At 42.2% G+C, this 57,671-nt stretch carries 51 protein-coding genes and 2 pseudogenes (1 of these 53 running past the window's edge); 32 read left to right on the top strand and 21 right to left on the bottom strand.

What is annotated here, in order from left to right:
- The 4 genes from AAFN85_RS31350 to AAFN85_RS31335 all read right to left on the bottom strand — a co-directional run.
- Nucleotides 1–13 carry the beginning of a DNA-binding protein gene (locus AAFN85_RS31350; protein ID WP_347531923.1) on the bottom strand. The gene continues 224 nt to the left of window position 1, outside the view, so 13 of the gene's 237 nt are visible here — the first part of the coding sequence; it begins with the start codon at nt 11–13; the stop codon falls past the left edge of the window.
- Between the two features lie 15 nt (nt 14–28).
- Nucleotides 29–298, bottom strand: coding sequence for a helix-turn-helix domain-containing protein (locus tag AAFN85_RS31345; RefSeq protein WP_347531920.1), 270 nt, complete (start codon nt 296–298; stop codon nt 29–31).
- Nucleotides 299–470: 172 nt separating this feature from the next.
- Nucleotides 471–1,232, bottom strand: coding sequence for a hypothetical protein (locus tag AAFN85_RS31340; protein WP_347531919.1), 762 nt, complete (start codon nt 1,230–1,232; stop codon nt 471–473).
- A 248-nt stretch (nt 1,233–1,480) separates the two neighbouring features.
- Entirely contained in the window at nt 1,481–1,843 is a 363-nt protein-coding gene (locus tag AAFN85_RS31335) for a hypothetical protein (protein ID WP_347531918.1), read from the bottom strand.
- 3,797 nt (nt 1,844–5,640) lie between these two features.
- On the opposite strand from AAFN85_RS31335, the gene AAFN85_RS31330 reads away from it, so the two are divergent.
- The 9 genes from AAFN85_RS31330 (at nt 5,641) to AAFN85_RS31290 (ending at nt 14,471) form a co-directional block, all read left to right on the top strand.
- Nucleotides 5,641–6,003: a transmembrane 220 family protein gene (locus AAFN85_RS31330; protein WP_347531917.1), complete on the top strand. Its 363-nt coding sequence runs from the start codon at nt 5,641–5,643 to the stop codon at nt 6,001–6,003.
- Between the two features lie 35 nt (nt 6,004–6,038).
- The gene (locus AAFN85_RS31325; RefSeq protein ID WP_347531916.1) at nt 6,039–6,917 is read left to right on the top strand and encodes an EboA domain-containing protein; all 879 of its coding nucleotides are present in this window, start codon (nt 6,039–6,041) and stop codon (nt 6,915–6,917) included.
- A gap of 3 nt (nt 6,918–6,920) precedes the next feature.
- Complete coding sequence (locus AAFN85_RS31320; protein ID WP_347531915.1) at nt 6,921–7,907, top strand: TatD family hydrolase; 987 nt, start codon at nt 6,921–6,923, stop codon at nt 7,905–7,907.
- A gap of 38 nt (nt 7,908–7,945) precedes the next feature.
- Nucleotides 7,946–8,800 carry a UbiA-like protein EboC gene (gene eboC / locus AAFN85_RS31315; protein ID WP_347531914.1) on the top strand — a complete coding sequence of 285 codons (855 nt, stop codon included), beginning with the start codon at nt 7,946–7,948 and terminating at the stop codon, nt 8,798–8,800.
- A gap of 32 nt (nt 8,801–8,832) precedes the next feature.
- Nucleotides 8,833–10,008, top strand: coding sequence for a 3-dehydroquinate synthase (locus AAFN85_RS31310; RefSeq protein ID WP_347531913.1), 1,176 nt, complete (start codon nt 8,833–8,835; stop codon nt 10,006–10,008).
- A gap of 14 nt (nt 10,009–10,022) precedes the next feature.
- On the top strand, nt 10,023–11,231 hold the full coding sequence (eboE, locus tag AAFN85_RS31305; RefSeq protein WP_347531912.1) for a metabolite traffic protein EboE: 1,209 nt from the start codon (nt 10,023–10,025) through the stop codon (nt 11,229–11,231).
- Nucleotides 11,232–11,246: 15 nt separating this feature from the next.
- Nucleotides 11,247–12,596: a nucleotide pyrophosphatase/phosphodiesterase family protein gene (locus AAFN85_RS31300; RefSeq protein ID WP_347531911.1), complete on the top strand. Its 1,350-nt coding sequence runs from the start codon at nt 11,247–11,249 to the stop codon at nt 12,594–12,596.
- A 633-nt stretch (nt 12,597–13,229) separates the two neighbouring features.
- Nucleotides 13,230–14,021, top strand: coding sequence for a PKD domain-containing protein (locus tag AAFN85_RS31295; protein ID WP_347531910.1), 792 nt, complete (start codon nt 13,230–13,232; stop codon nt 14,019–14,021).
- A 129-nt stretch (nt 14,022–14,150) separates the two neighbouring features.
- The gene (locus tag AAFN85_RS31290; RefSeq protein ID WP_347531909.1) at nt 14,151–14,471 is read left to right on the top strand and encodes a hypothetical protein; all 321 of its coding nucleotides are present in this window, start codon (nt 14,151–14,153) and stop codon (nt 14,469–14,471) included.
- 389 nt (nt 14,472–14,860) lie between these two features.
- On the opposite strand, the gene AAFN85_RS31285 is transcribed toward AAFN85_RS31290, so the two are convergent.
- From AAFN85_RS31285 to AAFN85_RS31265, 5 genes are all read right to left on the bottom strand, one after another.
- The gene (locus AAFN85_RS31285) at nt 14,861–14,998 is read right to left on the bottom strand and encodes a histone H1 (protein WP_347531908.1); all 138 of its coding nucleotides are present in this window, start codon (nt 14,996–14,998) and stop codon (nt 14,861–14,863) included.
- 206 nt (nt 14,999–15,204) lie between these two features.
- Nucleotides 15,205–16,134 (bottom strand): hypothetical protein, encoded by a 930-nt coding sequence (locus tag AAFN85_RS31280; protein WP_347531907.1) that lies wholly within the window; start codon nt 16,132–16,134, stop codon nt 15,205–15,207.
- A gap of 1,207 nt (nt 16,135–17,341) precedes the next feature.
- On the bottom strand, nt 17,342–17,644 hold the full coding sequence (locus tag AAFN85_RS31275) for a nuclear transport factor 2 family protein (RefSeq protein ID WP_347531906.1): 303 nt from the start codon (nt 17,642–17,644) through the stop codon (nt 17,342–17,344).
- Between the two features lie 217 nt (nt 17,645–17,861).
- Entirely contained in the window at nt 17,862–18,077 is a 216-nt protein-coding gene (locus AAFN85_RS31270; protein WP_347531905.1) for a hypothetical protein, read from the bottom strand.
- A gap of 272 nt (nt 18,078–18,349) precedes the next feature.
- Complete coding sequence (locus AAFN85_RS31265) at nt 18,350–19,849, bottom strand: IPT/TIG domain-containing protein (protein WP_347531904.1); 1,500 nt, start codon at nt 19,847–19,849, stop codon at nt 18,350–18,352.
- A 433-nt stretch (nt 19,850–20,282) separates the two neighbouring features.
- On the opposite strand from AAFN85_RS31265, the gene AAFN85_RS31260 reads away from it, so the two are divergent.
- The 11 genes and pseudogenes from AAFN85_RS31260 to AAFN85_RS31210 all read left to right on the top strand — a co-directional run bounded on the left by AAFN85_RS31260 (nt 20,283) and on the right by AAFN85_RS31210 (nt 30,354).
- Nucleotides 20,283–21,536, top strand: coding sequence for a histidine kinase (locus AAFN85_RS31260; RefSeq protein ID WP_347531903.1), 1,254 nt, complete (start codon nt 20,283–20,285; stop codon nt 21,534–21,536).
- A 1-nt stretch (nt 21,537) separates the two neighbouring features.
- Complete coding sequence (locus AAFN85_RS31255) at nt 21,538–22,161, top strand: response regulator transcription factor (protein WP_347531901.1); 624 nt, start codon at nt 21,538–21,540, stop codon at nt 22,159–22,161.
- 51 nt (nt 22,162–22,212) lie between these two features.
- The gene (locus tag AAFN85_RS31250; RefSeq protein WP_347531900.1) at nt 22,213–23,373 is read left to right on the top strand and encodes a hypothetical protein; all 1,161 of its coding nucleotides are present in this window, start codon (nt 22,213–22,215) and stop codon (nt 23,371–23,373) included.
- Nucleotides 23,374–24,167: 794 nt separating this feature from the next.
- On the top strand, nt 24,168–24,875 hold the full coding sequence (locus AAFN85_RS31245; RefSeq protein WP_347531899.1) for a DUF4386 domain-containing protein: 708 nt from the start codon (nt 24,168–24,170) through the stop codon (nt 24,873–24,875).
- A 5-nt stretch (nt 24,876–24,880) separates the two neighbouring features.
- Nucleotides 24,881–25,300, top strand: coding sequence for a DUF6326 family protein (locus AAFN85_RS31240; protein ID WP_347531898.1), 420 nt, complete (start codon nt 24,881–24,883; stop codon nt 25,298–25,300).
- Nucleotides 25,301–25,471: 171 nt separating this feature from the next.
- The gene (locus tag AAFN85_RS31235; protein ID WP_347531897.1) at nt 25,472–26,041 is read left to right on the top strand and encodes a carboxypeptidase-like regulatory domain-containing protein; all 570 of its coding nucleotides are present in this window, start codon (nt 25,472–25,474) and stop codon (nt 26,039–26,041) included.
- A 41-nt stretch (nt 26,042–26,082) separates the two neighbouring features.
- The gene (locus tag AAFN85_RS31230; protein WP_347531896.1) at nt 26,083–26,901 is read left to right on the top strand and encodes a hypothetical protein; all 819 of its coding nucleotides are present in this window, start codon (nt 26,083–26,085) and stop codon (nt 26,899–26,901) included.
- Nucleotides 26,902–26,937: 36 nt separating this feature from the next.
- A pseudogene (locus AAFN85_RS31225) lies at nt 26,938–27,930 on the top strand (TonB-dependent receptor); the annotation flags it as partial.
- Nucleotides 27,818–29,005, top strand: coding sequence for a PepSY-associated TM helix domain-containing protein (locus AAFN85_RS31220; protein ID WP_347531922.1), 1,188 nt, complete (start codon nt 27,818–27,820; stop codon nt 29,003–29,005). The pseudogene AAFN85_RS31225 and the gene AAFN85_RS31220, both read left to right, overlap by 113 nt.
- 77 nt (nt 29,006–29,082) lie before the next feature.
- Nucleotides 29,083–29,898, top strand: a pseudogene (locus tag AAFN85_RS31215) (DUF4407 domain-containing protein).
- 39 nt (nt 29,899–29,937) lie between these two features.
- Complete coding sequence (locus AAFN85_RS31210) at nt 29,938–30,354, top strand: DUF4236 domain-containing protein (RefSeq protein WP_347531895.1); 417 nt, start codon at nt 29,938–29,940, stop codon at nt 30,352–30,354.
- Between the two features lie 413 nt (nt 30,355–30,767).
- Here the strand turns inward: AAFN85_RS31210 and AAFN85_RS31205 are convergent, their stop codons facing one another.
- On the bottom strand, nt 30,768–31,025 hold the full coding sequence (locus AAFN85_RS31205) for a hypothetical protein (protein WP_347531894.1): 258 nt from the start codon (nt 31,023–31,025) through the stop codon (nt 30,768–30,770).
- A 48-nt stretch (nt 31,026–31,073) separates the two neighbouring features.
- Between AAFN85_RS31205 and AAFN85_RS31200 the strand changes: the two genes are divergently transcribed.
- Together AAFN85_RS31200 and AAFN85_RS31195 are read left to right on the top strand one after the other, a co-directional pair.
- Nucleotides 31,074–31,373 (top strand): hypothetical protein, encoded by a 300-nt coding sequence (locus AAFN85_RS31200; RefSeq protein ID WP_347531893.1) that lies wholly within the window; start codon nt 31,074–31,076, stop codon nt 31,371–31,373.
- Between the two features lie 55 nt (nt 31,374–31,428).
- Nucleotides 31,429–31,689 (top strand): helix-turn-helix transcriptional regulator, encoded by a 261-nt coding sequence (locus AAFN85_RS31195; protein ID WP_347531892.1) that lies wholly within the window; start codon nt 31,429–31,431, stop codon nt 31,687–31,689.
- 355 nt (nt 31,690–32,044) lie between these two features.
- Here the strand turns inward: AAFN85_RS31195 and AAFN85_RS31190 are convergent, their stop codons facing one another.
- A complete protein-coding gene (locus tag AAFN85_RS31190; RefSeq protein WP_347531891.1) occupies nt 32,045–32,320 on the bottom strand; it encodes a helix-turn-helix transcriptional regulator in 276 nt (91 codons plus the stop codon).
- A gap of 216 nt (nt 32,321–32,536) precedes the next feature.
- Here AAFN85_RS31190 and AAFN85_RS31185 point away from each other — a divergent pair, with 216 nt between their 5' ends.
- Nucleotides 32,537–32,818 carry a hypothetical protein gene (locus AAFN85_RS31185; protein ID WP_347531890.1) on the top strand — a complete coding sequence of 94 codons (282 nt, stop codon included), beginning with the start codon at nt 32,537–32,539 and terminating at the stop codon, nt 32,816–32,818.
- Nucleotides 32,819–34,325: 1,507 nt separating this feature from the next.
- Here AAFN85_RS31185 and AAFN85_RS31180 read toward each other — a convergent pair.
- The 7 genes from AAFN85_RS31180 to AAFN85_RS31150 form a co-directional block, all read right to left on the bottom strand.
- Nucleotides 34,326–35,183: a sugar transferase gene (locus AAFN85_RS31180; protein WP_347531889.1), complete on the bottom strand. Its 858-nt coding sequence runs from the start codon at nt 35,181–35,183 to the stop codon at nt 34,326–34,328.
- Between the two features lie 486 nt (nt 35,184–35,669).
- Nucleotides 35,670–36,365 (bottom strand): glycosyltransferase family 2 protein, encoded by a 696-nt coding sequence (locus AAFN85_RS31175; protein ID WP_347531888.1) that lies wholly within the window; start codon nt 36,363–36,365, stop codon nt 35,670–35,672.
- Between the two features lie 47 nt (nt 36,366–36,412).
- Nucleotides 36,413–37,333 carry a glycosyltransferase gene (locus tag AAFN85_RS31170; RefSeq protein WP_347531887.1) on the bottom strand — a complete coding sequence of 307 codons (921 nt, stop codon included), beginning with the start codon at nt 37,331–37,333 and terminating at the stop codon, nt 36,413–36,415.
- Nucleotides 37,326–38,504 (bottom strand): hypothetical protein, encoded by a 1,179-nt coding sequence (locus tag AAFN85_RS31165; protein ID WP_347531886.1) that lies wholly within the window; start codon nt 38,502–38,504, stop codon nt 37,326–37,328. The genes AAFN85_RS31170 and AAFN85_RS31165 overlap by 8 nt, the downstream gene beginning before the upstream one ends.
- A complete protein-coding gene (locus AAFN85_RS31160; RefSeq protein ID WP_347531885.1) occupies nt 38,501–39,826 on the bottom strand; it encodes a flippase in 1,326 nt (441 codons plus the stop codon). The genes AAFN85_RS31165 and AAFN85_RS31160 overlap by 4 nt, the downstream gene beginning before the upstream one ends.
- 40 nt (nt 39,827–39,866) lie before the next feature.
- Nucleotides 39,867–40,934, bottom strand: coding sequence for a Wzz/FepE/Etk N-terminal domain-containing protein (locus tag AAFN85_RS31155; RefSeq protein WP_347531884.1), 1,068 nt, complete (start codon nt 40,932–40,934; stop codon nt 39,867–39,869).
- A 26-nt stretch (nt 40,935–40,960) separates the two neighbouring features.
- The gene (locus AAFN85_RS31150) at nt 40,961–43,432 is read right to left on the bottom strand and encodes an SLBB domain-containing protein (protein ID WP_347531883.1); all 2,472 of its coding nucleotides are present in this window, start codon (nt 43,430–43,432) and stop codon (nt 40,961–40,963) included.
- A 1,836-nt stretch (nt 43,433–45,268) separates the two neighbouring features.
- Here AAFN85_RS31150 and AAFN85_RS31145 point away from each other — a divergent pair.
- Complete coding sequence (locus AAFN85_RS31145; protein ID WP_347531882.1) at nt 45,269–45,508, top strand: hypothetical protein; 240 nt, start codon at nt 45,269–45,271, stop codon at nt 45,506–45,508.
- A 424-nt stretch (nt 45,509–45,932) separates the two neighbouring features.
- Entirely contained in the window at nt 45,933–46,355 is a 423-nt protein-coding gene (locus AAFN85_RS31140) for a hypothetical protein (RefSeq protein ID WP_347531881.1), read from the top strand.
- An 82-nt stretch (nt 46,356–46,437) separates the two neighbouring features.
- Here the strand turns inward: AAFN85_RS31140 and AAFN85_RS31135 are convergent, their stop codons facing one another.
- A complete protein-coding gene (locus AAFN85_RS31135) occupies nt 46,438–47,289 on the bottom strand; it encodes a hypothetical protein (RefSeq protein WP_347531880.1) in 852 nt (283 codons plus the stop codon).
- Between the two features lie 150 nt (nt 47,290–47,439).
- On the opposite strand from AAFN85_RS31135, the gene AAFN85_RS31130 reads away from it, so the two are divergent.
- Both AAFN85_RS31130 and AAFN85_RS31125 read left to right on the top strand, forming a co-directional pair.
- The gene (locus AAFN85_RS31130) at nt 47,440–49,899 is read left to right on the top strand and encodes a mechanosensitive ion channel domain-containing protein (protein ID WP_347531879.1); all 2,460 of its coding nucleotides are present in this window, start codon (nt 47,440–47,442) and stop codon (nt 49,897–49,899) included.
- A 111-nt stretch (nt 49,900–50,010) separates the two neighbouring features.
- Nucleotides 50,011–50,256, top strand: a complete 246-nt coding sequence (locus AAFN85_RS31125) for a hypothetical protein (protein ID WP_347531878.1) — start codon at nt 50,011–50,013, stop codon at nt 50,254–50,256.
- 313 nt (nt 50,257–50,569) lie between these two features.
- Here the strand turns inward: AAFN85_RS31125 and AAFN85_RS31120 are convergent, their stop codons facing one another.
- Both AAFN85_RS31120 and AAFN85_RS31115 read right to left on the bottom strand, forming a co-directional pair.
- Nucleotides 50,570–51,241 (bottom strand): carbonic anhydrase family protein, encoded by a 672-nt coding sequence (locus AAFN85_RS31120; RefSeq protein WP_347531877.1) that lies wholly within the window; start codon nt 51,239–51,241, stop codon nt 50,570–50,572.
- Nucleotides 51,242–51,397: 156 nt separating this feature from the next.
- On the bottom strand, nt 51,398–52,597 hold the full coding sequence (locus AAFN85_RS31115) for an acetate kinase (protein ID WP_347531876.1): 1,200 nt from the start codon (nt 52,595–52,597) through the stop codon (nt 51,398–51,400).
- Between the two features lie 84 nt (nt 52,598–52,681).
- On the opposite strand from AAFN85_RS31115, the gene AAFN85_RS31110 reads away from it, so the two are divergent.
- The 5 genes from AAFN85_RS31110 to AAFN85_RS31090 form a co-directional block, all read left to right on the top strand.
- Nucleotides 52,682–55,060, top strand: coding sequence for a phosphoketolase family protein (locus AAFN85_RS31110; protein WP_347531875.1), 2,379 nt, complete (start codon nt 52,682–52,684; stop codon nt 55,058–55,060).
- Between the two features lie 583 nt (nt 55,061–55,643).
- The gene (locus AAFN85_RS31105; RefSeq protein ID WP_347531874.1) at nt 55,644–55,838 is read left to right on the top strand and encodes a hypothetical protein; all 195 of its coding nucleotides are present in this window, start codon (nt 55,644–55,646) and stop codon (nt 55,836–55,838) included.
- Between the two features lie 211 nt (nt 55,839–56,049).
- Nucleotides 56,050–56,913, top strand: a complete 864-nt coding sequence (locus AAFN85_RS31100) for an STAS domain-containing protein (RefSeq protein ID WP_347531873.1) — start codon at nt 56,050–56,052, stop codon at nt 56,911–56,913.
- Nucleotides 56,914–56,925: 12 nt separating this feature from the next.
- On the top strand, nt 56,926–57,336 hold the full coding sequence (locus AAFN85_RS31095; RefSeq protein WP_347531872.1) for an STAS domain-containing protein: 411 nt from the start codon (nt 56,926–56,928) through the stop codon (nt 57,334–57,336).
- Nucleotides 57,317–57,671 (top strand): anti-sigma regulatory factor (locus tag AAFN85_RS31090; RefSeq protein ID WP_347531871.1); only part of this gene is annotated, 355 nt, incomplete at its 3' end. The genes AAFN85_RS31095 and AAFN85_RS31090, both read left to right, overlap by 20 nt.

The following is a 57,671-nucleotide window of genomic DNA, read 5'->3' as shown; positions in this document are numbered from 1 at the left end:
GTTCCACATTCATCATTTCCTCCGTGTTTTAATAGTTAATGGTTTGTTGCATTGCATTAAGTATTTCACTTTTTCTGAAGTACACCCTTTTATGCAGGCGCAAATAGGGTAAGCCTTTTTTCATCCAGTCAGTAAGCGTAACGAGGGACACACCCAGTTCGGCGGCGAGTTCCTTCTTGGATAAAAGTTTTTCCGAGTTAGGCAGTTGGCTGCCCTCTGTTTTAAAATGTTCCTGTAGTTCTGCCCTCACTGCCTGGCGTATGCACAGGCTAAGGGCTTCTTGATTGATTATCTGCATTGCATTTTTTTTGGAACAAATGTGTGCTGTACAGAACAAACTTCTTGACCATGCAGAATTGCATGGTTAAAATGGAGTAGTTTGGAGAAAGTTAAAAGTGCGTATAAGGCACTGATTGACAACTTGATATTATATTGGCAAATAACTGATGCATTGCCGGCAAAAGAAAAAGTTAACTCCTCTTTTTTGCAGGATTGATCGTAAAAAGCTTGGATTTTGCAGGAATATCAGCATGTTTATCTCCTGGCTCCCGCTTGTCGCTCGGGAAATAACGGCGTATGGTTTCGTAATTGATCTCTTTATCTCCCTCCCGGAAATACTTACAGATCATTTTCATCCAGACACTCTGCGTCTGAGAAAACATGAGTTCCCTCCCTTCAGGTGTTTTAAGTTCCTGCATTTGCAAGTGCAGGTGTAAAACCGCATTTCTGTAGCCTTCCGGGATATTGATATAGCCTTCTGTTTCAAGCAAAGTAACTTTCTTAAGGTCAGCTTTCAATTGGGTTACCTCTTGTTTAAGTGCGACTATTTCCGACTCTTGCTGTGCTATTACCGCATCATTGGATTTGTGAATATTCCAGCGGTCATGCGAGATCAACATTGCCGTAAACTTTTGCAATCGTACTATCTCGCGCTCATTCCTCAAATGGTTCTTGTCATAGACGTCTTTGCCCAACAACACTTTTAATTGTCTTTCAATGAGCGACCAAAAATATTTAAAGAAGATTTCTTCTGTACCATGGGTATGGCGAGATAGATAATAAGCCAAGTGGCGCTGGTAAAATTCATCTATGCGGTCTTCGGGAATAGCAAACACTCTTTTAAAAAAGTGTTTTAGAAAATGTGATCTGTCCCATTGTAAAGGATTGCCGATATCCAGCGTGTCCTTCGCAAAATTGAAACGATCACGCGGTTTAAAATAAGTGATACTCATAGGTAGGTGATTTACTCAAAAATAAGCGTTTCTTAGTTTGGAGAAAAGGGGTCTTGAAGGATGGTATATAGCCAGAGCGCCGATCCAATGCTTGATTATTTCTTACTTTAAAACAGATGGCTGTCTCGGATAATATTTCTTATATTGGACGAAACATTATTCATTTCTCAATTACGTACGTCAAATGCCAGGCGCAAGGTCCGGCTTTTGCGTTTTATAATCTTAATATTCGATAGATTAGATAATTACTATAACTGGTAAACAAGTTTCTCAACTTTTTTCAAAAGCGACTCGATCGTAAAGGGCTTTTCTAGAACTATGTAGTGTGGATGCGTTTCAATGGTTTCCGTGACTTGGGTATAATAGGAGAGCAATTGCGTGAGCATTTCTTCGTTATTGCCGCTAAGACGTATAAGCAAATATGCCTGACCATGACCAATACCGCTTAAGGTGTAATCCATAATGCAAAGATTGGGGGGAAACTCCAGGATATAAGGAAATAGAGCTTCTGATCGTTGTATGACCAGCGTCTTATATCCGGCATCTTCTAGAATGGTCGCAACCACCTCGCCGAGTGCAACATCATCTTCCAAAATTAATATTCTCTTCATGGTTCTTAGGGTATAGCGTATTAGTTTGGTTTTGTCAACTGCTTTTTAATTAATGTATTCAGTCTTGCAATCTGCTCATCCTTGCCCGGAATCAGCTTTTGATACAGTTCTTTCTGCTCACTCGCATCCTACTGTATCCCTCTCATGGTTCAACGAAGTGGATAGGCAAGATTTCTTATTTCCCTTACAGCAAACAACTACTACTCCTTTTGGTTGTGGATAGGCATTACCGCTGATTTTTGCGTAAAATGTGAAATAAATATGGAATTAGTAAAGAGAAAAGTAAAATCAATTGTTGAGAAGATTCGCATTGTACGCTAGGCTAAAGGATACACTCAGAAATGTTTACCAGCAAAATTGTTAATCAGCCAAAATGCGTATAGTAAACTTTAACTTGGATACAGCACCTTAACCGTTGTCCGCTTATTTGCTATTGCTTCAATTTTAGAGATTGATGCCCGCCAACTTATAAAGCGGCGCTGACTTTAATTCATGTACCATTTTCGATGATATGCTGATGGAGATCAATCCTGCTCTGGCAGTGACGCTTATAGAGAACCACGATACCCAACCTTTGCAATTTCTTGAACAACCTATACATGCTTTTCTATATTCCAGATTGTTCCGGTCAAAATTGTATTTCTGCATGGCCGCATTATATTCTTCTTTAAAGCTCGTGCAGTTCATCTCGTTTGCACAGGAACTGTCGTCGTCCGTCAGAATAACGAAGGCCGAATGGAAATGCTTCAGGTAGCGAACATTAAACGCAGCCCCTACGTGAGGATAGGTTACACTATTACAATGAGGGTAAACATTAAAATCAGCGATATGGTTTAGAGCGGCCATACAAAACCAAATCACCGGTATGTGCATGCCGCTTAAACGCTGGCTCAGGATAGCCCGGTATCAACTTATAAAAAAGTCATTATGATGCCATTGGCTAGGCCAGTAGGCCCAAAATTCTAATTCCGTATCTATTAAATCGATATCCCATGCTATTTGATTTTCAAAGCTGCTGCCATTGTATTCAGAATCAATGGTTATTGTGTGATTCTCTTCATCTATTTTGAGTAGAATCATCCCTTTACCCCGATGGCTAAGATTGACAGCAATACGATAATATCGGGGTTAATAATACATTATTTAACATCGACGCGGTAACATAATAAAGCCATTGACCTTTTGAAACTAAAGAGCTACGCCCCAAAAGTTAGTCACAGACATGCGGCTGTAAATCGTTGTAATTTTTTAGTGGGTTTAAATCATTAAGTCCCTGGATTTTTTAGCTCCTATGGCAGAGTTTTCCTTGGCAGTCGAGACATTGCATTTTAATATCGTCGCAGAAACCTTATAAGCATATTCAAAATGCATGACATTACTAAATATATTACAGCATGACTTAACGACTAACTTTCCGTTAGCGATAGTTATCTCCGCTGAAAGGTGATGTTCAAGGCAGCGTAATTTTTGAAGATAGTTTCTTATTGACTCGGTTTCCACAAGCATATTAAAATTTTCATTTAAAATACATTAAACTATCTTCAAGAACAAGTCGCGAATACCCTGACTAATGAAATGAAGTATTATAGCGCGAATTTCACGTACCATTATAATGGCTTCTTCGTATAAATGACCTTCGATACTGCATTTAATAATCGGAAAAAACTTTTTAAAATCTATTTATATTTAACGGGAAAAGCCCAGTTTTATCGCCTAACAGAACTAAAGCAGGCTTTCGTCTGTCCGCATTTTGTCTTGAAAGATTTTTTTATCTAACCTGCCATTAATAAATTAGTGATATCTTTTAAACGGACATTAAATGCCACACTATAAACATTTGACAGTACATAAAACCCTTTTGAATTGATGCTGATATTTGAAGATGCTCCACCGAACTGATCGCTAATGTTGTGATTGAGTGAGAATGTTGAAAGCTTGTTAAATTGTTGCGCTCGAAAACCTCATATAACAATAATAAACATTTTAATCAAAACCTCCTATTGCTAACCAGAATAGATAAGGCGAAGAAAATTAAATCGCAAAGGAAAAAACAAGGATTTTGTTTCATAATGATAGAAATGAATTCGTACAAGCTCAGCAACTATTAAGATTAGATTAATATAATAACGTTATTCTCAACCGTACGTCAGAATCACAAAAATAGACAAGTTTAGTTTATATATATAATAAGTTTAATTAATTATAGAACTTTTTTTAAAAAAAACAGAGGACAAATGGCAAGGCAGTTTGTTAAAGTAGTATTAATTTATAAAAACTATTATTGCTGATTAATTATAAGCTCTTTCCGAAGTATGTCATTTATAAAATAACACATAAGCAAATACAGCATTCAATCTTTTAGCTTCCTGACATTCAATGCAAAAATCTTGCTGATCACTTTTCATCTGTAATTTTAAAATAAATTCATAAAGTCAATGACTTTAGAAAGCTGATTTATCCTTCGTAAATATTGATTTAACATGCAAACAGCAGCGGTATTTAACTTCTGCAGTTAATAATGGGCCATATCTCAGTATTTTAAAAGACCTTTACCGAAGAAAAGATGTAAAAGGAATAAATTACTTTTTACGTAAGCAAGCAAATGAATGAAATTCGTTTCTTGACTATGAAACAATTCAAGGAATCTGTATCTGTGCTATCAAAACCGTCCATTCATTGACAATCGTTTTGTGCCGTTTAATTATCGATTGATGTACCAGTGATGTCGTCTGCATCGCAGGCATCGATATCGTTTAATTGGTAACCAGAACAGAAACGTTTTCATGAACAAAGTGCGCTTGGTGCGTTGAAAGTCGGAATGGGAGGCACCACATTGGCAAGCTTTTTCAGTAGGCTTAATAGTAAGAATGTTATTCATAAAATGAAAATATGTTTTCTATTTCCCTCTCATGACAGCTTATCGTTGGTTGCACAAATATAGCTACAGGTTGTATATTTTGATGAGGATTATTTATGAAGTTTAATCTGTAGTTAGTATTCAGCTGTGTCGATATTTATTGCTCATTAATTAGGTTCTTTATATTCTCATTAGCCGTATTAGCAGCGATGCATCTACCTAAAGTAGATCACCGATTTGCAAAATCGCTCAACGGAAAGCAATGTATATTTTACTTCTGTTTTACTGTCGGCATTTTGACTAATTGAAAGCTTTGCTCCACATATCTCTGACTATAATTTTGGTTTCCGTGTAGTTCGAATGAAATCTATAACCGCTTTTATTTCGGCTTCTGTTTCCATGCAAATTCTGGCACTACTCATATTTATTAATCAAAGAATATGATTATCATCGTGTAGGAATTGAAACAAGTAGTCGCCTTGGATTTGCGCTTATTGTTAAAAATAGGCCTTTGAAAACAATTGAGCGTCAAATTGACGGAATCGTGTCCTTAAATCTTGTTGAACGGCGAGGAAGTCGTAAAACAGGCGGATATTTTAAGTATATCGATCAAATAGGTGAAGATTAACTGCTCCGAAAGTCTTTGTGGATACTCAATCGCCTATTGCGAATACTTCCCGAATAAGGGCTAATTACATTCCGTTACACATGACTATGCTATTACTGCTGGAAAAAGTGCATCTAAAACCAGGAAAATGTTTTGGCTGCAGAATGCTTCATCCGCCTATTTCAACGAAATCCTAGTCCAAAGAGGCCTGATATTCGTGAACTTTGAACAACTTCTGCTATTAAAGAAGAGATCATGGCGAAAATATAATTATTCTATTAAGCGCATCAAATTGCGATACATTTATTAATTTGTCAGCCTCAGCTGCTCATTATGATTAGTCTAATAAATATTATTTTTTTCCTTGCTTTTCTGGTCTTTGCTTACCTTAATTTGAACGATATTGCCCCCTGGCTTTGGGTGCCGATATACCTTAGCGCGGCAATTTGCTGCGGACTGGTAGTATTTCATCTGGTATACCCGCTGGTATATTTGTGTCTAATTGCCGCTTACCTTATTCATGCTACCACTATTTATTTTTCCAAAGATGGTGTTCATGACTGGATCACGAAGTATAACAGGCCAAGCCTGGTGGAAACCATGCAGGCCGAAAAACCATATATCGAAAAAACAAGGGAGTTCTTCGGCCTGTTAATCATTGCCAGCGCCTTGCTGATCAATTATTTTGCCGCTTGAGCCATCGGATCAATTATCCTTAATTAATAGAGTGTATGTTCACTTATGACGTTGGAAAATTTAAGTCCCTGTTTACTGAACTTATAACAAGGAATATAGCTTCAGATGCTGCAAACTGGTTGCTAACACAAGCAGCTAATACTGCATCTGCCGCAACATTTAATAACGCCTTCGCAGCCCTACCGCGTAAAACCGGAAAGAATCCGGTGAATGCCAATACTGAAATTGAAAGCGGTTTATCTGCTTTACGCACAGGCTTCTCCACTCGGGGATGGTCCGTTGATCGTCTATCACGTGTCTGGTTATTATTAACACTGGATGCTTCAGATCAGCGGAGTTATGAACGAACAATTGAGAACCTTTATTTGGCTGCTGAATTGAACGAGCTGGTTGCCTTATATTCGGCCTTACCATTGTTAGCCTACCCTGAGATCTGGGTAAACCGGTGTACTGAAGGTAACCGCAGTAACCTGGGCGTGGTTCTCGAAGCGATCATGTATAATAATCCTTATCCTTCGGAATATTTGTCGGAATCCGCCTGGAACCAATTAGTGCTGAAGGCGCTGTTTACTGAAAAACGGCTTGAACTGATCACCGGCATAGACGAGCGTGCCAATGTAGCGCTTGCCCATGCATTGATTGATTACGCCCGTGAACGCCTGGCCGCAGGCCGCAATACCGATCCAATGTTATGGCGCTTGATTGGCCGTTTTATTGATGATGGCATTCTGCACGATATCAAGGTTGTGTTGCCCCGTTTAGGTTTACATGAAAAAGAGGCTGTGGCGCTGGCGATCCACGAGAGCGACTTCCTCCCTGCAAAGGAATTGCTGGAAACCGCTCCATTACAAGCAATGGCCGGGAAGAAAACGAATTGGAACGAATTTATCAGTGATACAAAAAATAAAATTTAGGATATGTGTTGCAGTCATTTTGAGAACAGGGAGCAAGTAAACGGCGAAAAGGCCGCATCTTTTGATTTGGCGTCGGTAAAAGGCATGCGTTTCTTTGACCCGCATGTACATATGACCTCGCGCACTACTGATGATTATCAGGCTATGGCAGACGCGGGCGTGGTGGCATTGATCGAACCAGCCTTCTGGCTTGGCCAGCCCCGAACCGGTATTGACAGTTTCCGGGATTACTACAGCAGCCTGATTGGCTGGGAGAGGTTTCGCTCATCACAATTTGGGATCAAGCATTACTGTACTATAGGGCTTAATTCAAGAGAGGCGAATAATGAAAGCCTCGCCGAACAAGTAATGGAGATTCTTCCGCTATTTGTTTATAAAGAAGGTGTGGTCGGGATCGGCGAAATAGGTTTTGATGATCAGACAAGTGCTGAAGAAAAATATTATCGCCTGCAATTAGAGCTGGCCAAAGAAGCCGGGCTGCCGGTACAGGTTCATACGCCGCATCGCGACAAGAAAAATGGCACGAGCCGCAGCATGGACATCGCGATAGAACATGGCATTGATCCGTCTAAAGTCATTATAGATCATAACAACGAAGAAACTGTCAAAGAAGTTCTCGACCGGGGATTCTGGGCCGCGTTTACCATTTATCCTTTCACAAAAATGGGAAATGAGCGTATGGTTGAGATAGCCCGGGAATACGGCCCTGACCGCATTATGATCAACTCGGCTGCTGATTGGGGTATCAGCGACCCTTTGGCGGTACCCAAAACTGCCGCGCTGATGAAATTGCGCGGCATCAGCGACGAAGCTATTCAACTGATCACCTATGGCAACGCAATTGCCGCTTTTGCACAAAGCGGTCAGATCGATGAGGCGGATTTTACGTCGGCCCTCAGTGTTGATCAGAGCGCGAAATTTGAAGGTAACAGTATCTTGCGCGGTGGCCAGCAGCCCAGGATCGATAAATCATCCATTATCATCAGCTAACATTGGACTACAGTAAACCATATCTTTATCTGCAGCTTATGAGGCCAGCCAATATCGTTACCTCTGTAGCAGATATTCTGGCGGGTATTGCCATTGTAAGCGTCCCGGTCAGCTCGATAAGAGCATTCTGGCCGGCAATACTGTTACTTTGCCTGTCAACAGCCTGTCTTTACGGCGGCGGAATTGTCTTCAATGACGTTTTCGATGTGGAACTGGATAAGATCGAAAGGCCGGAGCGTGCGATCCCATCGGGCAAGGTAAGCTTAAGGGAAGCCACTGTGCTTGGCTCAATATTATTATGTACAGGCATCTTATCAGCCCTTTTCGTTTCGATCGTATCGGGTTTGATCGCGGCAGCCATTGCGCTTTGTGCTTTACTTTATGATAGATTTGGCAAACACCACCCTTTTTTCGGGCCCCTTAACATGGGTATGTGCAGGGGACTGAACCTGTTGCTGGGTATCAGTATAATTCCGATAGCGCTAATTAACTGGTTTATGCTGGCCTTAGTGCCTGTAGCCTATATATTTTCCATCACGCTCACCAGCCGCGGGGAAGTACATGGTGGCAGTAAAAGCAGCCTGTATACCGCGGCAACTTTGTATGCAGGGGTGATCGGCTTCATCAGTTATTTTTCATATGCAAATAACCGTTTGCTATGGTCGCTTTTGTTCCTTATTCCCTTCACCTGGATGATATTCCGCCCGTTGCTTAAAGCGATCAGGGAGCCTATCGGTAAAAATATTGGTAAAGCCGTCAAGGCCGGGGTAATCTCCTTAATACTGATGGACGCTTCCTGGTCTGCTACATTCGGCTCGCTTACCTTCGCCGTGCTGATCGCTTGCCTGTTACCGCTCTCAATCTGGTTTGCAAAAACCTTCGCGGTTACTTAAGTAATTTTAAATTAAAAAGACTTTTCCCTCAGATGGAACATTTACAACAAAACTTCAGCGTCAAATATAGTTACAACGTTTTTTTTACTTCAGGCTTATTCTCAGTCAACAACCCACTACTGAATCGCTTTTTAGCAAACGCTGCCACCTCAGGAGCGTTAAGGAAGATTCTTTTCGTGGTTGACCAGGGAGTTGCGGACGCCCATGAGCATTTATGCTCGGAAATCAATGCCTATTTTCGGGTTCACACCGCCGTCGAGCTGGTACCTGAAATATTGATCATCCCCGGTGGCGAACAGGTGAAGAATGATGAACGCTATTTTGAGCTAATCCTTGAAGCGGTCAATAATTACAGAATTGACAGGCACTCCTACATAGCCGCTTTGGGCGGTGGTGCCCTTTTAGATATGGCAGGGTACGCAGCGGCTGTAGCGCACCGCGGTGTAAAACTTATCCGGATACCAACAACCGTACTTTCACAGAACGACTCAGGTGTTGGCGTTAAAAACAGTATCAATTATTTTGGAAAGAAGAATTTTCTGGGCACTTTCGCGCCGCCTGCAGCTGTATTTAACGATGATCGTTTTTTGAGCACGCTTTCTGAACGTGACTGGCGCTCCGGGATAGCCGAGGCGATCAAAGTCGCGCTGATCAAGGATCGACTATTTTTTAACTGGATAGAAGAGAATGCTTCTGTCCTTGTAAGCCGGGATGTGGCAGCTATGAACTACCTGATATGGCGTTGCGCAGAGCTGCACATGGAGCATATTGCCGGTGCCGATCCTTTTGAAAGCGGTTCTTCACGCCCCTTAGACTTCGGACATTGGAGTGCGCACAAACTGGAGTACCTCAGCGAATTTGACATCCGGCATGGTGAGGCAGTCGCTATGGGCATTGCCCTTGACACGGTCTATTCCTTCCTTACAGGCCGTTTAGCAGCTCCGGAAAGTGAACGTGTAGTAAACCTGATCCAAAACCTGGGCTTTGATATCAGCCATGATCTTTTAAGGTTCAGCGGAGAGAACAATCCATTATTAAAGGGACTGGAAGAGTTTCGCGAGCATCTGGGCGGAGAGCTCACGATTACGCTGCTGGATGAGATCGGCAAAGGTACAGAGGTGCATGAAGTTGATGCGCAGCTACTCAAACAGGCAAGCCTCGCGCTGTACAACAGGCAACGCAAACTTCAGCAATCAAAATTTTATTAACAACACTTACCATCATGAAAATCAATGCTGCACACCTTACCTATTGTACAAACATCCATCCCGGGGAAACCTGGCCGGAAACATTTGTGGCGTTAAAAAAACATTTCCCGGAAATCAGGGCCTCCATAGCCGGAGAAGAGCCGATGGGTGTTGGCCTGCGGCTTTCCAATCTGGCCAGCCTGGGTCTTCTGGCGGATGAAGATAATTTGGCAGAATTCATTCAATGGCTTTCTAATAATCATGCTTATGTTTTTACCATGAATGGTTTCCCCTATGGAGGGTTCCATGATACAATTGTGAAAGACCAGGTACATGCGCCGGACTGGACAACTGCCGACCGCCTGGAATATACCTTAAGGCTGTTTAATATTTTGTCCAAATTACTGCCAGATGGCTTGCAGGGTGGCATATCAACATCACCTTTAAGCTATAAGCCATGGCATGCCGCCGGTGAAGCGAGGGATGCTGCAAAAGCTGTTGCCACAAAGAATATTTTAACGGTTGCTGAAGCCCTTTTCGAAAAACACCGCTCGACCGGAATACTCATGCACCTGGATATTGAACCCGAACCAGACGGGTTCCTGGAATCGGGCCCGGAATTTATGGATTGGTTTGAGAAAGACCTTTTGCCGCAAGGTATTTTATCGATGGGGGAAAAGTTCAACCTATCCCCAGCCGATGCCGAGGCAGCTATCAAACGTCATATTAACCTGTGTTACGATGTTTGCCATTTTGCAATAGGTTATGAAGAGCATGAGCGCATTATCGACGAGTTGCTTACAAAGGGGATCCATGTTGGCAAGATACAAATTAGCGCCGCCTTGAAGGCGCTATTGCCAGAAGAAATGACATTAAGGGAGGAAGTGACCAACGCACTTGCCAGGTTCAATGAGCCAACCTACCTGCACCAGGTGATCGCTAAAACAGGAAATGGTAAATTGATCCGCTATCCAGATTTGCCGGAGGCTCTGGCAGATAGCAGGAACAATGCGGTGACGGAATGGCGATCACACTTTCATGTACCTGTTTTTGTGGAGGATATGGAGCACGTGCAATCCACACAAGCCGATATTGTCAGGGTGCTCAATAAATTCAAGGATACGCCTTTCACCCAACACCTGGAGGTGGAAACCTATACCTGGACTGTGTTACCTGAAGAACTGAAAGCCCCATTATCACAATCAATCATCCGGGAGTTAAACTGGGTAAAGGAACAACTATAGTAGAGGAGAGAAATTATGAACAAAACGGTAGTCATCGACGTAGTAGGTTTATCCTCCTCTCTAATCAGCGAGCATACGCCATTTCTTAAAACGTATATTAGCGAAAGGCATCTTGCGCATATTAAACCGGTGTTACCTGCCGTCACAACATCCATGCAGTCCGCTTATCTCACTGGTAAATTTCCGGTAGATAATGGCATTGTTGGTAACGGTTGGTACGACCGTACTGATTGTGAAGTAAAATTCTGGAAGCAATCAAACAAACTTGTGGATGGGCAGAAAATATGGGAAAAAGCCAAAACTGAAGATCCATCGTTTACCAGTTCGGTAATGTTTTGGTGGTATAATATGTATTCTTCCGCAGATTACTCTGTGACCCCGAGGCCCAATTACCTTGCAGATGGGCGAAAAATGCCGGACTGTTATTCGGAGCCTGCCGACCTGCGCGACCATCTCCAGGCCAAGCTCGGCCAGTTTCCGCTTTTTCAGTTTTGGGGGCCCGGTGCGAATATCAAATCAACCCGTTGGATAGCGGACGCTGCCATGGAGACGGATAGATTGCATGACCCGACGCTGACGCTGATATACCTGCCGCATCTGGATTACTGCCTGCAAAAATTCGGTCCGGATTTAGCGCTTATTGCCAATGATCTCAGGGAAATCGACAAGGTGATCGAGGAACTGGTGAGTTTTTACCAGAGAAAAGATGCTAAGGTGATCATTCTTTCCGAATATGGCATATCTCCGGTGGATCGCCCTGTACATTTGAACCGGGTATTGAGGCAAAACGACTTGTTAGGCATCAGGATTGAACGAGGACTCGAATTACTGGACCCGGGAGCTTCAAAAGCCTTCGCGGTCGCCGACCACCAACTGGCACACGTGTACATCAACGATGCAAGTATGACTGAAAAAGTTAAGGCGCTGCTTCAGGCTGTTCCAGGGGTTGAACGGGTCCTTGACCGTGAAGAACAGGCTGCGTATCATATCGACCATCCCCGGGCTGGAGATCTCGTCCTTATCGCTGATAAAAGAAGCTGGTTCACCTATTATTTCTGGGTAGATGACGAGCTTGCTCCGGATTATGCCCGTGTGGTTGACATCCATAAGAAACCTGGTTACGATCCTGTCGAAATGTTTATGAGCTCGAAACTGCGTGCCGGCTACAAATTGCTTCGTAAGAAAGCCGGATTCAGGTATGTGATGGATGTCATTCCCCTCGACGCCACCTTGATTAAGGGCTCGCATGGTCGTGTGGATATAGCACGGGATTACCAGCCAGTCATCATTACCGAAAAAGCTTTAGATGAACGGGACATCATCGCTACTGATGTTAACGATATCATATGGAGCCATCTGAAATGATGAACATTTGATTAAAGTATTATTGTGGGTTGATTAAGAGTGTCGCCACACTCGAATGTTGTATCTCCCGATAAAGGTAGGCAAATGCAAAGATTGAATTATCCACTTGAGCGGAAGATGGTAGGATCAGCCATACTTAATTAACAATGAAGTGAAGCTATTGATTAGATTATGGTTGCTCCTTATAGAGACTCACGATAAGTCTTTAAAATTCACTCATTTGTAAACAGCTTACAATGTTGTAAAGAAATAAACTCAAAAATTCGTTTACACAGTCTGAAAACCTCGGGCAATTCGAAGAACCCAAAAAGACCATCCTGAAGATATCGCTTAATCCTTACGAATATCCTATTCGTCAGTTGCGACAAATCATCTATTAATCAAAATATTGGTTAACTATATGCTGCTGATTGAGTTTTCACAGTAGCTTTAGTTTGGAACTCGATATTATTGATATTTGCTGCTTCTACTTGAAATAAACCTATAGCTTAAGTTCTATCGCGATGGAGACATGATGTGGGCTTTTTTCTTAAGTTAATTAACTCATGTGTAAATATTGTTACAATATTGATATTGAAATTCAATGCAATTAACTTATTATTGCATTGAACTTAAATAATTGAAGCCTAAACAATGCGAAAGATTTACATATTAATTTTATGCTCTCTTATCTTGATCAATGTTGGTTGCAAAAAACAGAATACCCCTGAACCTTTGTTAAAAGCCAGCTTTGACATTAATCACATGGATACCGTTGTATTTAAGATCGGGACGGGTGATAGTATACAGCTAACAAATACCTCTACAACAGTAGCCTCGGTTAAATGGGATTTGGGTAACGGCACGACTGCGACAACAAACAATGTCGGATTATCATTTTCCAAATCCGGCAATTACAAGGTTACATTGACGATTACAGCCAAAGATGGAAAAGCGGCCTCGCTTTCAAAAACAGTAGTGGTACAAGACAGGGTTTTGAAAAACATTATCCTAAACAAGGTTTACTGGAACACAAAGCCGAACCAGATAGATCATTTCAATTACGTTTGGCCAGAATCCCCTACGGCTGATTTATTTGTGCGGATACAGGTTTACAAAGCCGGTGAAACCATCAAAAACGGCCTTCTCACTAATTCAGAAGTGCTTTATGATAGCTCCTTGCTATCTGGGGTATCCAATAATTCAACTACTGCGATAAATATTAACCTATCAACTCCTGTCCTTATCAACAAAAATATGATCGACAGTAGATCTCTCGTTTTGACGTTAATTGCTAAAGATCAAAATGGGAAATTATACGATATTATGTCCAGTATGGATTCGGGATGTTCATGGGGGTTTATAACAGATAATATCACCTTGGGACAATCACTGATTCAGTGCCAGCTATTTAGTTCAATTCAACTTGTGAGCACCTTCAAATAGCTAGGTAACAAGGCTTTTAAAACCCAATTATATATTTAAGCTGCCTGCTTGCTGGACTTTTTTGCCATAAGAAATATAGGCGAATGTGACTTCTATTTTTCTAAACTAAAAACTTAAATCTTGATAAATATGAAAAAAATAACTCTAAAGTTATGTATTACAGCGGTTTTGGCGCTCTCCATTTCCGGTTGTAAAAAAGAAAAACCTTTAGCAATTAAGTCCCCCCAAACCAGTGCGGCAGTTCCCACGCCGACCTTTGACTATGAGCACTCGGATTACATGCCTACTCCTGCAGGTACGGCACCAATTTTGGTGCCTTGGGCATCTGGAAGTAACCAACTGTTTAATCCGGAGATAGCCTTTGATTTTAAACATGCTGATGGCTGGAGTCTGGTTTATAATACATTTAATACTACTCAGTTGTCGCCGCCTTATTATTTCGCACTTTAAAATAAATATCGCGGTATTCTTCGTTTCTATCTTTACGTAGCGCCCGGAAACCCCACGCCTTCAACTTATTTTAGCGATGGACTTAGTTTAGCCGGTTCGGGTACGTCCTCTTCGCTGGCATTTGGACAGGATGTTGCAGACGTAGCCAGTCCACAAAAATCCATCGCAAAAATACAAAGCTACCAGATACAATCGACACGCGCATGGTATGCCACCCAATATGAAGTTGCCTATGATCCTGGAATAAGTGGTCAAAATCAACAAAATCTCAATTGTGTCATAGGATAACAAGTGGTCTTGCTGCTATCCCTAAAGTTACAATGACACCCAAAAAGGCCACCCGGCACCGGATGGCCTTACATACAGAATGCTTTGAAAGGTTAGCTCGCCTATTTCTTCAGTTCAGTCACTTCCTTACGTAATACCGTTGCCAACACTTTGATTTGTTGTAATCCGTTACGTAAACGGATGTCTGCGGCTTTGTTGCCCTTTTCGTAAAACTTGGCAGAATATACAAGGGAATTCACGGTAGCTCACAAAAAGAGGTTTGAAAAATGCTATCAGGTGTTTTTTGGAGGATTAGAAGACTAACGTCGCCAGCTCCTAATATGATTTCAACATCAACCCTGCGGCTAAATAATATTTTTATTCTCACTGTGTCCGCAAACTCGTCACCGATTTACTTATCGCTGCTGCTTTTTTGCGGAGGCAAGTGAAAATTACGCTTGGTTATTTAATTATGGCTTGTATGGCTTACGTTAAAAGGGACATCAATAGGTGTATTCCATCGATCGTCAATATTAATATTAAATGTTGCAGGGTTTGAGAACAGAGAACCTGCAAATATGTAGTGTGTGTTTCTGTTGATATTAACAAAAAAATTCTCATCATTTTTTGGCATTTCTTTTCCAATAATGAAATTGCCATCCTTATCATAGAAGTTAATGGTAATGCCAAAGTATCTATACGGCCACACAACAGTGTTTACACTAAAGTTTGACTTAACTCTGTCACTTGGATTTATCTGATAAGTAAAACTTACATCGTCATAATTATCCTCCCTAAATCTTGGCCTGCCTGTGCCTGTAGCAAGATCAAATCCCGGTGGGTAATCCTGGTAAGTTACAACTGCTTTATCAACCTTGTTAGGAATTATATCATTGATTCGAATGGTAACTAAACTTACCATTCGTTTTAGATCCACTGATTTTTCGATGGGGGTGGTTACTGTCGTGTTGATACTGGCATAATACAAGTCACTGGATAATGTTGGTGTTTGAGAATAATAAATGGGGTGAGTTATATAATATCCAGCGGTGCCATGTATCTCGCTTGGGTTTATTTCACCCTTACTTTGTGAACCGACGAAATAAATACCATATGTTTTGTTGTATAATGTATCTTTAATAGAACCAAAGCCCGGCTCATTAGAAGTCTGAATTATTTTTTTCCGTAATTGATAGGCAAACTTTTCATCAGATGGATCGCCTCGATAAACTGCATATTCAAGAAATTTTATTTGATCACCTAATTCCTGCGTTTTTAAGCTATTAAGGCTTACATTGCTACTTTGCGTGTTGAATTCGTTTAAAGTAAAATTTACAGAAAATGCAGTCGAATCACTGTTAGGTTTCGAGTTTTTGATTTGACCTTCTTTTTGCATGAAAGTAAACCCATACAAAAACACATAATAACAAGATAGATATTTTTCATGTCGTAATATTTATTTCAACAAAAATAAACCTTAGCAAAAGTTTAATTATCAATGAATTAAAGATGTGTATATTATTGTGTAATAAAATCTGAATTTGCATATTATTGTACCATTTCAGAGCTAAACAAATGATGTTTTCTCTGTTATTGGCATGTTTTGTTATTGCCGACACTTCTAAGCTTTCTTGGCGGAGTTGTGCTGTGTCATTTCGCGCAATGCAATGTCAGTAAACGGAAATATTTGAGTCTTAAACCGTTTTTCACGGGATATTGGCTCAACAAAGCAAGCTTATCCAGGTCACATTTATCGCAACGGTCACCGGGCCGAGCTCCAGTTTAATGGGATATACATTAGCATCATCTTTTCCAGCAAATCGGTAAAATCCTCAGGAACTAGATAGAGCTCCTGTCTTTCCTCGTAATATAATTAAAACAAGTGATCAAATAGTGTTAGCTTCGAATACGACCACCCATTCCTGCAATACCTTATTTGTATCATTTGAAACATTACTTTCAAAATTCTCTTACAATTCGAGTACGCTGATGTTACCGAGAAAGAAACAATTTACGAAGCAATGTCCGATGTTCAGCAGGTTGATCATTGGGTACTTCTGGCAGGAACATTTCACGCGTACTGGCAGACAGGCCGGGACCAGGAACGGCCATATTGGCCGCCGCATCATCAGCAGTCGATCTTTGCGCTGGAGCTTTTCCCTTGAGCTCGCCTTGCGGAGAATAAATACCGATTCACCGGAAACTACAGATTCGCCGTTATTATAAAAAAAATTGGGTGTCGGAAAGGACGCATTTGTGGATTCGGTAAAAGATAAATTGACGCTTAAATGTGTAACCAAGTCTGATCAGGTCGCATGCGCTATCTTACGTTTGATGACGAGTGATATAATGACAGGCGAAATCTTACATTTGGAAGGAGGGCAAAGGATGATTTAGCTATAAAGTCTTTTGGCTCTGAGCGGTACAAAACCTATTTCAACCCAATCAGCTTTTCCGTATAGCAATGACGTTACCGCGCTGAATAAAAAGAGTTTACTTCTGACTAGGAATAGACTCTTTTCAATTACATATACAACCGTTTCTTCTACGTTAGTTGCCAGGTTCGATAAACGCATACAACTCCTTCACTTTATCGTTCTCGATCAAAAGAAGTCCATGCTGTTCAATAAACCTCCTGCCGTTTGAATGTGGCCAAACAACCTTGCACTATTTTGAAGAGGCTCAATGAGCTTCGCCGCAGAAAATTTATAAGCAGGATCTTCTGCTATAAGCTGACCTATAAAATCGGAAGCTGACCTTAAACCGTTGAAGGTAAATTCCCGATCATACATTCTGATGTCGTCCGCATAGATTTTTCTGAGCATTTCGTCACGTTTTGACATGTCTTTTTCATTCCAGGCAATAACATGCAGCTCTTGGAGCTGGCTAAAAGTTTCTTCATTCATTGCAAGATGTATTTGTCTTAAATTGCCGGTATTCGAGTAACTGATCCGGATGATACTTCCAAACAAATTTACCCGTAAAATTTCTAAAGCAGGTTGATCTATATCAACAAATGAAAAATACTTGGTGCTTTATCTACATGCGTGATCTGAATTGTTGGCAAAACCTATTTTCGCCAATGTCGAGCCAACCTGCTCCATCATTTGAAACGGGTGTCAATCATCTCTTTCTACCGGGAATAGCAGTTGCTAAAGCCAACCCGGCCAACAACGACGCAGCAATGTACTTGCGGTGAGCTTTGGGGCTTTCAGTCATTCCGGATCCACAATGGGTAATCATGCCGTAATCAACAGTTATTAAAAGGTTGCCATCAGTCATATCGATCGGATCGGACCATGCAAAATAGTGGCGCATTAAAGCTCCGGTAATTTTCATGCTGAGTTCGGCGAAAAGCGGGTGGGACATCAATCGAAAACAATTTTATTTCTTCTTATTGAGGACCCTACTATCGTATCATTACACCAGATATCTTGGTTCAATTACAAAAAAATATTTTTTTTGTGTTGTTCCTTCCATCATACTAATCTACCTTAGGATAAAATGATCCTTATTCGTAGATGAGCGTGGCATAATTAATTTAATGTATTTCATCGCTGGTGACGAGCTTTGATATCTTTGGGAGATAAAAATGCTTTTTCTTTTGATAATCAATTGCAATGCTCTATCACTTTAAGTTCATCCTCGGTATCCGTGTATGTTCCGTTACCCCAAAGATCAAGCGCCGCAACCGTTCGATTATAATGATATTGCCCCGCAGGAACATTATATTCGGTATAGGTAAATATCGGTGCCGACTTTAATTTAAGTATTGGATTTTTAAGCGGACAAAGATCATTTAGTAACGGATTGTTTGAAATTTTGGCTATAGCTAAAGTTTTCACATTTTGCAGACCACTTAATGAAATCAGCTTAGGGTTAGATTCGATTGCGATACCGCCCATCGAGGCTTCCAGGCCTCCCAAACCAAATATTACGCCATTTGTAACTACACCTGTTATTCCAGGTAACTCAAGGCTGTTAAGTTGTTCCAAACCCTGAAGAGTGGTTAGCAAAGGGTTTGCAGTCAAATTTAGCGCACCCAGGCTCTGTATAGCTCCGAACCCGTTTAGATCACTGATATTGCTACCGTATATCATCAATCTCCCGGAAACTGACTTTAGAGCTTTGAAATTTAATTGATACAACTGAGGACAAGCATATACATAAAGCTGTCCATTAACTTTGTTCAATGACTTGAAATTAATGGCACTAAGGTTTTTGTTGAAACTAAAGTTAATGCCATTGGAAGTTACGGAAATCAAGTTTTCCATATTGATTGCTGAGACACCAAGGAAGCCTATCCTGACAGAAGTTGCAGATTCAACGGTATTTAAGCCAGTAATATCCGTAATCAATGGGCAAAATGAAATTTCTAAATTATTTACGGTGACAAGGCTCCTGATTTCCAGCTGGGTTAGCTTGTTTAAGCCAGATAGAAAAAGATCGCCTGAAAACTTTTGCAGGCTGCTTAAGTTTAGGGATTTAAAATCACAAATAGCAACGCGTAAACCACCTGCAGCGGTAACAGTGTTTAAAAACGGGGCATCAGCAATGCGGAGGTAAGACAAGGATATCAGTCCTGAAACGGAGTTGATAATACCTGAAAGTCCCGTTACCGATTGGATGTCGTTGGATTCGTTCGATTTCCCGATGCTCAGATTGCCGTTGACGTTCAGGCGCTGTCCCTTATGTGTCTCGACAAAATTGTCAATATCGGCCTGATTAGTCAAATTCACGTCGTTCTGGAAATCAGTTGATGTGTAGTAAGTGAATGTCAGATGAGATGATGTCGATACCGCGGTCCCATTCATTTTGAAGGTCACCTCTCCGCTGCTGGTTTTTGGAACGATCACTTCAATTTTGGTCGGTTCAACAGATCGTATTATTGCCTGTTTGTCATTGAAATACACTGTCAATCCGTTAGCAGAAGTACCAAGATCAATTCCGCTAATACTCACCAACATGCCCTCCGTAACATCTGAGGGAGATATTTTACTAACCTGCAGTTGCTGCAAACGAGCGGGGGAAGAATTTTTAAATGAATTATCCTTTTTGCAGGCACTTAAAACAAATAATACAAATGATAAGAAAATTAATAAGTTTTTCATTGTTTGTTGATCTGATGCAAGCTAAAGAGAATCTGTTTGCATTACAATCCCGCAAATTGGGTGATTTTTCTGCCAGGCTTAATCCAGCAACCTCTTCGGACTCTTCGCCATCATCACTACAACTCTTTTATCGGAAATACAGTTTCCCCTTCTCTTTGCAATACCTCAGAGGATTAATATCAGTTATCATTCTGTATTTTCAGTTGGTGCCAAAAAACATATGCATAAATTTTCTTATTTTCAGTCAAGCTCATATCGCATCGCACACCGACATACTGAAAGCGGAAAAAGTTGCCGTCAAAAAAGTCATCAAAGGATTTAAGTAGGTTGTTGACGCAAGTCACCTGGCATTTATCTGTACAGCCATCCCCCAATTTGCGGTATTTTAACTGTAAGATACGCAGCCAAGCATTGACATCCTTATCTTAGTGGAATGACATTTGATCAGGCCGTATATATTTGTATGCCTCCGGAGCTGCGGGATGATAAAAGCCACCCAAGATATCAGGAATTCCGTGTGGTAGTCAGTACTTCACTGATCGCGTTGCCGCTGATGCTGCTGTTCCCAATCGTTGTCCATTATATGGGCAAGCCTATCATGGGTTACCTGGTCAACGATTTCATTAATCTGGTGATGCTCATTTCCATACGTTTATGGAGCCATTACCGTATCCCTATGACGATATCGGCGCTGTCCTGCTATTGGATTATGTATGGCCTGGTTGAGGACTCCGGGTTGATCCATTCCCCAAATGTGGCCATCATCCATATGTACTTGCTGGTGTCGATATGGGCGGATAAGAAACACGGCTGGTGGGCCATTTTCGGCAACCTCGCCTTTTTCGGTTTCCTGTATTACAAGACAGTACAATCGGGCCTGCCAGCCCCAATCATTTCAATATTGGGTGGCCCGTTTTATGCTTTAGGTATGAACAGCCTCATTACCATCTTTTTCGGTGGTTTCCTGGCGTACCTGCAGCTTGATCAGGAGAAGGACCGTCTTAAATTCAAGGCTCTGCAGGAACAAAAGATCAGTCTGCTGGATGACGCGGTTAAACTCCGCACTGAACAGTTGAACAGCATGCGCGAAAACATTGCTACCGATTTTCATGATGAAACGGGTAACATGTTGTCGGCGATCACCCGGCAGGCTGCGCTGTTAAAGCTGAAACTGGACCACGACAGCGACGTGCAGCCCATTGTCACTAGCATTATCCATAATAGCAATGCGCTATATGCCAGCAGCAAGGATTTTCTATGGCACCTCAATCATGACAGTGACGATCCAAAAGAACTGTTCGGCTATCTGACCGCCCATGGACAACGGTATTATAACCAGTTCGACATCGCCTTTTCTTCCAGTGCAGATGAAGGTCATTTTCAGCAATTTGGGCCAACCGCTGCACTGAACGTACTTTTTATCTTTAAAGAGGCCATGACCAATGTAGTCAAGCATGCGGGGGCAAGCGAAGTGGAACTCACAATGAATTGTCCGGGTGCTGAAATCATTTATGCCCTTAGCGATAACGGATCATGGAAAGAAGCGGATCCGCAAACCGGACACTATGGGCTGGCTAATATGGAACGACGCTGCATGCGGAACGGCTTCGGGCTAGCTTTGTCCAGACAACCCAGTGGGACCCGTATTGAAGTTACCGTTCCGGTAAATAAATTGACGCAAGTTTAAGATGGAAAAACGAATTACAATTATTGAAGATAACGGCAAGATCCGGGAAGGCTTCGCTGCCATAATTGATAATACTCCCGGTTATTTATTGTGCGGACAGTACGGTACCTGCGAGGAGGCTTTAATTAGTTTCAATCAGGATAACCCTGATCTGGTGCTTATGGACATTGACCTCCCAGGAATCGATGGTATTGAAGGAACGCGCAGGCTGAAAAAAATCAACCCGGCATGTATTGTCCTGATCATTACGGTACTGGAAGACAGCGATAAGGTTTTCCGATCCCTTTGCGCCGGTGCCGGTGGCTACATCGTCAAAAATACCGATACGGATGATATCATCCGGAATATCGCCGAGGCGCTGGAAGGAGGTGCGCCGATGAGCCTGCACATCGCCAAAATGGTAGTCCAGTCCTTCAGACAATCGCCGGACTCTCCGCTATCAGATCGGGAACAGGAAGTGCTCAAAGGAATTTCCGAAGGGAAAAGCTATTCCAAAATCGCGCTTGATCTTTTTATCAGTAAGGAAACCGTCAGAACCCATATTAAAAACGTCTACCAAAAGCTGGAAGTCAACAGCAAGGCCGATGCGCTCAAAGTTGCCGGCGACAAAAAATGGCTCAGCTGACACGGCAATAAAATTAGATCACCTATCATATCACTAACTCAATTAAAATTTATGCAAGTAAAAAATTTACTTCCCATTTTGGGCATAATCCTGCTTCTATCCGCATGCGGTAAAAAAGCCGACCCAGCGAAAAATGACGAGCAAAAGCTGGTGATCGGCGATGGAAGCGCATGTAAATTGCCTCATGCAAATCCATCTTATGATCTGGGCCTGGGCTTCCCTCGGGATGGCTACCGGCAGAAAACCACCGGTACCGTCAACGTGGCCGTAATCTTCGTTGACTTTTCTGACGCCCAGGCGGTGAGAACTCCCCAAAACATATTCGGCTATATGTCACCCGGAGCCGAAAACTTCCTTAGCTCTGTATCCTTCGAAAAACAAACTGTAGTCTTCAGACCTCTTTTCAAGTGGTTTCGTATGAGCAAACCCTCTACAGCGTATGGCTGGAACGCTCTTACTTTTAACCTGCACCAAGCCTACATTCAGGAAGCGGTCAACCTAGCGGATCCGGAATACGACTTTTCGCAAATTGATCAGATCGTGATCATGTCGAACCCGGATGGCGGGGCATTGTTTAACGGTCCGGCCTTCATCGGTGTGCCTGGTAACGGAATCGTGGCGGATGGCAGGGTAATTTTGAATGCGGTAACATCCGGGCAGGATCTCAAAGTGTTTACCAGCCTTTGGTTTCCGCATGAGTTTGGACATTGCATGGGGTTGCCGGATCTCTACCGGTATGCGGCGCCCCAACAGGTATTCGTCGGTGATTTCAGCCTGATGGCCAACATTTTGGGGACGGCACCTACTCAAAACGCCTGGGAAAAATGGTTTTTAGGCTGGTTTAGCGACAGCCAGGTGATCTCAGTAACAGGACAAGGTAGTGGTTCGGCAAAGCTTACCCCGGTCGAACTACCCGACGGCCCAAAACTACTGGTTTTTCCACTTGATGCTACGAGTGCTGTAATTGTAGAAGACCGGCGCGCTTTAACCGAGGACCAGAATCTTATGAAAGCCGGGCCGCTCGTCTATCTCATGGACACCAAGATTTCAAATGGCTATGGCCCGATGAAAGTATTGCCGATTGAAACAGATGATCAAACCCGGCGAGATGCTCCCCTAAGCGTTGGAGCATCGGTTACTTATGGCGGCGTAACGCTGACCTGCACTGCATCCTCGGCAGATGGCAGCACTATTTCTTATGAACGAAAATAATGATCTAACCTATCCTATAGCTGGATTTAAAGCGAAGCCGTGTCAGAACGAAAATTCGTCCTGACTACGGCTTTTACTCAATCCCGTTGTCTGCACGAACCAATTTATTGATGACTTGAAACGATTTTGTACTTTATTTGATGATTGAGGCAGATTCATGAACATCTAACCTTTTGTAATAGAACCCCGAAATCGTATAGCTGCACTAATCGGTTGATCCGCTAATCTTTTAGATTTGAATTGGAAATATTACCAAATGGCCTCCCCTCTTCAGTATTTGGCGTCGAGCGCACGATCAAGACTAATTGACAATTACGGTTTTGTTTTATTGGCCTTTTATAAGAGTTGCGTAAAAGTCAACACTTAACGCACGATGACCACTTTCGGATTATTCTATAGAGGGTGACCAAAGTAAATCATTCGCATTTTATCTTGATTTTTCACATTGGCATAGTTGGTAAGTTATAGGTAGCGATGACTTACCGAAACTATCAGGTTAGAAAATTAGAAAGGAAGAATTTGAAACTATTCTTATAATTTCAATTTTTTACTTTTCTCGATTTGAACCTTTAAGGGTCGAGAATGTCTTCCAGCAAACTCGGTAAGCAGGGATTATTTAAGTAAAAGTTAACCTTACCAGCCAGTGGAAAGCTAAAATGCTCTTATTGCTTCCCTTTGCCTTGAAGAAATCAATGGGGACTATTAAGCTGACAAGGTGCTATTGTTAATTTGTTTTCTCCATCAGTTATCTGTAACAATCGAATCATTGTACCATCTAATCGCAAATCTTAACCATGAATAAAAACAACCCAACCGCCCGTTGGGCCGGTCTGTTATACCTGATCGTCATTATTTGCGGCACCTTTTATCTGCAATATATCCCTTCGACCATTAGGTCACAAAACAAAAACCTATCCTATGCCGAAAACCTGATCAGCTCGCCGGCGCTTCTTAAATCCGGCATTGCTACAGAGATCCTTTGCTGGATCGCCTTCCTTTTACTCGCCCTGATGTTCTACCGATTGTTTAAGCCCGTTAATCAATTTATCGCCGGGGTCATGATTACATTTGCAGCCGTCCAGGTGCCTATCGCTTTCCTCAATTTATCCAACAAGCTTTCCGTACTCCATTTGATCCAAGAAGGCATCTTGCCAAACACGATCAATACCGATCAAGCTTTAGCGCAGATCAAATGGGCCTTAGAGAACTATCAAAATGGTAACCAGCTGAACCATGTTTTCTGGGGGCTTTGGCTGCTCCCGCTTGGTTATCTCGTCATCAGATCGGGTTTTCTTCCAAAATTTATTGGATTTGTATTGATCACGGGCTGCTTTGGCTACCTAATTGATTTTTTTGGATCCCTGTTCAATGCCGCCTATGCCAATAGCGCCTTATCCGATTATAGCACATTACCCGCCGGGATTGGAGAGATTGGTATCTGTCTTTGGTTATTAGTGGCTGGCGTAAAACCATCAAGAATATCAACAGTAATACAAAACTAAGAGCTATGTCTAAATATCAAGATTTCCAGATCAATGTCAAATTAAAGCTCGCGGCCTTGTGGACCGCGCTCATGTTCTGCTACATCTACGGAGACTTCTTTACCCTCTGCGTACCCGGCCGTATCGAAGAATTAATGAAAGGACAAACCGGCACAGGTTCCACAACTCCAACCCTACTACTCCTTTACGCCGTGCTGTTATCTATCCCTCCGTTGATGATTTTCTTAAGCGTGGCAGCTCGTCCGAAGGTCAACAGAATATTCAATTTATTGGCAGGCAGCATTTATACCCTGGTCATGATCCTGGTGGTCGGCACATCGATCAGCAAGTGGATGGTTTTCTATATTTACCTTGGTATCATCGAAATCGTCATTACCTGCACAATTGTCGGGTATGCATGGTCATGGCCCAAAAAGCAAACATGAGCTTTTAAAAACAACATACAAGCAGTGATACAAGCTTGAATTGACCAGAAGTTAAGCTCCATTTTCATCTGAATTAATTTTCAAACAAAAAGCGGGTAAACCATAAGTTTTTTTGTAAAGAAAGGGTTCTTTCCATTTATTTGCCATTGTTTATAATTAGTCTAAATAAAAATGAAGAAAATTTTACTCCTGTTTTTCTTATTAATAAGTGTCGGCTCAAAAGGTATGGCTCAGGTTACAAACATAACCGGCCAGGTTAACGACGAAAAAGGCGCAGCCATCCACGGCGCGACCATCAAAATTTTAAATACGAATTTTGCTACTACCACAAACAAAGAAGGCCATTACAGCCTGAAGGGATCGCTCCCATCTACCATCGAGATCAAGGTGAGCGCCATCAGCTACAAAAGCCAGCAAAAACAGGTTAACATTACACTAGGCACTGAAAACCGGTTTGATTTTACCCTACAGGAAGATTTGAACGAATTGCAAACCGTAGAGGTAACAGGCCGTAAGCAAAGTTCCTACAAGAACGACAACTCTTTCTCTGCAACTAAAGTGGACATGAAAATGGTGGATATCCCGCAATCTATTTCTACGGTAACCAAAGAACTGATGCAGGACAGGCAAGCGGTAAAACTGAACGATATTATACAGAACGTGGCCGGTGTAACCCAATTTTCCAATTATGATGACGTGACCATGCGCGTTTCCGTAACTCGGGCAGCGACGGTCGCCTGATTAACGGTTTAAGGACCATCAATACCTATGGTGCAAGCCCAATGCTTGTCAACATCGAGAAAGTAGAATTTATCAAAGGCCCAGCTTCAGCTGTATTCGCCAATACCAATCCCGGCGGAACGATCAACATGATCACCAAGAAACCGCTGGAGGAAGAACACCAGTCAATCCAGTTCAGTACAGGAAGTTTCAATACTATTCGTACCCAGGCGGACCTAACGGGGCCACTGGATCAGGATAAAAAATGGCTATATCGGTTAAACATGGGCTACCAGAATGCTAATACCTACCGTACCAACATTATCAACAATGCTTATGTAGTAACACCGTCTATCTCGTTTTTGCCGCAACCAGGTACCTGTTGCAACGCTGACCTGTTATATACCAACTACAAAACGCAGTTTGACCGCGGCATCACCCTCCCTGAAAACACCAATAATATATTCGAACTCCCGCCAAGCGCCAACATTGGCCAGCCCGGCGATTTCATGAACCAGCAGAACCTGGCTTTAACTTTATCATTTAGTCAAAAGATCACGGATAAACTGAATTTCAACGTTTCTTATCTGAAGGTAAGTGCAGATGAACAGCGCAATAAACACGGTATTAACGGTTACGTTAACCGCGACAGCATCGATATGTCTTTTTATGATGTACGTTCGCAACAACGAAGCGATAACGTAAGCGCTTACCTCACCTGGAAAGCCAACACCGGTTTTGTTAGCCACAACATCGTGGGCGGTTATGATTACCTCACTGCAAGCTATATCGGCTTTGATCGCAGTGCTTATGGTTCTGCCGATGGTGTTGAAGGATTTAACCTGGTTAATCCGTCATACCTGTTAAGGAATACCAATTAATATCATTTCGATCCGGCTAATGAAAATCGTTATGGCGACCGTTACATTACCCGGGGCGTTTACTTACAGGATGTACTTAAATACAAGAGGCTGCAATTGTTATTAAGTTTAAGGCAGGAATTTTACAAATACCCAAAAGCGGATGCCACAACCAATTCTTATATCCCTGTTACCCAAAAACAAAATAAATTACTGCCGCGTATTGGTTTAACTTATGTCGTAACTGATAATGTGAATGTTTACGCCACCTATACCACTGGTTTTGAGCCACAGGATGGTGCAACCATTGGTAACCCAAGGGTTGGGGGACCGTTTAAACCGTTAACAAGCTCATTGATAGAGGGCGGAGCGAAAGCAGAGTTCCTGAACAAACGCCTGTTTGTGGGTACAGCGGTTTACCAGATCATCCAGAAGAACGTGCTGGTTAGCGCCAACGACCTGAGCAACCCGGACCTGCTGAAACAACGTGGCCAGGAACGCTCAAGAGGTATTGAACTGGAAGCAGGTGGCAAAGTAACATCAGACCTGAGCATCCAGATCAGCTATACTTACAATGATGCGAAGATCACCAAAGATGTGGAAGGTGACTCTGATCACCTGGTGGGCAGAACTAAAGAAAACGGGCCAAAACACATTAGCGGCAGCTGGATCAAATATATCTTGCCGGATGGAACACTCAAGGGCTTTGGTATCGGTTTAGGACACTCTATGGTTTCAGGACACCGGAATACTTACGATACCAACCTTCAACTTCCCGGTTATACCGTATTTAATGGTGCACTTTATTACAAGGTACAGCGTTTCCAATTGGGCCTAAACGTTAACAATTTAACCAATAAAGAGTACATGATCGGCGGTTTCAGCTTTCAGCGTGTTTTCCCTGGCGCGCCACGTAACTTTATGCTAACCGCAGGTTATTCGTTCAAAAAATGTTCAAAAAACCAGCATTACTATTACATCGCTGGCTCGGCTTTATGGCCGGGCTGGTGCTGTTTTAAGCCTTGCACCTGCATCGATATTTGTATTTGAAAAAGAACTGACGGATTGGTATTATCATGATCTCGTATATATCAATCACCCTTTTGCTACAGGCAAAGAGAAGCAACCGGTATCAGCGATCAGAGTAATAGCTCAGCGCTCATTAGGTACTAAAAAGCCAGTCAACGAGATCCTGATCTCAAAAGATGACCGCAGGGCCTACGTATGCTCTGCCTACCAGGTAAATGCAGTCTTCAAGCTCACATTTTTCTCCGAATATGCTTACTGGGACCAGTTATATATTGACCCTTATAATGGTAAAGTATTGGGTAAAATTGACATGCGTTATGATTGGATCCATTTGCTTCGGGTTATACACCAGCAATTGTTGCTGAACTATAAAGCCGGACATTGGCTCATCGCCGTAGCTTCACTGATCATCTTTATTTCGATCATCACCGGCGTGGTTTTGTGGTTTCGAAAAAAAAAGGCTGCATTTAAACAACGTTTTACCATTAAATGGCGTGCCCGCTGGAGGCGCGTAAATTATGACATTCACAATTTAGGCGGCTTTTACACGCACTTACTGATCTTTTTATTGGCAGCGACGGGATTAGTCTGGAGTTTTGACTGGTGGGCGAATGGCATCTACCGCCTGTTAGGCGATGATCCCAAAACCGTTTTTACCCATCAACAAAAGGTGCAAGCAGGTAACCGGCATCTAAATGGCGACCCACTGGATGCGGTTTGTCATGATGCTTTAACCAAACGATTAAACTGGACCCTGTTGTATATAGCTATGCCTGGTTCCGGTGAAGAACCTGATACCGACCAGTTTTCGGTATTTCTCAATTTCAACGACCACGGGGGCTGGGATGAATCTGACAATTACGGCTATAACAAGCATACAGGTATACTGGTAAGCCAAAACCTCATGGAGCATAAAACCATTGGGGAGAAATGGCGGAACTCTAATTATGCCATTCATACGGGAAGCATTTATGGTTTACCTAATAAAATACTTGCTTCTGTCACAACGATGTTTTGCGCTTTATTGCCGATAACCGGTTACCTGATCTGGTGGGGAAGGCGCAGGAAAAATAATAGCACAAGAAAACATAGTTAAAAAGGTGTCCCTCACAATAGCAAAGCAAATGAATGGCTACGAAGATGAGATGAGGGTATTTATAGGGCAGCTGGTATGTGAGTGCGCTGGGCGCGCTGGCTTTTATGCTGATTATTCTTCAGGTGGAGCGGCAAGTCATTATGTCGGAAGGAACGGGGAAGGGTAAATATTGGGTACGCGGTGCAATCGCTTTGATTATGGCGGTGATTGGTTCTATCATCATTGATCAAATCATTTTCCGGGAAGATATTGCGCACCGGCAGCTTTTCGAAATTAACGCACAGGTAGATTCGCTGATGCCAGCCAAAGAAGCTGAATTAAAACGGCAGGCCGCAGGTATCGATTCGACTCTTAGCCAAAAAGAAGCAGGACAAAAAGCATTGAAAACAGAGGTAGATAAGACGCCGTTTGTACAGATGGAAAGCAAGGAGACAAGACCTGTTCCTGCATCTACCACCACCATTGATTCAATCACCAAAACGCCGGTTACACAGACAAAAATAGTGACTAAAACATTTTATGTGGTTAATTCTGTTGAAAATCCCAAAAAATCATTGATCGTTGCCTTAGATCAGCAGATCAAAGACCTCAGAGATATCAAGATGCGTTATGACGACCGCATCGTTAAGCTCCGGGAGGAGGTGGAATAGCAGGCCAAGGCAAATACCGGTTTTCTCTATGAACTAAAACTGATGGCCGGTATTTTACGCCAATCTCCGCCTGCACTTGTCGTCTGGCTATTGTGGTTTTTACTGCTGCTCGGGATAGAAATATTTATTTTGGTGAACAAACTCAGCCATCTCGAAACGGACTATGATGTTAAAATACAGCATCATATGGAGCTGCAGAAAAGGAAATTGAAACTGCTGGGCATGCAAACGCCAGCAATATAAAAAAACAACGTTAACCTAAACCTTATCACCTATCAAATTATGGGCTGGTCTTATCGTAAATCATTGGGTTCAGGGCCATTCCGGGTCAGTTTTTCAAAAAGCGGCATCAGTTATTCTGTTGGCGTCAAAGGCGCACGGGTGAATTTCGGTCCAAAAGGCACCTATGTAAACCTGAGTTCCCACGGTATCAGTTACCGCCAAAAAATTTCCGGTTCTGCTCAAGCATCGTCTCCCATGCGGTCCGGTAATCCTGCTGTAGTTCCTGCCAGGTACGAGCTGGTGCACAACATCGCATCTGCATCGATTGGGCAGCTGACAGAGACGGATTCAAAGGGGTTTATCGATGAGCTGTCGCAAACGGCGTCGAAGAATTGCTGCCTGCTCTGTCGTCGGATAACACCCCCTAAGCTAAAAACCAATGTTTCCGCCAACATTTCATACATTTATAGCGCTTGATCGGCAGCCAGAAAAAGAACGTTTTCATTAAGAAAGATCTTCGGATACGTTGGAAACTGGAACGTGGGGCACCACAATGGCACGTTTGTTCGTTAGGTCGGGGAGCAGGCATGTTAATTATCACCGTTATTAGTTGTTAGATCTTCTTATAACGGTTTATAATTGGCGTATCAAATATAGCGAAATGCTCTAAAGTAGATCAAATTAAATAGATTTATAGAGAAGTTTTAAAGCGAAGGGATTGCTTTCGCCTAATAAAATAGGTTTGGCTTACTGTTCGTAATAGCGAATATGAGCTGGCTTTTAAAGAATACGATATTTCCAGAATGACCTTTTAGCAATTATTTTTTGCACGTTGATTTACGCCTACTGTTAAATGGAGACTGCCAAATAGCGTTCAAATGCTCCTTTCATCAATTGGCACCTATCTGAAAGCTTCGGCTTTCATTTTGAGTTCTCAGGATAATATTTACATTAAAGTTTGGAATGCCGCCTAAATCATCGGCGATGATGCGATATAGGTAATCAAAAGTGATGAATACGTCTTGTATGTCGCTCGGAAGACTGATGACAATATCCGTGTTTTCGATGGAAATAAAGGTGTTATATGGAGGCGGAAGTTCCTGGGACAGGTAGGCCTTTATCATCTCCAGGAGGGTCGAGCCAATCATTTTTTGTAAGAATAACTTAAAATCATAAAATACCGAATTATACCAGCCTTGAGCGAAGATAAGGCAACCAGTAATGCTGTTTGGAATAAACCTAATGCGCTAAATCTCATAGAACTATCTTTGCACCTGTCTCGTATAATGGTAAACCCTGTTATCATGATTATCAGCTCTTATTTGGGGACAAACTCAAGACCGATTATCTTTTTTAAAAGAGCCATGTTTAAAAAGCTTTTGCATCTGGTTGCCAAACCACAACGTAAAACAGAAATTGATCAGATCAAAAAAATGATTTCTGATAACAATACTTCAATTCAACACATCCATAACAAATTGTTAGGATTAAAATAAATGAAAGTCAGTGTATATATTAAAAAATATTGATGTTCTACCAGATAATTACTACATGCAATTTGCTTTAATTCCACAGAAAGTTTCTGGGGTACTTGCTAATATATCTGCCGTCCGCCGCTCAAAAGGTTACAGCGAAGAATACATGGCGGATATCATGAACATGCCCCAAGATACCTATACTGGCATAGAAGCCGGCAACATTGCATTAACATTGCAAAATGTTATAGAAATCGCTTTCATTTTCCAAATCGATACTGCGTCGCTGCTTACACTTGATATTCCCAAATTACCTATATTGCGTTTAGTTATATAGTTTTTGAAAGCCGCAGGATGAAATGAAGATCATTGAGTTTAACTTTAAAATGCCTTTAAACCCTTTAATCCTCGAATTGCAGATCTACTGCAAAAAGCTGATCCTTTCACCTCATGACACCTGCATCGTCAATCTTTATGATCTTAGAAAAAGGATGCAGTCACAGGCGGAACTGATAAGTTTAAATTATTCTTACTCTGACTGCGAAGACATCCGGTACGAGATACGCACATCGATGACCGTCGATAGGTTTTATCTTATATATAACGATGAAATCTTTGTTTCGTTAACGGCCCAAAAAAAGAGTTTGTATTCGCTTTCAAAGATCTCGACAATTCAAGATATAATTAGCGCGTTAACCGACTAACACCATTTCATTTTCTGCCTTTTTGTCGAATGCATTCATCGTCCTGTAATTGATAATATCCAAGGCTTGCATGTCAAATATGTGCGCTATATGCAGCAATCGCTCAACCGTAAGCCTGGTATGCCCTAATTCTATCTTGCTATAGGCATTCTGAGATATTTGCATCCTTGCAGCCAGGTAATCTTGTGAATAGGCTTTATGTTCTCTGATGCTCCTGATATTCGATGTAATCTTCTTTGTCTTTTGAATTATAATGTTGTCCATTTGTTCGCATTTACCCTTATAACAACCCTTACAAAGGGACCAGCGGGCACATGATTATTATTGCAATTTTAATACCGTATCAATGGACGCTTCATTAGGGCATGTTCTGTGTATTTGGTGTGCATTTCTTACTCAAAAAGAGGCAAAATTGTCTCACCGTGAAATTAGCTTATGCTGGTTTCGTTTAAATACGTATCTTGTGAAAAATCCCCTAATATGTTTCTAAACGGAACCCTCAACGATGAGAGGTTTCAGTTTGATGTTGAACTATTTGCCGATCCAAAACATTACCTTACCTTTCTGATCCAAATCACTGAAACTACTTACTTACTGGCGCACAGGAGCATCATGACTAAACAATTGGTGCAACTTTCCGGTAGCTATATTAACCCTGAACTACTCGAAGCTATTTCCCACGCAATCGAACTATCCGATGAAATCAAATTAAAAGTTAGTGTGAAACCCCTTAGAGAACTTAATAAAGCTTATTTAAAATAAATATTTGCTGGGGGATTTGTCAGACAAAGAACCCCTCGGAATTGCGAGGCCGAAGGGTTAAATTAACTTTTGCGAACACAGCAAACCTTTTACTGTTTTCAACGACTAAGATACGGATAATACTATACTTTAAAGGGCATTTTTAAGGTATAAGTTCTTTCGCGATTCGGATGCTGATAGCCCCTTACTGATTGCATTGTAGATACTGATCCAGTTCGTCGATAAGCAAATCAGATGAATGACGAGCGTAAGGTCGGCAAGAATGACGATCGGAAAAATCATGGCTAAATAACCATTTATACGATAAATCTAAATGGTGCTTTTCTTTATCTCTAAATTATGAAGCCGTTGTGTAAACCTGCTTTCTAACTGCACAATGCTTAGCTGTTACAATTGCAACATAGTCGGCTAAATAAACTTCATTTATTGATCACGTATCGTTTGCTTTTAAGATTATTGTTCCATACGAATAATTGTCAATATAGTTGACAACTTGCCTAAAATAGTACCCAATCCCGTAGCCTACACGAACCAATTTATAGATGACCTTAAAAGGTTCGCAGTTCTGTTTGATGAATAAGGCCGATTTCGGAATATCTATCCTGTTTTGAGTCGAACCTGAAAACACTGTTCTATTTGATGATGAGCTTTAGCAACAGAGAAAAGGTAATTTTAATTGTTTAATGTTTTTTCTACAGGTTCAAGCCCCATTAGAGTTCACCATAACGGACAAGTCCGATAATTCGGCACTTGTCCAGTTTTTTTCCTCTCATAACTTACTTTCGATAAGTAAAATACATCCCGAAAATTCATTGAGACAATTAGTTCGATGTTGAGTCCTGCGGGCTGGTTTGAACACTCCGAGCTTTACGTAACGGCAAAAAATTTTAAAATCCCGATTGGGTAGCCATAACTATCAATAGTTATAAAAAGTGATTTAAATGGGAACCGTCCGAGAAAAAAGTATGATGAGTTGCGTGCGCGGCTAAGTGGTAGAAGAAATTGCTATTCCTACGTTAACGATCCAGGGAGGCTCAGATAGTTGCTATCCGACAAAAGGGTCAGCAGAATTTCATGGCTAATTATCAATTTATATAAAAGTTTGTGACCCCTACTTCCTGACACTTCCCGATGCGCGAAGCGCCTTATATCGTTGGAGAAAAACTTTCAGATTATTTTAGGATATACAGCTTATATTTGCTGGAATGCCACGAAAATGAACGTTAATCAAAGCCTTGATTCCTTTTTTTAGCCGGCTTATCACCGTGTTTCAATATTTCCTAATCAGTTATTAGGTATATGGGCGTGGAATCCTTGGTTTAAAAGAGGATAGCGAAGATCCGGTCCCGTGAAATGGACAAAGCCTGATAGACATTTCTTAAGTCGCTACTTGGAAACTTTTTTGGTCGTTTTATCAATCAGATGGCGATGATTTAAAGAAGGACCTTGGAAGGCCATACGGCATAAAAAGACAAAACTTTATAATGTCGACAGTATTGAGTCCGACCTATTTTCCTTTGCACTGAACCATTACTTTTACTGTGCGGAGGATAACTTGAATATCGGCGCGGATGTTCGGTTTTTGCAGATACTGAAGGTCGTATTCCATCCTTTCGCACATTTCTCCGACACTTTCGGCATAACCATAATAGACCTGCCCAAGGGAAGTTACCCCGGGCCGAATCCGGTGAAGTCTTTTATATTCGGGATTTGTTTCCACGATCCTGTCGATGAAATAACTGCGCTCAGGCCTGGGCCCGACAACGGACATATCTCCTTTCAGGACATTCCAAAACTGAGGTAATTCATCAAGCCGGGTCCTTCTGATCACCCTCCCCCATTTGGTTATCCTGGGATCATGCGCATTCGACAGCTGGGGGCCAAATTTTTCGGCGTCGACATACATGCTCCTGAACTTGTAAATATGAAATGGCCGCTCATCTTTACCTACCCGCTCCTGCCGGTAGAATACAGGCCCAGGGGAGGATACTTTCGTGATCACATAAATAACAGCAAAAACCGGGAATCCCAACAACATCAATACGATGCTGAAAACAATGTCGAACACTCTTTTCCAAACCTCCGTCTCAGGCTTGATGGACACATGTTCCGTTACAGGGACAGCATTCCTGAATTCCTCTATTCCCTCTTTTCCAATAAAAATAGAAGAAAAAAACGGTTCCGCTTGAGAAGGTTCGACTACGGCAGTATCGATACAAAGCTCTGTATCAAGGGCTTCGTTTTTGTAAGCGACACTTAAGATGTCACCCTGATCGTCCTCCCGGTATTCCCGGAGCACCTTGGTCAGATCGGTAGCCGGGTTCAGATGTACAGCTGCGAAATGTTTTTTGAAGATTTTTGGCATAGATAGCGTTATTACAGATCACAAATAAGGCGTCAATAACTCACTTGCTTATGGTTTCTGATACAACAACTAAACCAAATGGAACAGCGGATGAGGTTTCGTTATAAATAAATAATAATCATCATAATTACATCGATTATCATAGCACAATATTCCATTTCTTATTTTTTATTTTCCTTAAACACAGGTAAATCGCAAAGTCATCCTTTGCTCCTGAACGTTTTTTAGTACACAGTGTATTTCTTATCACATATTCCCGTACTACCGCCAATATGAGCGGTGCATGGACAAATTTCTTACTAGGGAAACCGGCATTTTTTTAAAGAATTTCCCCAATGAGTAGCCAAGCAGTTTAGCGCCCACAGCTGCTATTACATGAAATACCTTAGCCGGGTTTTTCCTGGAAATATAACGGAGTTCAGATTTGACGTATTTTAAACCTTCGCCTGTAGGCTTTCCGTATTTTTCAATAAGCCAGTGGTTTTGCTAGTGAAAGACCCGCGTATCAAAATAGTGCTTAAAATCTTCTTTTACCTTGTAATTATGCGAATGATATACGGTAGCCGGAGCTACGTAAGCTTTTTTAAAGCCCGCTTCCAGCGTTTTGGCAGCGACGATAGCATCCTCCCCCATAATAGCGTACGACGGGAACCCGCCTACCAGGCCGAGGGTCCTCTTACGGTAAGCGGCAAAAGAATTTGAACAGAAAAACACTTTAAAACCTTTTCGTCCAATGTCCTGAATCGACAGGACTTCGCTGGCATCCGGATAGTTGAACAAGCGCAGATGCGTTTCCAGCGGCTTGGCGTTCAGATGAGGAAGCTGGCGCCCGTAGGCCATGCCCACTTCCGGGCCATCAAAGGCGCTCACCAGGTTTTTGAGGCTTTCATTGGAGGCCAGGATCGCATCCTGGGTGAGGAATATGCATAGTTCAGTCCCGTCCCCGGTAAGATCAACCAGGTTCTGCCTTACACGCTCATGGTTGAACTCTTCTTTCTTTATCGAGCGCACTTCAAACCCGTATGCGATCGCGGTAGCGACCGTATCGTCAGCAGACCCGGAGTCAATAATCAATTTCTGAGATACTTTCAGTGATTGTTGTTCAATGCTATCCAATAATCGAACCCATGAACTCCCTGCATTCAAAGTCGGGATGAGAAGGCTTAAGTTTTTGTTATCCATATCATATGCTGATCATTTAGCTACAGGGCAATTTTTAAACCAAAAGCTCAACGGGGAATCCGCGGTACGGGTTGCACTTGCGTACGTACCGTGATCTGCTTTTCGCGAAAACCGGCTGCGACGCCTTTGGCGATGGCCTTGATTTTTTTCAACTTCTCTTTTTCCAAAAACACAGTGCGCGCGGTATCCAGGAGAAATACATAAATATCGTTTAAAACGAATCCCGGGTAGTTTTTGAGGTACCGGCGCCAGACCATTATCCGGTTTTTCGCCATCAGGTACTTACGGGCCGCAGAATAGTTTGTAGGTGACCAGCGGCCGCCGCCATTTTTGCGGTTCCCTATGCCATGCACGATGCACTGTGATGTATCTACCAGTATCTCCAGCCCCCTTTCCCGCAGTGCGAGGCAAAAGTCAACATCGCAGCCGTCAATGATCAAACGCTCATCGTAAAAGATATCCGCCGGCACCGATCTTACGTTTATGAGCGCAGAACTATTTATGGTAAATAGCGCACTTAATAAACCGATATCGGTTTCAGGCCATATGCTCTTGACATGCCATTTGCTTTTATGGAGCATTACGCGCCCGGGATAGCCGGTATTCAAATTGATGAACCTTGGCGAGACCAGCGCTACATCAGGATTCTGAGCGATGGTTTTGATCAGAGCAATTGCCATACCTGGCGACGGAACAGTATCCTGGTCAAAGATCTGCAGGTAATCGAACTGCTCAGTTTTCGCATGCCTCAATGCGATGTTCAGGGCCCCGGCGACGGCCCCATTGTTTTTATTATGAATGATTGCAGTGTTCCCCGGCAAGCTGATGTCATCGGGCCGCAATGAACTATCCGGTGAGTTATCGACGATTAACAGGAACGATACCTCGGCTGAAATAGCATTACACACATCTTCAAATTTATCACCTGGATAAAAAGCCAGTATACAAGCAAGCACCCGGTCAGTCATATGCAACGGTTGTTTTTGGGGTAAAAGTCAGATACAAAGCAGGAATGGACAGGATAAAAAACAGGATCACATCTATCATTACTATCGGGATCTCACCATTTCTGAAGAGGTTGACGGTCTTAAATGTCATGTAGATCAGCAGCAATTTCAACACCGGGCTTTTCTTTCGTCTGTATTCGCCGGCAATTGAACGTGAAAAAGCACCCACTATCAACACCATGACCGCGGGAACGATGAATCCATACATATAAATAACTCCCCCTATGCCCAAAACAGGATTAGCGACATCATTGTAACCGGTCTGGCTTTTAATATAGGCTGCCGATATGGTTGTGCGGAAAAGCTTAGCCCGCAAGGGGGTAACTTCCGTAAATGAACGAGTGATACTCGGCGTGGCATGCTGAATCACGTAAGCACTGTATGCCACAGGCGAAAGCTCCTCCGAATCGGTAGCATAAAGTGGGTCGGTGTTGTTTTGCATACTTATCCTCACGCTCAGTACGAAGATCAATATAGTAGCCAGCAAGCCGCCGATAATGATGAGGTAAAGACGGCTGATCTTTTCCCTTTTTACCATCAGCAGGAAACAAAGGGTCATAAGGCTTATTTCCCGGCGTCCGACAAAAAAATAAAACAGGGCTATCGTGAGCATGGTCATGAATCCAGAGAAACGCAGCAGCAGGCTGTCACTGTCTTTTATAAGTGCGAAGCCAAGGCAACCGCTTATCCCGAAAAAAAAGCTTTTCAGCAGCTTTTCCTCTACCAGGCCGCCGCCGACATTCAGCATCGTCGCAAGCGGGTCACTCAGCAAAGAACTTACGAAATTAAGCTTGGCATTAATGATATAAAAGCTTGTCCAGGTGATCAGCAAATAGAAAAGGACGAGCAGTATTCTTACAACATCGGGGGTCAGAACGCTGTGAAACCTGAGCCTGATGACGGGAGATACGGAAAAAAAGTAAATAAGCAACAGGTCAAGGACAATTGCCGCGATGCCGTATATGGGGTAAACCTTCAATGTATAAGTGTAACCAGCCGGCAATAAGATATAGCCGCGCGTAAAAATGGCAATGATTACCGGCAAAGAGAAAAACAGGATGGTGACGGCGGCCGCAGCAAGGGGCGGCTCTGAATATATCTTGCGCAATACATCTATATCCTTCAACTTCATATGCCGCGTTTTTTGAAGTTAGACACCATGTTTTTGATCTCGGCCACTACAGTAATCGGATTGAAATATTTAGCCTGAAAAAGCTGATATCCCTTTTTACGCAGATGCAGGTGCAATACGATAGCGATGAGGGACTCGGCAGCTATCCAGGACCACGCGCTGCCTCTGTAGCCGTAAAAGCGTATCATGACCAAGTTCAACAGGATACTGCATAAGCCTCCGGAAAAAATAATGTAAAAGTATGCGCTGTCCATCTTGAGATTGACCATGGTTTGCAGGCCCAGTACAGTATTGATAAATGAAAGCACCGGAACTATGGTGAGGATGCGAAAGACAATTACTGCGGGACCGAAGTTTTGACCATAGAAACCGCGAATGATGAGTTCTGCAGTGAAAAACAGGAATATAGAAAGGGCCAGTGATGCATAAATAATAACAGGCAAAACGCGTTTTATCTGCGCGATGCCTCTATCAACGTTCTTTGCAAAAGATGAGGCAATATAGGGAAACATGGCCTGGGATGTTGGAAGCGAAAGTAAGACCAGGAAAACGAACATTAGCCGCCAGGCAGCGGTGAAGTAACCGATATGTTCCTTGGTTTCAAAAAACCCAAGCATGACAATATTGGTATCGGTGTATAAATTGGTTGACAGCATGGAGAAAAATATCATCCTGTCTTCACGCAACATATCAATCACAGATCTGAACGAAATTTTTACGAGGGATACATTAAACTTTTTGATGGCATAGAACAACGAGACGGCCGAAACCACAATCTGTGTGAGGCTGAGGATAAGCGGCTGCCATACATAATCGCCCTTTTGTTTAATGACGATCACGATAAGAACGTTGAATACCAGCTTACTTAAAAAATTGAACAGTGCCACCAGCGTCAGCTGCTGCATTCCCTGAAAAAACCAGTTAGGCGACAGCACCCAGGAAAACGCCATAAGGAAGGTATATCCGGCCACACGCGTTTCCGCCGTTGACCTCGATATGAAAATGATCGCTCCTGAAAATATGATCGCTGATAAGACAAATAGCAGGCTTTTGGCGTAAAGTATTTTGGTAAAGTGGCTATTGCGCCTTTCTATGTTATCCCGCTCGATAGCTATGAAACGGGTGCCCGAATATTCGAAGCCGTAATTGATCAGCAGCATGAAATACGCGACAAACGCAGTGTAATAATTGATCACCCCAAAATTATCCGGTCCGATGACCCGAACAATGATAGGAATAGATATTAACGGCAGTACGTAATTCGCGATCTGGACAACACCAAGTGATAAAATGTTCCTGAATAAATGGGTCTTGTTGCTCATTACTTGCTGTCAGTTTCATCCCCGGGGATGGATACTCGGGTTAAACCCGCCACGTTAACTTTTTTGCGATCAATATAAATGCGGTAATGAATGCGCCGATGAAGGCACCCAATACTATGCCTTTAGGGATACTGACATGGTCGTTCTCCAATGGCAAGACGGGCTGATCTATCAACTGGATCAAGGGGATATCCTGTCTTAAGGATATCTTGGATATCTCCAGGTTTTTGACGATCTCGGCATAAACCGCAGAACTTGCCTGTACATCAACCTGTCGTTTCTGACTGGGCACTTTCAAGCTCAGCAGCTGCGGGTTTGCATTGGGTGCTGCATCGATAGCAGAAGCTACCCCGCTGATGGAAGAGTTCAACGCAAGCCGGACACTATCTGCCTGGTGCTGCAGGATCTGTACATTTTGAAAACTTTTTTTTGTTTTGGTCTGTACGTAAAACTCGTTGACTTTCTGTACCAGCTTTTTAGTGAATTCCTTCGCAAAAAGCTCGTCTTTACTGGCTACCTCAACCTGTATGATATTCAACTTTTTATCGGGCTTATTAACCACCAGGCTGTTTTTGTTGAAATCCTCAGTCAGGTCGGTAATGATACTATCCTGCTTGCGATTAAAATGCTCAGGATCACCACGGAACGAGATAGCGGAAATACCGTCCCTGCTTTTCCAGCGTTCACGCAAATGATAAGAATCAATATAACGCTCGATGAGCTGTTGGTCTTTACCGCCAAAAACGGCCTCGCTCAATAATGCCTTTTCGATCATCAATCTGGATTTATAAAGCTCAAGGATATTGTCACCCTGAAATAACCCGCTGTTGGAATTAAGATCGATGCCGGCCAGTGAAGCTAACCCCGCGTATTGGCCCAGCGAGCCCAATTTCGACCCGTCTTCCAATACAAAAGTGCTCATGGCCGTATAGACGGGCTTTTTAAAGATCGAATAAAGTGCCCCTGAGATCGCACCCAATATCGTAAATGCACCTATCACCAGCCACCGTGACATAGCATAACTGGCGGCATTGCGGATCCGGTCAAAAAGTTCTTTGACGGTGATCGCATCATCGACCTTTGTATTTGTGTTCTCTGTATTGGTCATGGTATGAGTAGGCGTGCATTTGAAAACTATTTCCTGAGGCTGATAATACCTAATATGACAGCTGCCAGGGAGGCGACCCCGGAGCTGATCCCAACCACTTCGCCGGGCGTGATCCCCCTCCTCGGCGGCCTTTGAGGCACATAGATCTCGCTCCCCGGCTTAACGTCCGGATAATTATTAAAAAACAGGAATTTGCTGGTCCCTTTAACCGTACCGTTGGGATAGGCTACGTAAGCTCCTCTTTTAAGTGCCCCCGGAGCGAAGCCTCCTGCATTTAAAACATATTCCCTGAAAGATTTATGTTTATCAAAAACAACAGCGCTTGGATAAAGTACCTGCCCGTTCACCCGTACGATCTGTTCCTGTTTCGGGACACGCAGAATATCCCCATCTTCCATGATCAGGTCGGTATTACTGCCGGGTTTGCTGAGGATCGCCTTCAGATCTATACCAACATAGTCGTTTCTTTGCTGCAGGTTCCCTGTACCGGTAGTGTCACGGTAAGATTGCTTGACCCGGTTGATCCGCTCGATCCGCTCCTGGTTGATACCGTTCGTATCAGTTTTATTTTTATCAACGCCCAGTATAGCGATATTGTCCCTTTTCAAAGAGCCTCCATCCGGATCGGCAGAAGCTGACAGCCCCCCCGCCCTGGCGATGATATCCGATATCCGCTCATTTTTCTGCTTAATGGTATAAAAACCCGGGTAGAGCACCTCACCTTCCACTTTGACCGTGCGCTGGGTCTCATAGCCCGGAAGGGTATATACCGACACAATATCAAACGGCTTTAATTTGAAATCGGCCACGCCGTTTTTAAGCTGGGCATCTACATTAATACTAAACACCTGGGCCACCTTGCTACTTTTAGAGGTTGGATCGCTGTCCGTCACACGCCTTGCGACTTCAATTCGTTTGGGACTGGCACCCTGGGTGAATCCACCGGCTCTAATGATGAGATCCTGCACGCTGACGCTATCTGCATAGCTGTACTGCCCGTTATTCCTCACTTCTCCTTTTATGGTCACGAAATATTCGTCGCGCAGGTCAAATATTGAAGAGATATTCACCACATCCTCCCGCTGAAGCTGAATGTCAGCGATCCGGCCGTTGATGATGTTCTGCAAATTATAGGATAACAGGGCTATGCTATTGTCAGACTTAAGCCGCGTAATACTCACCTGCCCGGTAAAAGCGTCCTCTTTCAAACCGCCCCCTTTCCTGATCAGCTGCATGAGGGTCAGACCATTTTGCAATTCAAACTGGCCCGGCCTGAAGACCGCTCCGTTCAGGGTGATACGATTTTCGTACCGGTCAATTATTTTCTCAACGGTGTATTCATCTCCCCTGAGCGGAACATAATTTTTGAAATCGGCTTCCGCAACATCGGTGATCCGTCGCTGCTGGTCGCTGATCTGCGAGACTTTTATCAATGAGGTGTATGCCTGGTCTGTGAACCCTCCTGAAAAACGGATCACGTCCAGCAACGTCTCACCCGGCAGTACTTCGAAGAGGGCCGGTGTTTTGACCTGGCCGCCCAGTTCTACCCTGACGCGGTACGTTGGCACACGGACGATATCCTGATCCTGCAGATTAATATTGCTCTTTTGGTCCCCGTTTACCAAAAAATCGTAAATATCAAGTCGCCGGATCACCCGGTTATCGCGCAGTACCTCAATTTGCCTGAAAGATCCGTTATTATTCGGTCCGCCGGAAGCATACAGCGCGTTAAATACCGTTGCGAGCGATGGCAATGTGTAGGAGCCCGGCTTTTTTACCTCGCCTATAAGAATTACCTTGATGCTACGGATATTGCCAAGACTTACTTGGACACTGGTTCCCTTGCCCACCGCGTAGTTATTGGCTGCCAGTTTGCTTTTGATGGACGCGGTAGCCTGCTGAATTGTTTTCCCGGATACGTTCAGGATGCCAATGCCAGGGATGTTGATATTACCTTCAGGAGAAACCTCCAGCTTCCAGTTGACCAGCGAACTCCCGTAAACATTTATATTTAACTGATCATCCGGCCCGAGTACATAATTAATAGGCGTGGCTATTTTTAAATTGGGTTCAAAAGTTAAATTCGTATTCCGGAACAGGTCTGCTCCGAAAATTTTTGGCTTTACATTTAAGGGGGCCTCCCTGATAGCATTATAATTTACTGTATCCTGTTTATAGTTAAGCTTCCTCTGTGACGAAGTTTGTGAGCTGTCACTGCTTAACGCAACTGCTGAACCGCGGATACCGGCGATCCTCTTCTGTAGCAGCTGGGCCTGTTCCGATGACATCCCTCTAGCCTGCGCCTGCTGCACAACCTGTACGTCATTAAGTCCGGAAGCCTGCGCCTGTTGGAGCAACTGTCTAATCTGCGCATCCGACAGGTCATTGACATTGATTGTCGCTATATTTTGCGGTGTGCTTTGCGCGCCAGCGGGATTCAACTTAACAATGCACAAGACTATTACAATCAGGAAAAATAATGAGTAACGTTTTTTCATATGGTAGGGTAGCTACGACAAAACACGATGCCAGGGCGTTTGTTTTACAAATCACTTCGCCACGTGAAATATTTAAAGTTATAACCGTAGTTTTGGACAAAAACTCGGGCATTTTCTAACCGGCGTTTTGATCATCGTCATCTATTCTTGACGGGTATAAAACTTGTGACGGCATGCCGTACACTGATATCTTTTAACCGGGAGTCCAAAAAGCAGCAGCTTGATGATTTTCGGCTTGGGTATCCTTTTTGTTTTGATGCTTTGGCACTCAGGGCAGAGTACATTTTTTTTGTAGTCGTTTCGAAAGATGGAAAGAGGCATAAGTTATTTAACGGAATTTGAGAGTCAATGTTTTGGACAACTGATCCTTTGCAATTCATTTTATTATAATAATTAAGATGAAGAGTCGCTGGGAAGTAAATTAAAAAGTAAAGAACCCTCGTGTTGCCTTAGTCCGTCAAGAACGCCTATCAAGTAGAGAACAACATAATCCGATATCATTTTTTACAATACAAAAACGTTGATCGATGCATTCCGAAGAACCGGTCAACGAATTCTGTTACATTTTGCCTTGGTGTTTACTCGCATCGCATCTTATATTGATCTTACGAACTGAACTTTTGGTCGAGTTAACTTGTACAACCTTGGTCAAGCATCACGGATTAGCCATTTAGTCGATATCCTCGAACTAAACTCAAATCAGAAGGAAAATAGTTTGAGATATGTTATGTAGGGACCACTTTTTTAGGCAAGTTGTCAATTTTATTCGCAACTTTTCTTTAATGAAGTTTGAATAACGCTATATCATAGTTATCGAGGGTAATAGTATGAAAATGATATTTACTGAATAATCTGATTAGACATTCAGTCTTACAAATGAGAAAATTTTATTAAAATAATGCAATTAGGTAAGTTTGACCAGACTATCTCGTTGAAAAAAATGCATTTCCTGAAATTCCATGCAAAAATCAATTTCCCATTAATTATCAAGCAATCATGAGATTCCAGCACCAATTAGTATCAAACTTTTCCACCTAAATTAAGATCATTTTTGATACTATCATATTATCAGATGTGTGGATTACTTAAAAACATTGCTTTTAATATGTATCCGACTGTAAAATAAGAGGCCTACCATCCCATGTACTGGGGATCCACGCCATTGGCAAAGTACCCAAAAATGACATGGAAAACGTACTAATGCTATTGCTGATGAACTGGCTGGGCGAACAGGCAAACTAAACTATCATTTAGTATTGGAAACTGGCGTACAAAATTTTACGCTGGCCGCATAGTGGAATGATATGATAGCCTACCTGAAGCATTATACCCAATGGCACCGCATCGCTGTACTAAGCGACCAAAGAGCGGTAGAATGGTTTACAGATATTTTTTAACTGATTATTCCAAGTAAATTAAAGAGATTTCTACTGGCGGAGTTAACTGAAGCGACGGTTTGGATGCGGAGGAAAATAATTGATGGAAAGCAGGATTGCCGAAGCAAGCCGGCTGACGGCCGAAAAAGGATTAACCATCGCTTTGCCGAAAGCGACTGCCGGATGACTCTGCTCTGAATTCGCGCTTACCGAACAGTCGGGCTAGGTAATGAAAGGAGGCATCACTTGTTACGATCCTTCCTTAAAGGTAGCTCATTAAAAGTAACCCAGGAACTGATCGGTACATTTACGCCCGAATCAATGGAAGTAACGCGTGCGATGGCTCTCCATCTGAAAATTTCATTAAGGCGGATATATAGGTAACGGTAATCGCCCGAACCCCCCGTGCAGCTAAACGGCGGAAAAGCCCGTTGGTACTATGTTTGTATTTGCATTGATAATGAAACAACAGGCAAGTTTTCGTAACGTTTTTCACAGGTCTTGCGAAGACATCATACATCAAACTATCCGCGCGGCAGCAGATTTGTTGATTGAAAAGCTTGGTAGCAGGCTGCTTCAAAAAATCAACATAATACTAATCGTCAGTGTGCATAATTTGCTTGTTTCGCCTTTCGGTCAGTTTCCGACGAGAGGATTTTATTTTTTGTTTCTTCATCCGAAAAAATTTATTGCCCCATAGGTTTTTGCCTGATTCACTTGTACTGTAAACATCAACCTATAAAAAAAGTTGCCAACAAAGTTGACAACTTGCCTAAAATAGTACTCAAACCCGTCGTCTACACGAACCAATTTGTAGATGACCTAAAGCGATTTTGTACGTTATTTGATGAATGAGACCGACTTGCAGACATCTAAGCCGTTTTCAGTTGAACCAAAATATTCGATGTTTTCCCTACAAAGTCGTTTTCAAAAGAATTCCGCTACCCTGGGTTTACGTCAATTTCAATTATAACTGTCTAATTAAGTAGTGAAAGGAAACTACTTTAAAACAAAGCTACCACATTATTGAAACACAAAAAGTCTACTGGTTGATATGTATAAAAAGTTTTTTTGATATTTTTATTAAAATCAACATCTATAAAAAAACTAAATCAATTCTTATTATGAAAATCACTAAACTATTTGCAGTCTTAACCCTGCTTTTCATCGGATCATTAAAAGCCCATTCACAAACGAAAACCGGACAGGTTTATTTGATCCGTGTTACGGGCTATACCGGCATGGCTATAAATTATCGATTTTTCATAGACGATAAACTCGTGTGTAAAATGAAAAATAAATTGTATTCCATACACGATTTGCCCGTAGGCGAACATACCGTTACTATCAATAGTGGAGGTATATCGAATGGAAAGAAATCCGCGCCATTAAAAATAGTGGTGGCCGAAGGTAAAATAAATTATGTAAATGTATTCAGCACACAGGCAGGTTACTCAAATAAAATTACCTGCCAGGAGATTACCAAAGATTCAGCCGATCCCCTTTTAGCTAAGGCAAAACAAAAGACTGATTGTGCGGCTGAATAGCAAAAAATGTATGACTACTTCATTAGCCATGCATTTTTTTAAATAATAAACCATAGAGCGGTCATCTTTAAAAGATAACCGCTTATTTTTTATATAGCGGACACCTTTTTAAAAGGTACTCCAGCGGACTGCTGAAAGAACCATCCGTATTTGTGAAAAAAGCTTTGTGCGTTTGATTATAAATGCTTGCATTGGTATCCATATAAATTCCAAGGCTTACACTAACTTCATATCTTTGTTGAGTGTAACTGTTAGAACTGCCGTATCCGCTTACACTTTTTACCTTAGCATCGGCATCGCGTTTTAATTTGGTGTCGGCATAACCGCTGGTTGAACTTGTTTGAGCTCCCTTGTTTTGTATTACCGTTCCGTCTATCAAATATTCAACCCCCAGTACATCACAGATTTCTTTCATAGTGAAACCGCGAATCTTTTCGCGGGTCATATTGTTTTTTATCAACAGGGCATTTGTAGTACGGGTATCAAGTATGGTATAGCCAGCAGAGTGCTGAGCTAAAAATGCATAGGTATCATCCTGGGCCTTGTAACCTACTTCTTCGGCTCCCGGCTGACGATCCATTAAAAAGCCAAAAGGTAGAACGGCAATCTTATTGTGATGACCAACAGGCGACGCTTCCATAACAACTTCATCTTTTTTTCGCTCAGGCGCAGGCTGAACCGGTTGATTAAAAACTTCAACTCTGCCGCTTGAATGAGTTATGCGTAATATTTCGGATTTTTTTACCGTATATTCTAACGTTTCTCCGTTATATATGAATGTCAGGCCGTCTTCTGTAATTTTGGTGATCTTACCCTTCATTTCCTCACCGTTGGTTTTGATAATAACATCCAATTTAGGCACTGCCCGGTTTTGCGCCTTGACGCCACCAAAAAACAGCAATAAAAATAATGTAAGCAGGTAGATATTTTTCATAAGGTGTTTTATTTAGCCAAAATAACCATATTTCGATAAACAACAATAAGTCATTGAGAATTTAGATAAAGGCTTAAAAGGTTTGGGTATTTGCATTGCAAATATTTTTGATTGACTATTAGTTATATCTTTATACAGAAAGCTTATATTATGATAATAAACAAAACTCGCTGGTTTTTTGCCTTTTTATTTTTAATCTGCTTTTTTACGCTCCCCGGCCAGGCTCAGCGTAAAGATACTATTGCTTACAAACCCGATAGTGCAAAACTTGATTATGTTGCCCGTATGCAGGCCTTTGCGAAGCAGGCAGCAAAAGAAAGCCTTGAAGATTTTAAAACAGATAAGGCGACCCTCGATCAGAAGAAAGTGCTTGAAGAAATTAAAAAAACTAATCAAAAAGCCAAAATATTTCTTAGTCATGGTGTTGATACAGCAATGATTCGGACAGATCTAAAGAAAGTCAATTATAATTTCATGGAGGCTGGTGACGGCGTTTTTATCAATAAGGGTAGCGCTCAGACATTCAGAAATTTGACGGCTACCGGCAATATATTAAATGAATTATTGAAGAAAACACTTCTATACAAAACGAAGCTGGATCAGTACCAATATCAGTTAAATAATTCGCGTTACGAACTGGACTCATTGCTTAGCTCGCCTTCACTTTTTAAATTTCCTCAGGATTCCGCTGGTTTGAAGAAATACATGCAGCAGTTAGTGGTAGTAGCTTATGAAGCCCACCCCGTAGACAGCGTATTAAAAGAAGCTAATGGCAATGTAACGTCACTGTTGAACGAGATAAACCTTACGATCTTTAAATTACAAGCTGCGTTAGACGAAATTTCAACCAACCAGGGAGAATTGGCCAATAACGCATTTAAAAGAGAGTTTTTAAATATCTGGACACCTGATAATTACTCGAGGCCATTAGGTGAAATACTAAGCCAATCTTATTCCAAGGCATATCTTACTTCAACTTTTTTCCTGGCAAATAACAGTTGGAAATTACTATTAATGATAGCACTAACTATGGTGTCTTTCATTTACTTACGGTCATTGAAAAGTATATATATAGCAAGGGATTTACTTTCAGATAGTTTTGATGGTCAATTGGTATTGCGCTATCCTTTATTTTCGGCGATACTCATTGTGATGAACCTTTACCAATTCCTGTTCTATTCACCGCCTTTTATAGTTAATGTAGCTTTGTGGTTGGTTTCAAGCATATCGTTAAGTATTTTGTTCAATAAATTTATAGTTCAGTATTGGTTAAAATTTTGGATGGGGATGCTTTTCTTATTTGTATTGGCCTCATTTGATAATCTCCTTTTGCAAGCCTCGCGTATAGAACGCTGGCTAATGGTTTTCACTGCACTTTTGGGCGTAGTCTACAGCTTATCAGCTTTGTACAAAGGGCCAAGAAGAGAACTTCGTGAACAATGGATTGTTTATGCTATTGGCCTGATGGCCATTTTAGAATTCAGTTCGATCATAGCCAACTTCTTTGGCCGCTATAACCTGGCCAAATCTCTGTTAATTGGTGGTTACATGAATGTAATAGTTGCGATAGTTTTTCTTTGGGTAGTTAGGCTTATTAACGAAGGACTGTTGTTAGCCTACAATGTATATACTCGCCAGGACAAGAAACTCTTTTATTTAAATTTCGATAAAATTGGCGGCCGCGCCCCGGTTCTACTATATGTCGCAATGGTATTTGGATGGCTGATAATTTTTGGTAGAAATTTTCCGGTATTTGATTCACTTGCCCGCCCACTACAAGAATTTTTCACTACGGAACGAACTTTAGGAGATTATACATTCACATTTAGCAACCTGGTACTTTTCGTGGTTATTATGGGAATATCCGTCATCATTTCCCGTATTGTATCTTTTTTCGCAGCAGACCGTGGTGGAAAATCTGATAAACAAGAATCCCGCGGAGTTGGGAGCTGGCTGTTATTGATTCGCATATCGATTTTAACTATAGGACTCTTCCTCGCGTTAGCGGCATCTGGCATACCCATCGACAAAATAACTATTGTACTTGGCGCCCTGGGCGTAGGTATTGGTTTTGGCCTCCAAACGCTGGTTAATAATCTGGTAAGCGGTTTAATTATCGCGTTTGAAAAACCGGTAAACGTTGGCGATATCGTTGATATCGGAGGACAAGGTGGTACCATGAAATCCATAGGTTTTCGGAGCAGTGTTATTACCACATGGGATGGCGCCGACCTTATTATGCCTAATGGCGATTTATTGAGCACCCATCTTACCAACTGGACATTAGCCGGGAACCGGAAGCGAAGTTTAATAACCGTTGGTATTGCATATGATTCAGACCTGCAAAAAGTAAATCAAATCATTTCGGACATCCTTGAAGCAGAAAAAAGGCTCGCTAAACATCCCCCGTATTCAATTCAGTTTGATCAATTTGACACAAGCTCCATCAATTTGAACATCTATTTTTGGGTAGCAAATCTTTCTGAGGCAAACAACGTAAAGAGCGATTTGATCGTAGCGTTAACACAGGTATTCCGGCTTAACGCTGTCAACATTCCGTTTCAACAACATGACATTTATATTCATGATAAAAAATCCACTCAAGAATAAATTTTAAAGCCCTCATAATAAACTATCTATGAAACAGAAACTACTTATCCTATTTGCGGTTTTTAAATTACCTGCGGCAGCTTTTGCTCAAAAGGAAATAATGAATTACAATTGGGCTCTCAGCTATCTATTCCAACAGGCCAGTTATCAGACCTGGCTACGCTTGGTTACGACGTTTCGGTAAAAACACTTTTTGGTTTCAACGCCGCCCCGCAACAGGTATCATTAGAAATTGGATATAATCGATTCGGCGTAAAAAAAGAGCTGCTTCCTTCAAACGTACATGCCCAATACAGGAGCTGGCCCATCTACGCAGGCTATCGTTACCATTTTTCAAATTTTTACCTTGAATCATAGGGAGGCGTCGCCATCAACACCATATATGCATTTAACGATTACAGGCTGGCCAGCGATACTAAAGCCTATTTTGGCTGGGCGCTTACTGCATGTTATTCAATTAATGCGTTAGATTTAGCACTTAAATATCAAAGTTCAGACGTTAATGACGGTACTAATTTAACCTTTATCGGTGTGCGTGCCACTTATCGTTTTCAGTTTAACAAAAACAGGCGTTATTTAATAAGATAACTTCAATTCAAATTGCAGCCCTCCCTGCAAAATTGCACGCTAAATTAGTGGCAAAAGTATATAATCGGTAAAACCAACCCGCTTAATCCAAGAAATCCACCTTGCCGGTGTTCATATCATAAATTGCCCCAACAATCTTTATTTCGCCCGATTTTTCCATATCATTCAAAATCGAGCTTCGGGAGCGGATCAAACCGATAGTTAAACGTACATTTTCAACACAAACAGCCTGCACGAAATCAGGATTTGATGACTTTTTTTTGCCATTAAAGTTTCTCCCTGCGGCCGTTACTGCCGGTTTTATTTTGCGAAGCAAGGCTGTGATATTGCCTAATTGAACTCCGCTGATTGCTGATTTGATAGCACCACAATAGCCATGCCCCATCACTACGATCAACTTGGCACCCGAAACCTTGCAGCCGTACTCCATGCTTCCTAATATATCTTCGTTAACAATGTTACCGGCTACGCACGCTACAAAAAGGTTACCGATACCGCTATGAAAAACATCTTCTACCGGAACCCTCGAATCAAGGCATGAAAGGATAACAGCCTTGGGATATTGCCCCAAAGATGCCTTGCGGACGCGTTCTGTATTGTTACGAACGGTAAGATTGTCTTCAGTGAAATCCTTGTTACCGTCTTTCAGGCGAAACAATACACTGTCGGGCGCTAATTTGTGTTGCTGTTCTGCTGTAAGGATTGGTGAAGACAGTACTTCGCTTTTACTTATTTTTAGGCTGTCTCCTGTCATTTTTTCCTTTTTATTATCAGCCGAATTTGTACAGCCAAAAAGCAAAATGGAAAAGCATAAAAAAGATAGAATAGATTTCATAGATTTAGATTTCATATTAAAAACTTACTGGTAGACATTTTATGGTTTAGTTCAATTATATTGAAATTTATCCACTCAACTTTTCGAAGACAGATCTTCCAAAAGGTCGCGGCATTGACGGGCTATTTCCATCTCCTCATTGGCTGGCAACACCAGCACTTTTACGTCGCTTTTGGCTGCGTTTATGATTATTGATGTTCCTGCCGTTTTATTGAGTTGCTCATCCAGTTCAACGCCCAAATATCCGAGGCTCTCACAAACAAGCTTCCTTATATCGGCATCATTTTCACCAACGCCACCAGTGAAAATCAGACAATCCACCCCATCCATCACCGCAGTGTAAGCACCAATAAATTTCTTTATCCGGTAAGAATACATTTCATAAGCCAGTATCGCGCCTTTATCCCCCTTTTTGCGCAGTTCTGCGATATCGCGCATGTCGGCTTTGCCTGTCAAACCCAATAAGCCACTTTCTTTGTTTAGCAATGCGCTAACCTGTTCAGGGTTGTAGTGCTTTTGTTGTAACATAAAAAGCACTACAGAAGGATCGATAGCACCGCTTCGCGTACCCATTATCAGGCCGTCAAGAGGGGTTAAACCCATGCTGGTATCTACACAAACGCCATCCCTGATAGCAGCAACGCTGCAGCCATTACCAAGGTGGATGCTTATGATCTTGAGTCGTTTTTTGTCGAGCATGGTCATTGCTTGCCGCGATACATACTTGTGATTAATTCCATGAAAACCATACACCCTTACACCATCATCTTTGTAAAATTTTTGAGGAATTGCATAATGAAATGCTTTTTCGGGCAGGGAGCAATGAAAAGCCGTGTCGAATACCGCTACGTGAACCGCGTTTGGTAAAATTTTTTCGGCTACGGCAATACCCTTGTAATCAGCTGGGTTGTGGAGCGGAGCCAGGGGAAAAAGTTGCTTTATTTTTTCCTTGACCAACGGAGTTATAATAACCGCTTTGGTAAAAGCTTCGCCACCATGCACAACGCGGTGGCCGGTAACCTGTATTTCGTTTACGCTTTTAATCACTGCAATATCGTTACGGGTAAGCAAGCTTATGGCAAGATTTATACCCGCTTCGTCATCAGGCACAGGCTGGTTTAGTTTAATAACCCGATTATTGCCATAATGATGTGTGACAACAGCATCTTCATGTCCTATTCGTTCAATCACCCCTCTCGCTACCGCTACATTATCCCCATTAAAAAGCTTATACTTAATTGAACTGCTGCCCGAGTTGATCACAAAGATATTCATAGCTGATGCCTTTATTTCTTTTTAAAGGTAATTACAAAAAAGCAAAATCATTTTTCGATATTTATTATCATCAACATCTTTCTTATGAATAATATCGAAATCACCAATGAAGAACTGGACATTGAGGCGATTACCTCGATAGATGCCTACTGGCGCGCCTCAAATTATCTGGCAGTAGGACAAATTTATCTTCGCGAAAATGCCTTGCTTAAACAGCCTTTGACAGTTGAACACATTAAGCGCGTGCTGCTCGGGCATTGGGGAACGACACCGGGGCAAAATTTTGTATATGTGCATCTGAACAGGATCATTAAAAAGTATGATCTTAACATGGTTTATATATCCGGACCCGGACACGGAGGCCCTGCCATGGTAGCACAAACATATCTTGAAGGCACCTATTCTGAAATTTATCCAGCCATTTCGCAGGACGAATTAGGAATGACCCGTTTATTCAAACAATTTTCCTTCCCCGGCGGCATACCCAGCCATGTTTCGCCTGAATGTCCCGGCTCCATGCACGAAGGTGGCGAACTTGGTTATTCATTAAGTCATGCCTTTGGTGCCGTTTTTGACAACCCATCCCTTATCGTGTCATGCGTAGTTGGCGACGGAGAGGCTGAAACCGGCCCGCTTGCCACGGCCTGGCACTCCAATAAATTTCTTAACCCTATTACGGATGGGGTTGTGTTGCCTATACTGCACCTTAACGGCTATAAGATAGCAAATCCAACTGTACTTGCCCGCATTCCGGAAGAAGAGTTGATGGCTTTGTTTAAAGGATATGGATGGAAACCTTACCTGATAAGCGGCGACGATCCGATTACCATGCACGGGCAAATGGCCGCCTTGCTTGACACAGTGATAAGCGAAATACAAGATATAAAACAACGTGCGCTTAGTGGAGACACACAGCGGCCCAACTGGCCGATGATCATATTGCGCAGCCCTAAAGGCTGGACAGGGCCTAAAATTGTAGACGGCCTGCAGGTTGAAGGATCTTTTCGGGCACACCAGGTGCCACTTTCCGACCCTTCAAAATCGCCAGAACACCTGGTGCAGCTCGAAGAATGGTTACGCAGCTATAAACCTGATGAGCTTTTTGATGAAAATGGAAGGCTAAGACCTGACCTTCAAGCCTTGGCACCTGTTGGCGAAAAACGTATGGGCGCTAATCCGCATGCCAATGGTGGTCTGCTGCTTAAGGATTTACTTATGGCCGATTTCAAGGCATATGGCATTGATGTGCAAAAGCGTGGCATCACAGGCCCTGGGGATACGTTGGTGGTCGGCAGCTTTGTGCGCGATATATTAAAATTAAATATGGACAGTCGTAATTTCCGTGTATTTGGCCCGGATGAAACGCTGTCAAACAAGCTAAATGCAGTTTTCGAAGCAACCGAGCGTCAATGGATGGGCATTACTGAAAAAACCGACGACCTCCTGAAGAAAGATGGCAGGGTAATGGAAATGCTAAGCGAACACCAGTGCGAGGGTTGGCTGGAAGGGTATTTACTGACCGGCAGGCATGGCCTGTTTAATTGCTATGAGGCTTTTATACATATTATTGATTCGATGTTCAACCAACACGCCAAATGGCTAAAGGTAACCAACGGCCTTCCATGGAGGCGTAAATTGGCTTCCCTCAATATCCTTTTGGCATCACATGTGTGGCGGCAGGACCATAATGGCTTTACTCACCAGGATCCGGGTTTTATCGATCATGTGGTGAATAAAAAGGCCGAAGTGATCAGGGTTTATTTGCCCCCCGATGCCAATTGTCTTTTATCGGTGATGGATCATTGTCTTCGCAGCCGTCATTATGTAAATGTGGTGGTTGCCGGGAAACATCCGTCGCCCCAATGGCTTTCCATAAATGAGGCCGCGATACACTGTACAAGGGGCATCGGTATATGGCCTTGGGCAAGTACAGACGAGGGACGGGAGCCTGATTTGGTGATGGCTTGCGCCGGGGATGTACCTACTCTGGAAATACTGGCAGCTGTTTCCATACTTAAACAGCATTTACCTCAATTGAAAATCAGGGTAGTCAATGTCGTTGATTTGATGAAATTACAGCCCGATACAGAACATCCGCATGGTTTAAGCGATGAAGCTTTTGATAGTTTGTTCACTGTAGACAAGCCTGTGATATTTGCTTTTCATGCTTATCCCTGGTTGATACATCGCCTGACCTATCGCCGTAAAAACCATCAAAATATCCACGTTCGCGGCTATAAGGAGGAAGGTACTATTACTACTCCATTTGACATGACCGTATTAAACCAAATGGACCGATACACCCTGGTCATGGATGCATTAAGGCGCCTGCCGCAATTAGGTGCTACTACCTCCTATTTAAAACAGGCTATGGCTAATAAATTGATAGAACACCGTGCCTACATTTATGATCAGGGTATTGATATGCCGGAGGTTAGGGACTGGAAGTGGGAATCTGATTAGAACACATAATTTCGTTAGTAAATTAAGCCCTATGATTGTTGAGCGCCTAAGGTCAATTTAAAACAATTGAAATTATAGTAACCATTTAGTTTGTCCAGAGTATTTAAATCATTTATGATTTGTAACGGCCATTTTGAATTAACACACTTTAAACGTCCAATTCGAATTAAAACTTCACATCCACAAATAAACTTAGATCATACAAAAGCCTGTTCGAAATGTTGTAAAGTAGGCATCTCAAACCTGCCTTTAAGATTTCATTTAACATTGATATGCCTAAACACATAAAGAATCGCTGTTCGTTTAATATGATCAAAATTTATCTCATAAAAAAAGTTGTCAATAAAATTGACAACTTGCCTAAAATTGTACTCAAATCCGTCGTCTACACGAACCAATTTATAGATGACCTTAAACGGTTTACGTCTTTATTTGATCATTAAGGCCGATTTCGGAAGATCCAACCCGTTTTGGGTCGAACCTTAAAGCATCATTAAATTTAATGATCAGTTTTAGTAAGTGGGAAAAGGTAACAATAGTTTTTTAATGTTTTTCATACAGGTTCGATCCCATCTATAGCAAAATGGAAAGATTAGGATTCAACCATAACAATGAACAAAGTTGTATAGGCTATTTAACATTTGATGTTCCTGGACGGGTGTACAGCTACACAGCCGATGGGGATTTAAGTTTAGCTACAGATGAAATAGAGCAGCTGATAGAATTTTTAAACGAAGTGAGGGAAAATCCACCGATGTGGCCGCAGCAAGGTGCTTAAGTATTAATTACATAAAGAAAAAAATACTTATTTTGTATATACCAATAAAAAGAATGCATTATGAAATGCGGCCAAACGGCTTAATTATCATTTTAGTTAACAAATAAATTATATTTCTTATTTTGAAAAGGGTTTTCTAACTTTCCGTTTTAATTCAACTTTGCCAAGTTTGAGTTGTAAGGTCAACTAATCATTACCCTATTCTTCATCCATGTCACTTAAAACACATCAATTGCTACAAAAAAAGAAAAAAAACATCCTTGAACTCTGGATGAAGAACCAACTTGCCGATGAAGGCCTGCGGGAAGACCTGATCAGTAACGATGAACTGAGAAGCCAGTCTGAAGAGTTAGTTGAGGCCTTGGTGAGTAATTTATCAAGCGGAAACTTTACCGACCTTAATTCTGACGAATGGACCCCGGTTATTGAAATTTTAGGTGGCATTGCGATTACACGTGCGCGCCAAGGCTTTAGCCCCCGCGAAACGGGCAACTTTGTATTTTCATTAAAAGAGGCATTGCTTGAAGTACTGCAGGAAGAAATAGTTGATGAACCGCAGCATTTATTTTCCGAAAGTCTTAAAATAAACCGGTTAATGGATAACCTCAGCGTTGTTACTTTTGAAACTTTTATAAAAGGTCGCGAGGAGGTTATTTTAAGGCAAACCGACGAGATAGCCGAAATATCAACTCCGGTGATCCGTGTATGGGATGGTATACTGGCCCTGCCGATAATTGGCACTCTTGACAGCGCTCGTACCCAAATTGTAATGGAAAACCTGCTGCAGGAAATAGTTGAAACAGGATCAAGCATAGCCATATTAGATATTTCTGGCGTACCTGCGGTAGATTCGCTCGTTGCCCAGCATTTAATTAAAACAGTAAGTGCAACGCGATTGATGGGAGCCGAATGTATTATCAGCGGTATCCGCCCCGAGATTGCTCAAACCGTAGTCCACCTCGGTATTGATCTTTCCAATATCATTACCAAGGCAACTTTAGCCAGCGCCTTATCACACTCATTTAAGCTGATGAGGCTGGAAGTGAGAAAATCAAACCCTATCGCTAAATTTTAATATCGGTTTATAATGGATAAAATTCCTATTCTGCAGCTGGGCAATTTTTTATTGGTTACTATCCAGGTTGATCTTTATGATAGACTGGCACTTAACCTGGAGGCCGACCTGGTGCAGATGGTAAATAAAACGAATGCCAGGGGCGTTTTAATAGATATTTCGGCTGTAACCATTGTCGATTCATTTATGGGGCGTATTATTGGCAACATCGCCAGCATGTCAAAAATATTGGATGCAGAAACTGTAGTTGTAGGCATGCAGCCTGCGGTTGCCATTACGTTGATAGAACTGGGCTTACCGCTAAAAGGAGTGCATACCGCTTTGGATATGGAGCGTGGCATGAGCTTGCTAAAATCGATGATTGATATAGATGAAGAAGATATAGATCAAGAATCGACCGACGATGATATTATCACTCAGTAAAGACACCGTACAGGTACTGAAAGAGCAGGACGTTGTTTTTTTAAAAAACCGGGTGAAAGAAGTCGCCGTAAAAATTAAGATGGGCCTGGTTAATCAAACCCGTCTGCTTACCGCAGCCAGCGAATTAGTACGCAATATGATGCGATACGCCAATGGCGGCGTTTGCCAGATAGAGGTTGTTTCAAGCGGCCGTAACAACGGTGTCAGGCTGGTATTTTCTGATAAAGGGCCCGGTATTCCTGATATTGCTGCCGCCATGCGCGATGGTTTTTCTACAGGTAAAAGCCTTGGATTGGGATTGCCCGGTACCAAACGATTAGTGAACGAGTTTGACA

The organism is Mucilaginibacter sp. CAU 1740, from assembly GCF_039839285.1.
In the GTDB taxonomy this organism is placed as follows: Bacteria; Bacteroidota; Bacteroidia; order Sphingobacteriales; family Sphingobacteriaceae; genus Mucilaginibacter.
The sequence above is the reverse complement of the archived record's forward strand: the minus strand, read 5'-3'. Positions and strand labels throughout refer to the sequence as shown.

What these genes read in the sequence shown, in the direction of transcription:
- AAFN85_RS31150 (WP_347531883.1), bottom strand. Translation starts at nt 43,432, where the DNA reads ATGAAAAAACGTTACTCATTATTTTTCCTGATTGTAATAGTCTTGTGC.
- AAFN85_RS31210 (WP_347531895.1), top strand. Translation starts at nt 29,938, where the DNA reads ATGGGCTGGTCTTATCGTAAATCATTGGGTTCAGGGCCATTCCGGGTC.
- AAFN85_RS31230 (WP_347531896.1), top strand. Translation starts at nt 26,083, where the DNA reads ATGCTTGTCAACATCGAGAAAGTAGAATTTATCAAAGGCCCAGCTTCA.
- AAFN85_RS31195 (WP_347531892.1), top strand. Translation starts at nt 31,429, where the DNA reads ATGCAATTTGCTTTAATTCCACAGAAAGTTTCTGGGGTACTTGCTAAT.
- AAFN85_RS31295 (WP_347531910.1), top strand. Translation starts at nt 13,230, where the DNA reads ATGCGAAAGATTTACATATTAATTTTATGCTCTCTTATCTTGATCAAT.
- AAFN85_RS31250 (WP_347531900.1), top strand. Translation starts at nt 22,213, where the DNA reads ATGCAAGTAAAAAATTTACTTCCCATTTTGGGCATAATCCTGCTTCTA.
- AAFN85_RS31135 (WP_347531880.1), bottom strand. Translation starts at nt 47,289, where the DNA reads ATGAAAAATATCTACCTGCTTACATTATTTTTATTGCTGTTTTTTGGT.
- AAFN85_RS31160 (WP_347531885.1), bottom strand. Translation starts at nt 39,826, where the DNA reads ATGAGCAACAAGACCCATTTATTCAGGAACATTTTATCACTTGGTGTT.
- AAFN85_RS31185 (WP_347531890.1), top strand. Translation starts at nt 32,537, where the DNA reads ATGTTTCTAAACGGAACCCTCAACGATGAGAGGTTTCAGTTTGATGTT.
- AAFN85_RS31170 (WP_347531887.1), bottom strand. Translation starts at nt 37,333, where the DNA reads ATGACTGACCGGGTGCTTGCTTGTATACTGGCTTTTTATCCAGGTGAT.
- AAFN85_RS31290 (WP_347531909.1), top strand. Translation starts at nt 14,151, where the DNA reads ATGAAAAAAATAACTCTAAAGTTATGTATTACAGCGGTTTTGGCGCTC.
- AAFN85_RS31325 (WP_347531916.1), top strand. Translation starts at nt 6,039, where the DNA reads ATGTTCACTTATGACGTTGGAAAATTTAAGTCCCTGTTTACTGAACTT.
- AAFN85_RS31120 (WP_347531877.1), bottom strand. Translation starts at nt 51,241, where the DNA reads ATGACAGGAGACAGCCTAAAAATAAGTAAAAGCGAAGTACTGTCTTCA.
- AAFN85_RS31260 (WP_347531903.1), top strand. Translation starts at nt 20,283, where the DNA reads ATGACATTTGATCAGGCCGTATATATTTGTATGCCTCCGGAGCTGCGG.
- AAFN85_RS31235 (WP_347531897.1), top strand. Translation starts at nt 25,472, where the DNA reads ATGAAGAAAATTTTACTCCTGTTTTTCTTATTAATAAGTGTCGGCTCA.
- AAFN85_RS31140 (WP_347531881.1), top strand. Translation starts at nt 45,933, where the DNA reads ATGAAAATCACTAAACTATTTGCAGTCTTAACCCTGCTTTTCATCGGA.
- AAFN85_RS31255 (WP_347531901.1), top strand. Translation starts at nt 21,538, where the DNA reads ATGGAAAAACGAATTACAATTATTGAAGATAACGGCAAGATCCGGGAA.
- AAFN85_RS31345 (WP_347531920.1), bottom strand. Translation starts at nt 298, where the DNA reads ATGCAGATAATCAATCAAGAAGCCCTTAGCCTGTGCATACGCCAGGCA.
- AAFN85_RS31175 (WP_347531888.1), bottom strand. Translation starts at nt 36,365, where the DNA reads ATGGATAACAAAAACTTAAGCCTTCTCATCCCGACTTTGAATGCAGGG.
- AAFN85_RS31190 (WP_347531891.1), bottom strand. Translation starts at nt 32,320, where the DNA reads ATGGACAACATTATAATTCAAAAGACAAAGAAGATTACATCGAATATC.
- AAFN85_RS31265 (WP_347531904.1), bottom strand. Translation starts at nt 19,849, where the DNA reads ATGAAAAACTTATTAATTTTCTTATCATTTGTATTATTTGTTTTAAGT.
- AAFN85_RS31145 (WP_347531882.1), top strand. Translation starts at nt 45,269, where the DNA reads ATGAAACAACAGGCAAGTTTTCGTAACGTTTTTCACAGGTCTTGCGAA.
- AAFN85_RS31310 (WP_347531913.1), top strand. Translation starts at nt 8,833, where the DNA reads ATGGAACATTTACAACAAAACTTCAGCGTCAAATATAGTTACAACGTT.
- eboC (WP_347531914.1), top strand. Translation starts at nt 7,946, where the DNA reads ATGAGGCCAGCCAATATCGTTACCTCTGTAGCAGATATTCTGGCGGGT.
- AAFN85_RS31105 (WP_347531874.1), top strand. Translation starts at nt 55,644, where the DNA reads ATGGAAAGATTAGGATTCAACCATAACAATGAACAAAGTTGTATAGGC.
- AAFN85_RS31205 (WP_347531894.1), bottom strand. Translation starts at nt 31,025, where the DNA reads ATGATTGGCTCGACCCTCCTGGAGATGATAAAGGCCTACCTGTCCCAG.
- AAFN85_RS31100 (WP_347531873.1), top strand. Translation starts at nt 56,050, where the DNA reads ATGTCACTTAAAACACATCAATTGCTACAAAAAAAGAAAAAAAACATC.
- AAFN85_RS31180 (WP_347531889.1), bottom strand. Translation starts at nt 35,183, where the DNA reads ATGCCAAAAATCTTCAAAAAACATTTCGCAGCTGTACATCTGAACCCG.
- AAFN85_RS31270 (WP_347531905.1), bottom strand. Translation starts at nt 18,077, where the DNA reads ATGAAAATTACCGGAGCTTTAATGCGCCACTATTTTGCATGGTCCGAT.
- AAFN85_RS31095 (WP_347531872.1), top strand. Translation starts at nt 56,926, where the DNA reads ATGGATAAAATTCCTATTCTGCAGCTGGGCAATTTTTTATTGGTTACT.
- AAFN85_RS31240 (WP_347531898.1), top strand. Translation starts at nt 24,881, where the DNA reads ATGTCTAAATATCAAGATTTCCAGATCAATGTCAAATTAAAGCTCGCG.
- AAFN85_RS31335 (WP_347531918.1), bottom strand. Translation starts at nt 1,843, where the DNA reads ATGAAGAGAATATTAATTTTGGAAGATGATGTTGCACTCGGCGAGGTG.
- AAFN85_RS31300 (WP_347531911.1), top strand. Translation starts at nt 11,247, where the DNA reads ATGAACAAAACGGTAGTCATCGACGTAGTAGGTTTATCCTCCTCTCTA.
- eboE (WP_347531912.1), top strand. Translation starts at nt 10,023, where the DNA reads ATGAAAATCAATGCTGCACACCTTACCTATTGTACAAACATCCATCCC.
- AAFN85_RS31165 (WP_347531886.1), bottom strand. Translation starts at nt 38,504, where the DNA reads ATGAAGTTGAAGGATATAGATGTATTGCGCAAGATATATTCAGAGCCG.
- AAFN85_RS31155 (WP_347531884.1), bottom strand. Translation starts at nt 40,934, where the DNA reads ATGACCAATACAGAGAACACAAATACAAAGGTCGATGATGCGATCACC.
- AAFN85_RS31320 (WP_347531915.1), top strand. Translation starts at nt 6,921, where the DNA reads ATGTGTTGCAGTCATTTTGAGAACAGGGAGCAAGTAAACGGCGAAAAG.
- AAFN85_RS31275 (WP_347531906.1), bottom strand. Translation starts at nt 17,644, where the DNA reads ATGAATGAAGAAACTTTTAGCCAGCTCCAAGAGCTGCATGTTATTGCC.
- AAFN85_RS31245 (WP_347531899.1), top strand. Translation starts at nt 24,168, where the DNA reads ATGAATAAAAACAACCCAACCGCCCGTTGGGCCGGTCTGTTATACCTG.
- AAFN85_RS31115 (WP_347531876.1), bottom strand. Translation starts at nt 52,597, where the DNA reads ATGAATATCTTTGTGATCAACTCGGGCAGCAGTTCAATTAAGTATAAG.
- AAFN85_RS31340 (WP_347531919.1), bottom strand. Translation starts at nt 1,232, where the DNA reads ATGAGTATCACTTATTTTAAACCGCGTGATCGTTTCAATTTTGCGAAG.
- AAFN85_RS31330 (WP_347531917.1), top strand. Translation starts at nt 5,641, where the DNA reads ATGATTAGTCTAATAAATATTATTTTTTTCCTTGCTTTTCTGGTCTTT.
- AAFN85_RS31130 (WP_347531879.1), top strand. Translation starts at nt 47,440, where the DNA reads ATGATAATAAACAAAACTCGCTGGTTTTTTGCCTTTTTATTTTTAATC.
- AAFN85_RS31110 (WP_347531875.1), top strand. Translation starts at nt 52,682, where the DNA reads ATGAATAATATCGAAATCACCAATGAAGAACTGGACATTGAGGCGATT.
- AAFN85_RS31280 (WP_347531907.1), bottom strand. Translation starts at nt 16,134, where the DNA reads ATGCAAAAAGAAGGTCAAATCAAAAACTCGAAACCTAACAGTGATTCG.